Genomic DNA, 57,671 nt, shown 5'->3' with positions numbered 1-57,671 from the left:
GGTGCGCACCATCATCCGCAGCCGGGCACCGGGCTCCTCGACCGGTGCGTCGGCCGTCAGGTGCAGCAGGATCTGCTCGGCCGCGGCCCGCCGCACCTCGTCCACGATGGCGCTGGTGCGCGAGGTCTCGGCCACGCTGCCGCCGTGCAGCAGCGCGCTGAACCCCGCGTCGTGCTCGTCCACCCAGGTGAGATAGCGGTCCAGTACGCCGCCCAGACGGGCGCTGAGCGGGCCGGTCCGCGGCTCCTCGAAGCACCCCTCCAGCTCATCGGCCGCGCTGCGCAGCGCGGCCTCGTACAACTGCTGCTTGCCGCCGGGGAAGTAGCGGTAGACGAGCGGGCGGGAGGCGTCCGCTGCCGAGGCGACGTCGTCCAGCGACACGTCCTCCGGCGCGTGGTGGGCGAACAGGCCGAGCGCGGCGGTGATCAGTTCGGCGCGCCGCGCCTCGACGCTGAGCCTGCGGTACGCACCGCGGCGCACGGTGGCCGGGGGTGTCCGGTCCGCGTCCGTGTCCGCCGGGGCGGTGCCACTGCTCGTCGTCATGCCTGGCAGGGTAACCGCACTCCGGCAGGTGGCGAGTGGCGGCCCGGTGGCGACGGTGCCGGACAGGGGCCCTAGAGGAGGCCGCTGCTCTGCCACAGCCTGCGGCCCGCACCGCGCAACACCCCGACGTCGTCGAGGAATTCGGTCAGCCGCCGGGCCCCGCTGCGCATCACCTCGCGGCGGTGGCCACTCGCCCGCACCTGGGCGACGGCCGCGCGCCGGTCGAGGCCGACGTCCGTGTACACCTGAGGGTTGACGAAGGCGAGCGAGAACAGCCGGGCGAACTCGCCCGAGCCGATCCGGGTCACCTCCTTCTCCCAGCGCGGCGCCCGCACCATCTGGCGGCGCAGCTCCTCCCGCGCGTACCGCACATGGCGCGCCTCCTCCACCACATGGATGCGGGTCACACCGCGCACCAGCGGCTGGACGCGCTCATCGGGGAACGTCAGCCGCTGCATCCAGTCCAGCACCTCCTCGCCGAGCAGGGTGGCGGTGAACGAACCGGGCGTGGTGGAGAACGTCTTGAAGAACCGGCCCAGGTTCTGGTGGAGCCGGGACACCGGATACGCGGGCGTGCCGCCCTTGGCGATCAGCCGCGCGAACATCTGGGAGTGGCGGCACTCGTCGGCGATTTCGGTGAGCGCGTAGCGGACGTGGGCGCTGGTCGGGGACTTGTCGTAGATGTGCCGGGTGAGCAGCTGGATCAGGATGATCTCGAACCAGATGCCCAGCGAGGCCAGCGCCGCCGCCTCGTGCCGCGACAGCAGTATCCGCTGCTCCTCGGACATCCGCCGCCACATCGGGGTGTCGTAGAGGGAGACCAGCTCCGGCGGCCAGAACCACTTGTCCGGCAGGTGCGGAGCGTCCCAGTCCAGCTCGGTGTCGGGGTCGAACGAGTGCCGGGCGGAGGCCCGCAGCAGCCGTTCCGCCACCTGTTCCCGGTCCTTGAGGAGCCCGAGCGCGTCCCGGGGCGCGGCTGATTCGGTCGCGGTCGTCATCGCTGGAGACACCTCGGAGGAGTGGTCGCGGCTGGACAACCCTTATGAGACTCTGTGTCAGCAAGCCCGTCAATCCCTCGGGCGCAGCGAGGCGAAGGAGCCGCCGTGTCGACACAGGACCTCTACGCCATGGACCCCGGCGACCCGAAGTGGCAGGTGCCCGCCGCGGGCGCCGCCCGGTTCTCCTGGGAGTACGACGACCACCGGGCCCGGCTGCTCGCCCTCTACCAGAAGGGCAAGGACAAGCAGTGGGACGCGACGAAGCGGATCGACTGGGACCTGGAGGTCGACCCGTACGATCCGCTCGGCACCCCCGACGAGGCCCTCGCCCTCTACGGCACGCGCCACTGGGACCGGATGAACGACCGGGAGCGCGCCGATGTGCGCCGCCACGCCGCCTCCTGGCAGTTCAGCCAGTTCCTCCACGGTGAGCAGGGCGCCATGGTGTGCGCCGCCCGCATCGTCGAATCGGCGCCCGACCTCGACGCCAAGTTCTACTCCGCCACCCAGACCATGGACGAGGCCCGCCACGCCGAGCTGTACGGCCGCTTCCTGCACGAGAAGATCGGCATGGTCTACCCGATCAACGACAACCTCCAGGCGCTGCTCGGCGACACCCTCGGCGACTCCCGCTGGGACATGGCGTACCTGGGCATGCAGGTCCTCATCGAGGGCCTGGCGCTCGCCGCGTTCGGCCTCATCCGCGACACCACCGACAAGCCCCTGCCGCAGCAGCTGCTCGCCTACGTCATGCAGGACGAGGCCCGCCACGTGGCCTTCGGCCGGATGGCGCTGCGCGACTACTACCGCGATCTGACCGACGCGGAGCTGCGCGAGCGCGAGGAGTTCGTCATCGAGGGCTGCTACCTGATGCGCGACCGGATCCGCGGCGTCGAGATCCTGGAGAACCTGGGCATCCCGAAGGCCGAGGCCGAGGAGTACGCCGAGCGCTCCCCGTATCTGCACATGTTCCGCAAGCTGCTGTTCAGCCGCATCGTGCCGTGCGTGAAGGATATCGGCCTGTGGGGCGAACGCCTCCAGCGCGCCTACGTCGACATGGGCGTCCTGGAACTCGGCGACAGCAACCTGGATCTGCTGATGAACCAGGACGAGGAGGTGGCCCAGCGCCTGGACGCCCAGCGCTTCGCCACCGAGGAGGCCGCCAGGACCGGCGAGGTCGAGGAGGCCATCGCGCAGGGCGCGGCGGACGACTGAGCACGTCTGATCGCGTCAGGCGTCCGCCGGGCGGGCCGGGCGGATGGCCTCGGCGGCCGCCGACGCGAATCCGGCGAGGGCGCGCGGGCAGCGCCACCGGGACTCCACCTCGGCGGGGGAGAGTTCTCCGGAGTCGTCCGCGCCGGACCGCCCGGCGAGCTCGTCCCAGGACACGTCCTCGGCCGCGGGGTCGCCGATCAGCTCCAGGGCGGTGGGGAAGCCCTCCAGCTGCCCGATGTCGAGGCCCGCGTCGCTCGGATGGCCCGGATGGTCGCAGGGCGCTTCGGCCCCGTCCGCCGCGACGGCGCGCAGCGCGGCGGCGGTCCGGTCCGCCACCTCGGCGGCCGAGTGCCACTCGACGTGGCCGTACATCAGCACCAGGCCGAGGGCCGGGAACGCCACCTCGGCGGAGCCGGTGCCGTGGGTGGCCCTGGCCGCCTCGAGCCGGTCCACGCAACCCGTCACCACCGCGTCGATCTCGTCGTCGTCGCCCAGGTAGTAGCCCTGGTAGACGCACTCGTAGTCGTCGATCAGATCCTGCAGCTCGTTCATGATCGCTGCGACGCGTTGTCGGTGCGGTGTGGTTCCCTCGGTGGACGAGCGTGAATCGTCCTGCCGGAGAGGAACCACCCCATGGCCATCCGCCACGCCGCCGCCTTCCGCCGTCTCCACGACGGCCGCACCGGCTTCCTGATGCCGAACGCCTGGGACGCCGGGAGCGCGATCGTGCTGGCGGAGGCCGGGTTCGAGGCGCTGGCGACGACCAGCGCCGGGATCGCGTTCTCGCTGGGCAGGCCCGACCACACCATCCCGGAGGGCGGCAAGGCGGTCTCCCGGGACGTCATGTTCGACCGCGTCCGCCAGATCACCGCGGCCGTGGACCTGCCCGTCAACGGCGATCTGGAGGACGGGTACGGGGCGGAGCCCGAGGCCGTCGCCGAGACCATCCGGCTGGCCGTCGACGCGGGCCTCGCCGGTGGCAACATCGAGGACTTCGCGGACGGGCGGCTGTACGACGAGGAGCTGGCCGTCGCCCGGATCGCCGCCGCCCGCGAGGCCGCCGACGCGAGCGGCGGCGGCTTCGTGCTCACCGCCCGCACCGACGGCCTGATGCTGCCCTCCCCGGCCCCGCTCGCCGACGCGATCCGGCGCGCCAACCGGTACCGGGAGGCGGGCGCGGACTGCCTCTACGTGCCGGGCGTCAACGACCTGGCGAGCATCACCACCCTGGTGGCCGAGATCGAAGGACCGCTCAACGTGGTGATGGGCCTCGGCGCCACCAGCCTCACCGCCGACGCCCTGCGCTCCGCCGGGGTCGCCCGGCTCAGCCTCGGCGGCAGCATCGCGCGCGCCGCGCTGGGCTTCGTACGGGACAGCGCCCGGGAGTTGCTGGAGCGGGGCACGCTGACGTTCGCCGAGCGCCAGATCGCGCAGGGCGAGCTGAACGAGCTGTTCGCCCGCGGCGGTCTCGGCCTCGGCTGAGGTATGCACGCTGCTGCTCCGGAAGCCTTACCGGCGCCCAAACGCCCCGCGTACGCAGGGAAGTTGAGTCGGAGCACAATGATCACCGTTTCCCCACCGAGTCGTTACCGATGGCTTGCTAAGTTTTTGATCACCGCCTTCCGGAACGCGCCGAGTCATGTGGGGATGACCCGGGCCGGGGGCGGTCGTATGAAGGAACGGCCAAAAGGGTGCTCTCCACGGCGGTGGGGGGCACCCCTTTGTTGTGCCCGTCCGGAGGATGATGGTGGGGTGCGGATTCGAACGAGCACCATCGAGGAACTTCACCGTCTCCAGGACATAGAGCGCGCCGCGGGACGGTGCTTCCGGGACATCGGCATGGACGAGATCGCCGATGACGAGCCGCTGAGCCTGGCCGAGCTGGGGCGCTACCAGCGCGCCGGGCGGGCCTGGGTCGCGGCGGACGACGCGGACCGGGCCATGGCCTACGTGATCACCGACCCCGTCGACGGGAACACCCACATCGAGCAGCTCTCGGTGCACCCCGACAGCGCCCGCCGCGGGGTGGGCCGGGCCCTGATCGAGCACGTGGCGTCCCGCGCCACCGCCGACGGCGTACCCGCGCTGACCCTGACCACCTTCGTGGACGTGGCGTGGAACGCCCCCTATTATGCGGCCCGCTGCGGCTTCCGGCCGCTGGCCGAGGCCGAACTCACCCCCGGGCTGCGGGAGATCCGCCGCAGCGAGGCCGGACACGGACTGGACCGGTGGCCCCGGGTGTGCATGCGCAGGGACACCCTCTGATGGCGCCCACCACCTCCACCGAGCTGCTGGGCCTGCCCGCCGACGCCCGCGCGCTGCTCCTCAACGCCGACGACTTCGGGATGTACCCGGCCGTCAACACCGCCGTCCTCGAGTCCATCGAGCACGGCATCGTGGCGTCGTGCAGCCTGATGGTGCCGTGCCCGGCGGCGCCGCACGCCATGGAACTGCTGCGCGAGCGGCCGCACCTCCCGTTCGGCGTCCACCTCACCCTCGTCCGCGACCTGCCCCACGTCCCCTGGGGGCCGCTGTCGCCGAAGGAGCGGGTGCCCTCGCTGCTGAACGAGGCGGGGGAGCTGTACGACCCCGCCGGAATCCCGGACCTGCTGGCCCGGGCCCGCCCCGAGGAGGTCGAGCGCGAGTTCCGCGCCCAGATCGACGCCGTACTCGACGCCGAGCTCGCCCCCGCCCATCTGGACTGGCACTGCCTGGCCGACGGCGGCCGCGAGGACCTCCGCGATCTGACGCTCGCGCTGGCCGCGGAGTACGGCCTGGCGGTACGGATGTGGCTCGACCCCGGGCGGCAGGCGCTGCGGCGACGAGGGCTGCCCGCCCTCGACCACCCGTTCCTGGACAGCTTCGCCCTCGGCCTCGACGGCAAGGCGGACCACTACGCCCGGCTGCTGCGCGCACTGCCGCCCGGTCTCAGCGAATGGGCCGTGCACCCGGGGCTCGACGACCCGGGCGCCCGGGCGGCCGACCCCGGCGGCTGGCCGGTGCGCAGCACCGACCACGCCTTCCTGACCTCACCGAGGGCGCGCGACATCCTCCGCGAGGAGGGCATCGCCGTGGTCGACTACCGAACGCTTCAGCGCCTCTGGGCCACCTGAAGCGGCCCTGGGCCGGACGAGGAGGCCCCGGATCACCTGACGAGGGCCGCGCCGCCACACCAGGCCCTGCATCGAGTCCGGCAGCCCCTCCACCGGTAGCGGCGTGACGTCGCGGCGGCCGTGGTACGCGGCGGTCGGCGCGCCGGGGTCAGCCGCACGCGCCTGCTGGTGCGGTCCAGCAGCCGGGCGCCGATCCGGCCCTCCAGCGCGCGCAGCAACTGGCTGACCCTGCTCTGCGACACGTACAGCCGCTCCGCCGCGCGGCCGAAGTGCAACTCCTCGCTGAGCGCGAGAAAGCACTCCAGCTCCCGGATCTCCAGCCCGGACATCGGCCTTCCTCCACTGATCCATGAGTCCCGCTCATACAAGACTGAAGACTTCGGCGTTGTTCCCGGCCGAACCGGGCGGTTCATTTGAGACATGTCGAATTCCACGCCCACTACCACGGAACTCACCGCTCCGGCAGGCGCATCCGGGTCAGCCGCGCCCGCGCACTCGCCGCTCAGAGCCTGGCTCGCCGTCGTCGCCGTGGCGTTCGGCACCTTCTCCGTCGTCACCACCGAGATGCTCCCGGTCGGCCTGCTCACCTCCGTCGGCTCCGAGTTGCGGGTCTCGCCCGGTACGGCGGGCCTGGCCATGACCGTGCCGGGGCTGGTCGCGGCCGTCGCCGCGCCGCTCCTGACGGTCACTGTCGGCCGCCTCGACCGGCGGCTGGTGCTGTGTGGCCTGATGGGGCTCCTCGCGGCGGCCAACCTGGCCTCCGCCCTTGCCCCCGGCTTCGCCGTGCTGCTGCTGGCCCGGGTGCTGGTCGGGGTGTGCATCGGCGGGGTGTGGTCCCTGGCCGCGGGGCTCGCCGTACGGCTGGTGCCGGAGAAGTCAGCGGGGCCCGCCACCTCGCTGGTCTTCAGCGGGATCGCCGTCGCCTCCGTCCTGGGCGTACCGGTCGGGACCCTCGTCGGCGACCTGATCCACTGGCGCGCCGCGTTCGCGGGGATGGGCGCGCTGGCGCTGGCCACCGCCGCGGCCCTCGCCGTCACCCTGCCGCCGCTGCCCGCCACCGAGACCATCCGGCTGCGCGAGGTGCCGGGGCTTCTCCGTAACGCCCGGCTGCGGGGCGTGCTGATCACCACGCTGCTGCTGGTCACCGGCCACTTCGGCGCGTACACCTACGTACGCCCGGTCCTGGAGGACGTCTCGGGCGTACGGCCGGGGCTGATCAGCACCCTGCTGCTGGCGTACGGCGTCGCGGGCATCGCCGGGAACTTCCTGGCGGGCGCCACCGCCCACCGCGACCCGCGCCGCACCCTCATGGTCATCTTCACCGTGCTGGCCACCGCCGTCCTGCTCGTCCCCGTCGCGGGCGGCACCCTCGGCGGGGCGATCACGCTGCTGGTGCTGTGGGGGCTTGCGTACGGCGGGGTCTCGGTGACCTCGCAGACCTGGGTGCTGCACGCGGCGCCGGAGACGAGGGAGGCCGCCTCGGCGCTGTTCGTCACCGTCTTCAACACCGCGATATCGCTGGGCGCCCTGCTCGGCGGCCGGGCGGCGGACGGGATCGCGCTCAGCGGTGTGATGTGGTTCGGCGGGGCGCTCGCGACCCTGGCCCTGGCGCATGTGGCGATCTTCGGAAGGCGGTAGCCGCGTGCCGTGAGACCCTGAATTCAGGGGGCTCGTCTTCGGGAGTGGTCCGATGGCAGTGAGCATGCACGTGGTCTGGAGCAAATCTGAGCCGGGGCGCGTCATCTACGAGACGCACTCGATCGAAACGATCACCGACGGCAAGGGCGTCCACGCGACGGTCGACAGCCACACCTATGAGATCTCGGTCCGCAGCCGCGCGGAGGCGGAGTCGATCGCGGACACGGAGGGATACGAGCTGTTCCGCAAGGGCGAGGCGTGGGAGAGCCTGCCCGAGGAATGAGGCGGAAGCAGCCACCGCCGGGGGCGGGTACCCGTTGTGCTTTTTATGCTGCGCCCATCCGGCCGGTCCCGGCCGGATGGGCGGGTGTCTCAACCGTGGCTGAGCAGAAAGTCCACGTCCCGGGCGTCCGCGGCAGCGCCGCCGACCGTCACCGGCCGGGTGGCCGGTGCGTAACCGCTGGCGACCACCGTGTAGTGCTCACCGGTCAGCCCCTCGAACCCGAAGGTCCCGTCCGCGCCCGTGAGGGACTGCCCGACGACATCGCCGGAAGCGTCCAGCAGCGCCACGCGGGCGTCCTCCAGCGGCCGTCCGCCCTGGTCACGTACGGTGCCCCGGACCCGGGCCGCGGGCTGTAGCGACACCTCGACCCGCATCGGCTCACCGGCGGTCAGCTCGACCTGGCTGGCGTGCGGACGGTGTCCGTCGGCGCTGAGCGTCAGCGTGTACGCGCCGGAGGCCAGCTCCGGAAGCGCGAACTCACCCTTCTCGTCGGCCGTCGCCGACGCCGCCACCTCGCCGTCCGCGCCGGTGGCCGTCGCGGTGGCCCCGGCCAGCGGCCCGCCGCCCTCGGCCCGTACGGCCCCGGTCAGCCCGCCGCCCCCGGCCAGCCGCAGATCGCAGGCGACCGGGTCGTCGGCCACAAGCAGCGTGGCGGCCTGCGGCCGATGGCCGGGGGCCGAGCCGATGAGCACGACGCTCCCGCTGCCGGGCGCGGTCACGCTGTAGCGGCCGTCGCGCCCGCTGACCGTACGGCCGAGCTGGCGGCCGCCGGTGTCGATCAGGGTGACGGCGGCGTCGGCCAGCGGCGTGCCGTCCGCGCCGAGGACCCGACCGCGGATGACGCTGCCCGTCTCATGCGCGGGGACCTCCGTCTCGACGACGGTCTCCTCCGCCACGGGAACGCTCGCGGGCGCGGACGAAACGGGGGCTGCGGCCCGGCGCCGCGCAGGCAGACAGAAGGCGATGAACAAACCCACGACCGAGGCCGCGCACGCCACCATGAACGACATCTGGAAGCCGTCCTTGCTGGGCAGCGCGACCCCGCCGAAGTCCGTCGTCTGGTGGGCGAGGATCACCCCCACCACCGCGCTGGAGGTGGACATGCCGATGGACCGCATCAGGGTGTTCAGCCCGTTCGCCGCGCCCGTCTCACGGGCGGGGACGGCGCTGACGATCAGGGTCGGCATGGCCGAGTACGCGATGCCGATGCCGATGCCGAGCGCGGTGGACAGCACCACGATCTGCCAGATGTGGTCGATCATCACCAGGCCCGCGCCGTACGTCGCGCCGATCACGATGATGCCGCTGACCAGCGAGACCTTGGGGCCGCGGGCGGCGTTGATGCGCGCGGACAGCGGCGAGACCAGCATCATCGCGACGCCCATCGGAGCGAAGTACAGCCCCGCCATGACCATCGACTGGCCGAGGCCGTAGCCGGTGGCCTCCGGCAGCTGGAGCAGCTGCGGCAGGATCAGCGACATCGCGTAGAACGAGAAGCCGACCATGATCGAGGCGAGGTTGGTCAGCAGCACCTGACGCCGTGCGGTCGTCCGCAGGTCGACCAGCGGCTCGGCGGTGCGCAGCTCGAACAGGCCCCACAGGAGCAGGATCACCACGGCCGCGCCGAACAGCCCGAGCGTCGTACCGCTCGCCCAGCCCCAGTCGCCGCCCTTGGTGATGGGCAGCAGCAGACAGACCAGCCCGGCCGTCAGCCCGACCGCGCCGACCAGGTCGAAGCGGCTGGGGGTGCGCACGGACGACTCCGGTACGACGGCCAGCACCAGCGCCATCGCTATCGCGCCAAGACCGGCGGCCCCGTAGAACAGCACGTGCCAGCTGGTGTGCTGCGCGACGAACGCGGCGGCGGGCAGCCCCAGCGCACCGCCGATGCCGAGCGAGGAGGACATCAGGGCCATCGCCGAGCCCAGCTTCTGCGGCGGCAGCTCGTCCCGCATGATGCTGATGCCGAGCGGAATGGCGCCCATCGCCCCGCCCTGGATGGCCCGGCCGACCACCATCACGACGAGGTCGGAGGTTACGGCGCAGGTCAGCGAGCCGATGACGAGCAACGTCAGCGCGACCAGCAGCATCCGGCGCTTGCCGAACATGTCCCCGAGCCGCCCCATGACGGGCGTCGACACGGCCCCGGCGAGCAGCGTCGCGGTGACCACCCAGGACGCGTTCGAGCTGGTGGTGTGCAGCAGCTGCGGCAGCTCGCTCACGAGCGGGACGACCAGCGTCTGCATCACCGAAACGGCGATGCCGCAGAACGCGAGCACCGCCACGAAACCGCCACCGACCTCGCGCTGCGGAAGCGACGGGCCGGGCGGCGCGTCGCTCAAGGACTCCTCGACGCGGGCTGGGGCTGACTGGGCCATGCGGATGCGGCCTCCAAGCGGTACAACAGGGATGAGTAAGAGATGTGCATCCTACACATGCTGTGTATCGTGCACACTTCTGTTCCATGGAGCGGGGGCGACGAGGAGGAAGCGTGCTGGAGCGGCTGGAACTGCTGGAACGCGAGCTGATGCTGGTAGCCAGGTGCCACGTCCTGACACCGAGGGACCGCAAGACGCCCGACGCCGAGCCCTGCGGCCCCGACCGCCTCGACCGCTCCGCCTATCTGGTCCTCTCCCGCCTGGACGCGGAGGGCGCGATGTCGATCGGCCAGCTCGCCGACGCGTTCCAGCTCGACGTCTCGACCGTCAACCGCCAGACCAGCACCCTGCTCCGCGGCGGCCTGGTCGAGCGCATCCCCGACCCCGACGGCGGCCTGGCCCGCAAGCTCCGCGTCACCGCCCTGGGCACCGACCGCCTCACCGCCGAACGCGACCGCCGCCGCACCAGCCTGGCCCGGCTCCTGGAGGACTGGACCCCGGAGGACCTGTCCCGCTTCGGCGAGGTCCTGACCCGCTTCAACCGCGAGGTCGAGGCCCAGGACGGCCGCCCGTGGCCCCGCGAGGAAACGGAATCCCCGGCCGAGAGCAAGCGTTGACCTGAACACGGACCCACCCGAGGAGGACGCGACGATGCCCACTCACCCCCACACCGGCTCCGGAACCGGCCACCGCGTGGACGTGACCCGCGGCACGCAGCACATCAAGGTCACCATCGACGGCCAGGTCGTCGCCGAGACCGACCGCCCCCTCCTGCTCCACGAGACCGGCCTGCCCGTGCGCTACTACCTCCCGCCGGAGGACGTGGACCTGACCCTGTTCGAGCCGACCGACACCCGGACCACCTGCCCGTTCAAGGGCGAGGCGGCGTACTGGACGTACATCGGCCCGGACAGCGGCGCCGAACTGCGCCCCGACATCGTCTGGGCGTACCCCCAGCCGATCGACGCCGTAGCCGAGATCAAGAACCACCTCTGCTTCTACGACACGACAGCCAAGATCGAGGTCTCCTAGCGATCACCCCATCGGTGGCCTTCCCCTGACCCTCCAGGGGGAACGGCTGACGCGTGCACCTCCACGCGTACTCCTGGCTGGGCGAGAAGGAGCTGTTCGACCACGAGATCCTCCGCCGCCTCCCGGACCGCCCCCTGCCCCCGGTGACGGCGGAGGACGAGGAGCACTACCGCACCGCCCTCGACACCTTCCGCCGCTCCGAGCTGCCGCCCATGGAGACGGCGTACTGGCTCCTCAAAACCCCCACCCTCATCCGCGCCACCTTCCACGAGCCGAAGGACGCCGCCACCTGGCTCGGCCAACAGCTCACCGAACACGCCCCCGGCTTCCTCTCCCGCCAGGAAGCCGACACCGCCCGCCTGTCCCACCTGGTAGCCACAGCCGCTAACCGCCTGGCCCAGGGCGGCGACGTCTCCCTGGGCTTCTACGCAGGCCGCACGTCCTTCCTCTCCCTGGCCGTAGTCCAGTGCTCCCCGAACCCCTGGTCCCCGGACCTCCCGTGCCCCCAGGCTTCGTGACGCGGCTCTACTGCTTGCCGAGCTTGCCCGTCATGTCGGTGGTCTGCCCCGCCGGTGGGGCCTTCGCGTCGACCTCGGTGCCGAAGTCGGAGAACTCGATCAGCGTGCGCACCGTCATCTTCTCCGGGACGGCTGTCCCCTTCGGCTGATCGGTGGGCTTGATGTTCATAGTGATCTGCTGACGACGGATGCGGCCCTGGTCGTCCAGCCAGACATCCATCGGGACGGTGGGACCGACCTGGCGCTTCAACGCGGCGGAGTCGGAGAGCTTGTCGACGTCGACGGAGACCCGGTAGCGCGTGGTCTTCGCACCGTCGACCGTGGCCGTGCCGACCTTCTCGGTGTTCCGGTCGGTGATGCCCTTGGCGAACGACGCGGACTGCGCGGGGTCGTTGATCTGGTTGCTGCTGCCGCTGTTCTGCTCGGCGGCCGCCTTCTTCAGATCGATCTTGATCCACGGCTTGTCACCGGGCACCTGCGCGCGCTGCTTGGCGGGAAGCTTCTGGTAGACCACCTGGTCGACGACGCGCTGCTCTACCTTCTGCCCTCCGGCCCTGATGGACATGGCACTGTCGCCATCCTCAAGGTCGATGACGCCCTTGCCGTCCGCGACGGCCGACTTCCCCGCCGCCGACGTCTCCGTCCGGAGGGTCATCCGCGCCGTCTCCTCCTCGGCGGTCTTGGCATACGCGGTACGAACCGCAGCCGTACCCCCTGCCCCGCCGCTCGCCGCCGACGAGCTGCTTCCGCCCTTGCCCTCGGAGTCACCGTCGTTCCCGCACGCGGTCAGTACCCCGCACGCGAGAAGCCCCACGGCGCCGATCGCGCCCGCCCGTATCCCGCTGGCTAAGTGAGTCATGCCCACCGAGTGCCCCGGATGCGCCGAACGAGACCGCCGAATAACCGCCCCCGCCGAACGCGACGTGCACGGCGGGGGCGGGGACGGCTCAGGAGAAGTTGACGTCACTGCACAGGAAGTACGTCTGGTCCATGTGGGAGGCCTGCCAGATCGTGTAGACGACGTGGCGGCCGGTGTAGCCGGAGGTGCTGACGTCGATCGAGTAGTTCTGGCTCGGTCCGTACTTGCCGGTCGTGGTGACCAATTGCAGGTCACTCCACTTCAGCGGCTGGGTGGTGGGGTCGTAACCCTGCCTGGTCACATAGACCTTGAAGTAGTCCGCCCCGTGGCTCGCCTGGTCGTAGAGCTTCACGGTGAAGTTCTTGCCGATGGTCGTGGTCTTCCAGGCGCCCGGGGTGTCCAGGGAGTCGTAGCGCCCGCCCTCGGTGTGGCCGCCGCTGCACAGCTGCCCATCGGGAACCGCGGCCGGGAAGTTACCGGCGGAGCCGTTGCGGTAGAGGCCGTTCCAGTTCCACATGGCGTTCGGGTTGGCCTGCCAGGCCTGCCAGCACATGGGGTCCTTGGTGGCCATCTCCGGGTTCTGGAAGTCGCTCGCCCAGCGCAGCCAGCAGCCGTAGTTGCGGGAGGCGGGGTCGATGACCGATCCATGCGCGCTGGCGGTGCCGGACCAGGGGATCAGCCCGAGCAGCAATGCGGCCACCAGCCCGAGGGCGCGAGAGGCCCAGCGTAAGGAGATGCCGCGTTCATGACAAGCCATGAGGTGATCTTCCTCCATCGTCCGTGGGGGAGTGGTACAGATGTGGGAGCGCTCCCAATGTCGCAGCTTGCCCGACGGTACGAGTGCGAAACGTGCCGCAGCCGCCGCGCGTCACCCCGGAGGGGACGCCAACGAGGCCGTCACCACCACCGGCGCCAACCGCCCTGCCCCACGCAAACCGTCGGCGACCATCTCCACCAGCCACACCGCGATGTCCGGTGACCACTCCCGCGTACGGCAGCTCAGCCGCATCACCTCGCGCATCCCCTCGGTGTGCAGCACGCGGTCGAGATCAAGCTCCAACCCTGGCAGATCGCCTTCCGCCACGGAGACGGAGACCTCCACCGCCTCCTGCGCCATCTCCCGCACCGACTCACAGACGGCCACCGCATCCCGCTCGCCCATCCCGCCCTGCTGGGGATGGCAGGCGACGGTGACCACCACGTCGTACCGGGCCTCCGGATTCGCCAGGCCGAACCACGGCGCCAACTCGGTCTGATGAAAAGCCGTGTTGCGTTCGGCCGCCTCCAGCGGCAGCAGGACGTGCAGACCAGTGAACGTCACCGTACCCACGCGAGCCAACGCCTCGGCCAACACCAAAGAGATCGGCCGGACCGGCAGCCCCGGTCGCGGAGGATCGGTGAGAACCCCGGCCTGCAACCAGGCCAGCTGGTGAACTCGCCCATCCTGGGCCCAATCACCGCCGACCTCCTCATGGGCCCAGGCAGTGGGCTCATGGCGAGCCGTGACCTTCCCGTTCTCGTGCAGCCAACTGGTCAGGGACCGCCAGCCGTAAGAACCAGCGCGATCAATCGCAAGCCCGAGAAGATCCTCCTCGAGGGAACCTTCCTCGTCCTGCTCCACAACCTGGTCGAACCACGGATTCTTCTTGAGAATCCCGTACAAGCCAATGATCACGGTAGGCGGAAACACGGTTTGACCATACGTCGCAGCAGAGAAAACTCCTACGACGGCGCCGCCGACCCTCGCCCGGGGTAGTCGGCGGGGCATGGGCGAAATTCTGGTCGGCACCTGTTCATGGACGGACCGCGCACTCCTGTCCAGCGGCTGGTACCCACCGGGGTGCCGCGACGCGGAGGGGCGACTCCGGCACTACGCTGCCCAGTTCCCCGTGGTGGAGGTCGACGCCACGTACTACTCCCTCCCCAGCACCCGCAACAGCGCCCTCTGGGCCGAGCGGACCCCGGACGGTTTCCGCTTCGACATCAAGGCGTTCTCCCTGCTCACCGGCCACCCGACGACCCCGAACGCCCTGCCCGCCGACCTACGATCCGCCCTGCCCGGGCGCAGCCGGTCAGGGCACGATCCAGCACTGTTGGACGAAGTCTGGCAACGCTTCACCGGAGCCCTCGAACCACTGAAGAGGGCAGGGCGCCTCGGCACCCTCCTCTTCCAATTCCCACCGTGGTTCGCCCCCAACGACCCACGCTCGCAGGCGTTCCTCGACCAATGCGCGCGCCGTACGGCCGGGTGGCCCGTCGCCGTGGAGTTCCGGCACCCCGGCTGGTGGCAGGACGGCGAGAGAGCCCAGACCGAGGCGATGCTCAAGGACTGGGGCATGCGCGCCGTAGCCGTGGACATGACCCAGACGCTCCCCACCTCCATACCCCCGGTCACCCCCGTCACCTCACCCCGCCTTGCGGTGGCCCGCTTCCACGGCCGCAACAAGGCATGGGGCACCGGTACCAAGGAGGAGCGGTTCCGCCACACCTACACCACCGACGAACTGGAGGAATGGGCCCCACGCCTCCGCAGGATGGCCGACCAGGCCGACGAGGTCCACGCCCTGTTCAACAACTGCTGCGCCGACGCGGCCGTCCGCGCCGCGGAGTCGATGCGGCACCTGCTCGGTGCCCGTACGGGGCCGGGCTGACCCGCGTACGCGCACTCGGCGCCGCCGACGGTCACGGCATGGCGCTGACCTCTAGCTCGTCCTCAGGATCCGCCAGAGGTAAGCCAGCATCTACGTAAGATTCAATCTACGTAAGATCGCCCCGAGAGTCTTAGCTGACTCTCGCGCTCTACCCGCTGCTGTGAGCAAGCCGGACCACCCGGAAACCGCCCACGGGACGTCGCCCGCGCCAAGAAGTCGGGACAGGGGGCTACCAGAGCCGGACAAGTTTGGCCCGGGCCGAGCACGGAACGGGTACGGTTCACGACGCTTTCCGTGGCGCCCTTCTGCCCGCCCACGCGACCAGCGCGCGCAGCTCCTCCCTGCCCCGCTCGACCACCTCCAAGAGCTGGTCCGGCTGCGCATCGTGCGGTAGCGGGGCGTCGGCCACCAGATCGAGCATGCTCCACTCGGTGTCCAGCCAACGCCGCAGGGCATGCCAGTTACGGGTACGGTCTGCGTTCAGCGCAGGGTCCCAGGGATCAGCCGCGTACGGCGTGTGGTCCTCCCCGAAGGTGTACAGCAGACCCGAGCGACGAACCAGACACGGGTAGCAAAGCCCGCAGTGGGCGAGCGCGGGCCCAGCGGGTCGGCGGTCCGGGGGAGCGCCGCAGCTCAGGGTCGCCTCCAACACCCGCTGCGGCAGGCCCGCGTCACGCGCCGCCGCGCAGACGTCCCCTTTGGTGAGCGTCGCGAAGGGATTCTCGACGCGTATCGCGGCTCCGGGCTCCGCGACCTCGGAGATCACCCGGTTGAGGTGGTGAAGCGTCCAGGGGTGCACCGAGCGGGTCGAGCAGGCTCCGGCCCGGGCGGCGGACAACGGTGGGTTGAGGGCGAGTTGACCGTTCTCCGGCAGATGGACCACGGGAATGTGCTCCGCCGCGGCCGCGTGCACGGCGGTCGCCGCGTACAGCAGGCCGCGTGAGCGGGTGGTGAGTTCCAGCTCGACGTCGCTGCCACGCGGTCTGCGTACCGTCTGGCTTTGGCTGAGGCGCCGCACCGGGCGTCGCCTCAGACCGCGCACCGCCTCGTACACGTGATCCTGAAGTGCCTCGAAGTTCCGCTCCTCGAAGCTGACGAGCAGTAGGGCGCCGGGAGCGGGCTGGGCAGCCCGCTGGGCTGCCCAGCCCGCTGGGCTGCCCAGCCGAGGGAGTCCAGGCCGCCGGAGAACAGGGCGACCTCGTGCGCGTACTCCTCGGCGAGGAAGGTCAGCGGTGCTTCCCGGACCGACCTCTCGTGCAAGGGCCGGAAGACGACTTCCCACAAGTCGCCCGTGACGGTCCCCAGTACAGCCGTCAGGGCGGGCAGGGCGCGGTCCCACCGTTCGGGGTGGGCGACCGGTACGGAGAGGGTGATGCGGCGGGTCCAGTGGTCGAAGCTTTCGGCGCGGCGGGCGTACCGGTCCGCCGCGAAGGCGGCGCGCCCCACCCGCTGGAGATCATCCGCCCAGTCCGGGGCCGGGGCGAACAACTGCCGTCGGTCGGGGCCGCGTGACAGGCGTTCCCAGTACACACCGTCGTGGAGGGGCTGCCAGTGCGGTGGCGGGGCCTCGGCGTCCGGCCGGGAGAGCCAGAAGAGTCGGGTGGGCGCTTCGGTCATGAGACAGGTTCCCCCTCGTACGGTGTGCCGTCCCTGTCCTCGCTCGGTTCTTCGGAGAGCAGGCCCAGCGCCCGGCCGGCCGCTCGGGGAACGAGTCCCTGCGCGACGAGCCGCAGGGGACCGATCGGATCTCCGACCGCCGACGCGACCTCCGTCTCCATGCCCTGTCCGACTGCCTCACACGGATCAGGCAACAGGCCCAGAACGTGCTCGGCGACCCAGTTGGCGATGTGGTCCTCGGGATCGAGCGCGGGCAGCAGCGGGACCACGAGCTTGACCTTCTCGGCGACCGCGGAACGCAGGAACTCGGCCACGACACCGGCGAAGAACCCCTGATACAGAAGACAGAACCCCTCCCCGGACAAGCCGCTGCCGCCCGGAGCACCAACCTCCGGATGCCGTTCCAGAAGACGCCGGACGGACGCTGCGGCGGCTCGTCGTACGGCGGCGTCCGCCACGGTGCCGCCTTCGCCTCCCACGGCGGAGGTGAAGCGGGCGGCGAATTCGTCGCCGTCCCGGCTCCCCGCCCAGGCGTCCACGGCGGTGGTCAGCCGTTCCCCGGCCGCGCAGGCCGCCTCGTACAGGCCGAAGGCCGTCGGCTCCTCTCGGAGGGTGCGGTGGAGCACGGCCAGGTGCTCCGCGGCGATGTCGTCCAGCCCTGCCGCCCCATCAGGCCCCGGCCGCCAGGCCGAGACCCGCCTGCTCACGCGACTCCACTCACCCGCCACGCCCGTACGGCCACCAGGCCCCGGCCACCGCGACGATGTACCCATGCCTCACCTGCCCCCTCCGACCAGCGGCACGGTCGCTCTTCCAGGAGAGCAAGAAACCGATGTCATGGACAGGGCGCGCATAGGCCAAGCAGGAGCAGAGGGACGACCGTGCGACCCCTCACCTTCGGGTACGGGCCTGGATACAGTGGGTAGCCACAGTGCGCTCGATCCCCTCGACCGGAGGCAGACATGGCCCGCGCCTGGGAGGCCGACCCATCCGCGTTATTCGCTCGTCGACTGGGGAAGACGGCCGCAGAGCTGGGAAATTCCGACGGCAATGACGAGTGCCCGGACATCTGGCAGCTCGACAACGGTGACGTGGCCGTGATCGGCAGGGATCTGACAGCCGTCTACGGCACCCGCCTGCCGCAGGGCGTGAACCTCGCTCCGGACGAGCGACTGGTCGTCATCCCAGGGAACATGCTCAGCGCTGCGAAGAAGGACATCCCCATGCCTGATCTCCTCGCCCCCGCTCTCGATCCCGAGCAGGGCGACTGGCTTACCCGGCCCGCCTACAAGCAGGACTTCCGGCAACGAGAGGACGCCATCCAAAACGGCAGTTCCTGGAAACTGGAGCGCCGACAGCACTTCGAGGAGCAGGGCAGCCCGAGCCGGGACGCCCTGCGCCGAGGTGACTGGGAGGAGGCGCTGCGACTCCTCGCCGACCGGAACGACAACCTGGCCGCAGCCGCTCAGGAGGAGAAGCGCAGGGGGTACGCGTTTCACCGCGTACGGGTGGTCGAGAAGCCGCTGACACCGTATGTGCAGTGGGAACTCCACTCCCAGCGGCAGCGCGCCGAGCACGGGCAGCGGATCAGGATCGTCCCCGCCGAGCAGGTGGCCGCATCGGAGAAAATCGGCCCCCTCCCGGAACTGGTGGTGCTCGGCGGCCACACCCTCTTCCAGGTCCTCTACACCGAGACGGGCGTAGCGAACGGCGCAATCCGTTACACCGGCCCTGACCTCGTCGAGCGCTGGGAGAACTACATCAAGGCGCTCTACGCCCTCGGTGAAGACGTGATCTCCTACTTCGACCGCGAGGTGGCGCACCTCGATCCACCGACGCTGAGCGCAGAAGGGGAGTAGGCCGATCGCAGCGCCAGACGGACGAGACGAGCACCTTGGCAGCACCCACTCCGAGCTTTCGGGGTCCTCACGTGACGTCGTCCAGGCCAGAGATGTCCACGGAGGCATCCACTTCCACACACAGGGCACGCCGGACACGGGTAGTGCCTCCACCCCCGTCCCACGCCAGTTACCGGCCGACGTAGGTGGATTCGTCAACCGGACCGATGAACTGGCCCAGATGAACGCCGTCCTCACCAGCGAAGACGGAAGTCCGCTCGTCGTCTCGGTATACGTGATCGCCGGCACCGCTGGCGCCGGAAAGACATCGCTGGCCCTGCGTTGGGCCCACCAGGTCCGGGACCGTTTCCCGGACGGGCAGCTGTACGCCAATCTGCGCGGCTACGACCCCGGAGAGCCGGTCGCGGCACGCGAGGCCCTGCACCGCCTGCTGACCTCGCTCGGCGTCCCCACCGGGGCCGTACCGCAGGACCTCGACGCGGCCGCCGCGTTGTACCGCTCGTTGCTGGCCGACCGCCGGGTCCTGGTTGTCCTGGACAACGCGGCGTCCGTCAGCCAGGTCAGGCCATTGCTGCCCGCGAGCGCACACAGCCTGGTCCTGGTCACCAGCCGCAGCCGCCTGTCCGGCCTCGCCGTCCGCGACGGGGCCCGTCGGCTCACCCTCGGGGTGCTGCCGGAACCGGAGGCGGTTGCCCTGCTGCGCGCCGTCACCGCGGGATACCGACCGGCCGACGACGAACAGCAGCTCGCCGAACTGGCCCGCCTGTGTGCACGCCTTCCCCTCGCCTTGCGCATAGCCGCGGAACGCGCCGCCAGCCACCCCCACCTACGACTGGACGACCTGATCGCCGACCTGCGCGACGAATCCGCCCTCTGGGACGCCCTGAGCACGGGCGACGACGAGGAAGCCGAAGCCATCCGCACCGTCTTCGCCTGGTCCTATCGCGCCCTGTCCGAACAGGCCGCCCGCCTGTTCCGCCTGCTCGGCCTGCACCCCGGCCCCGAGTTCGGACTACCGGCCGCCACGGCCCTGGTCGGTACGACCAGTACCAGCCGCTCCCGGCAACTGCTGGACTCGTTGGTCGGCGCTCACCTGCTGGAGCAGACAGCCCCGGACCGATACCAGTTCCACGACCTGCTGCGTGCCTACGCCATCGACCAAGCCCAGCACGAGGAACCGTCGGCCGAACGAGACGCAGCCCTGCGCCGCGTGCTGGAGTGGTACCTGCACACCGCCGATGCCGCGCAGAGCTGGATCAACCCCGCCGAGGACCGCGTGCCCCTCACGCCCGTCCCGGACGACATCAGCCCGTTGACCTTCTCCGACTACGACGCAGCCGTGGACTGGGCCGAGCGGGAACACGACAACCTCCTCCAAGCCGTACGTACGGCGGCCGACGCCAGGCACGACCGCCTGGCGTGGCAGTTGGCCACCGTCCTGTGGAACGCCCAGTTCCCCTCCGCCTCGGGCGCAAGCTGGCCGACCGTGGGCCGCATCGGGCTGGAGGCCGCCGAACGGCTGGGGGAACGCGCCGCACAAGGCGCACTCCACACCTACCTAGGTATGGCCTACACCCGCCTCAACCGCACGGCCGACAGCCTCCAACGCCACGAAAACGCGCTGACGATCCGGCGCGACCTGGGCGACCGCCTGGGCGAAGCACGCTCACTCAACCTGATCGGACTGACCCACCTCCGTACCAGACGACTCGACAGCGCTGCCGACCACTTCGAGCAGGCCATCTCCGCCTTCCAGGAACAGCAAGCCGCCCACTGGGCCGCCACCGCGCTGTCCAACCTCGCGACCACCCACTACCGCGCCGGACGCCTCCCGGAGGCGGCCACCGTCATCGACCAGGCCCTGGCAGCGCACCGAGCCCTCGGCGATCAACGCGGCGAGGGCAACATCCTGCGCGTGCTGAGCGACGTACAACGCGAGCAGGGCGACACTGACGCATCCCTGATCTCGGCCCAGGCCGCCCTGGACATCGCCCTCAGCCTCCGCAACCTCCGCCTGGAAGGCTTCTGGCTGCTCACGCTCGGCGACGCCCAGCAGGCAAACGGCCAGTTCGCCGAGGCCCTGACCTCCTACCAACGGTCCGCCACACTGCACCGGCGCCTCGCCGACCGCAGTCGAGAGGCGCTGGCCTGGCAGGGCGTCGGCGAGGTGTACCGCCGCCTCGGACGTCATGACGAGGCAGCCGACTTCCACCGCCAGGCTGCCTCGGCGCACCACGACCTGGGCGAAGCCTGGCACCAAGCCCTGGCCCTCGACGGCCTGGCCTCGGCGGTACTCGGCGAACGCCCGGAAGAAGCCCACCGCCACTGGGCCCATGCGCTAAGCCTCCTCGCCGACTTCAGCGACCCACGAGCGGTAGCGGCGCGAGAGGCCATCGAACGCAGGCTGACCGAAACAAGCTGAATCAACACTCGGACGGCGAACCGGCGCTGAGCTGGACCTCGGCCCACACGATCTTGCCGCACGGGTGCCGGGGCTCGACACCCCACCGCGTGGCCAAGGAATCGACGAGGACCAACCCTCGCCCATGCTCATCGTCGGCGCACAGGGGCATGACGGAGACCGGCCGGGGAAGCCGCTCGTCCCGGCAATCCGCGACCTCGATACGCAAGGTCGCGGCCCCTGACACAGGCCTCGCCAGGACGAGCGCCAGCAGGAAGTCCCGGCCGGGTACACGACCGTGTTGCACGGCATTCGCGGCAAGTTCGGCAACGAGAAGCGCAGCGGTGTGCGTCGACTCGTCGTCGTGGGTCCAGCCCCAGTCGGAGAGTTGTTGCACGGCGAGAAGCCGGGCGAGGCGCGCACCGCGCCGGGTGGGGCTGAGGCGCTGACTGAAGCGGTGGGAGCCCTGTACGAGTTGGTGAGAGTGAATTTCCTGCGACATGTCACAGAGCGTGGCCGGAGGCTCCTACGCTGACCAGCAAGACAGCCAGTACACAGCGTGCTGGTACCGGCACGTTCGGCTGATTGTCAGGGGCGGCGGGCGTGACCCGGGCGTACGACATGGGGTGGTGACTCGGGTGACGGATACCGGCAGCGGCCCGAACGGGGAACAGCGGCCTGAACCGCAGGGGGGCACGGACAGCGCGGCGGACCTCAACCGGGCCGTGGGCAAGCAGGTCAAACTCCTCCGCGAGCGGTCGGGCTGGACTCAGCGCGAACTCGGCAACCGGCTCGGCTACAGCGAGGACCAGATCGCGTCCCTGGAGCGCGGTCGCCGAACGCCACAGCCGGAGTTCCTGGACGCCGCGGACGACCTTCTCGGCGCGGAGGGCTTGTTGAGCGTCACGAAGGAGGACATCGCCCAGGCGAAAGCGAAGGCGCGGGTTCGTCACCCGGCATGGTTCAAGGACTACGCACGCTTGGAAGCCCAGGCTGTCGAGATCAACTTCTACAACAACCACGACATCCCGGGCCTGCTCCAGACCGAACGACGAGCATGGGCCCTGTATGGGATGCGGAAGCCGCTGCTGGACGAGGAGACGATCGAGCAGCGAGTGGCCTCCCGAATCGACCGACAGAAGATCCTCACCCGCTGGCCGCCGCCCATGGTGACCGCAGTGGTGGAGGAGGCCGTGCTCCGGCGGCCACTCGGTGGCTGGGAGGTGCACAAGGAGCAGCTCGACCAACTCCTCCGCCTGGGGCGGCTGCGCAACGTCGAACTGCAAGTGATGCCGACGGAGAGAACCGAGCACGCCGGCATGGGAGGGCCCTTCGTCCTGCTGACTCCCAAAGGCAAACCGCAGGTCGGATATATGGAGACCCAGAACCATGCACGACTGGCGACGGATGCCGAAGAGGTCCGTATCCTGGCCGCACGCTACGGCACCATCAGGGCTCAGGCACTCACGCCAGGTGAGTCCCTGGATCTGATCGAGAGGATGCAGACACAACGATGAGCACTGCGGATTCCGCACCACTCGCCTGGTTCAAGAGCAGCTACAGCGGCAACGAGGGCGGCGAATGCCTGGAGGTCGCCACCACATCCGACGCTGTGCACGTGCGGGACTCCAAGGAGCCAACGGGGCCACAACTCGCCTTCGCCCAGCAGACCTGGGCAACGTTCGTAACCTTCGCGACGCGCCCCTGATGCCCGAGGTCGGGATACGCCCAAGCGGACGTGCCCCCGCCTCGACCACCTCCATTTTGAGCCATGTGGCTCGAACAGCGCTCAACCTCCTTGCTTGAAGAGCGAAGGGCAACAAAGAAGCATGCTCCCCTGCGTCCGGGAGGAGAATCAGCTGCTCCATGGGCGACAGCCCCCGGATGAAGGTCGCGCGCAATTCTGGACGTTTTCCCGTCATGCCAGCGAGAGGCTCGGCGGGCACCGTTCAGGAAGATCCGCAGAAGGGAGCTGTTGGCACACGCGAAGCCCTCACTGTCAGCGGCTGGGCTGAGGGCGGGGTCTGCTGGCAACTTTTCTGGCAGGATTCGAACTTGCGCACGCTGCTCCGGAGGGGGACTGCCTTCCAGGCATCGTCGCAGGCCACAGCCCTATAGGCGGCTGTTAGGCGAGTAGGGTCCGTGCATAGTCCACAGCTCGCAGCATGCGTATGAGCGTTGCTCTGATCAGAGCAACACCCCCGGGCCATCAGGGCGGAACACGCGGGAGTTGTGTTCGCCGAGAGGGGCGGCCAGCTGGCGTGCATCGACGCGGCGCTGGCGGGGCTCGCGGCGACGTAACGGCCACCGGACTACAGGGGCGGCAGCTGCGAAAGCTGCCGCCTCTGTCATATTTCGTCCCAGTGCGGGAGGAGGGGCAGACCGGCGTCCGGCTCGGCGTCGGGCCGCTGCGAGGCTGGCGATCCCGGCTGTCCCGGGATCGCAGTAGTCGGCACGGTGACCGTCCTCTTAGGCCCGAACATCAGGCTGGACGACTGTTGGGTCCTCCGATCCGACACGACGATCCCGCCGCGCCACTTGCCTACGGGGTCCTGGTACCGGAACTGCAACTTCCTGAGCCGTGCGCCGAACTCCTCTCGCAGCGGCTCGTAAGCATCGTCGCAGTGCACGTTCCACCTGACGTCGTTGAGGTAGGCGTGACAGGCGATGGGGAACAGCAGTGACGAGACCAAGAGGTCCGCAAGCTGGAGAAGAGTGTGCGTGTCGCTGTGACCGAAAACCGGTGACTCGATGATCCCGCGCAGGCTGTCGCCGCCCGTACGGTACTTACGTGTTGTCACACAGTGAACATTGGGCGCGTTCTTCACCTTCGTACGGCTGTCGAGAACCATCATGCCGCGTGAGTGCTCGTGGGCAAGCTGAGCCTGGAAGGTCTCGTTCAGTGCGGCGACGGAGGCGGGGTAGACCCCGGACTCGTCGAACGCCAGCCCCTCCTCCTTGATCCATATACGGGCAAGGACGCGGGTCCCGTGGGCCTCCAGTATGTCGAGCAGAGAAGCCGCCAGCTCCATGGCGGCGCGCCGCCAGTTATGGTTGCCGGCCCGGAGGTTTTTGCGGACGTCCGAGCCCTTGATCTCGTGCTGGATCACCTCAGAGAGTTGTTCCGCGTTCCGTAACTGCGGCCGGTAGTGCTTCTTGACGTCGAGGAAAGCCCAGGTGAGGGACCTAACCTGGGTTCGGGGCACCGTGAATCCGCCGACAACGAGTACTGGAGGAGCGTCGGGTCTCTCAGGGTCGAGTGTCTGCCCGTTGCCCGCCTCGTCGATATAGCACAAATGCACCGAACCTCCCGGAAACACGTCTGTGGCCGCCCCCGAAGGGACGGCCACAGGGTCTGCGCAGCCATATGCGCGGTGTTTTGCTTGCTGGGCCCGATCTTGCCAAGGCGGCTACGGACGGTCAAGGGAGGCATCACACATGGTTGACTGACAAGTTAGTTTCGGTCAGCTACGGCGGGCCGGGTCGAGGAAACTCGACCAGGCGGGTGGCGTGACGGCAATGCCCCACAGCCCGGTGACCTTTGAGGGCCGGACGTGCATGGGCGGAGGGAGTGAGGGCTACCCCGCCTCGCAGCGACTGTTCTCGGGACGACCGCATGCCGCCAGCTCGCTGCAGTCCGAGGCGAACGCGGAGCCGGGCCGTGGCTTGTACATTGTCTCGGCCTTGGCGTGCCGTTGGGCGGTGGTACCGCTACGAAGGGAGCAGGGCAAGGCGTCCGTGCGGAGGCCGACGTCTGAGGGGTAAGTTCGGGCTGTCGCCGAAACCGCAAGCCGGTCTGCCCTGGGGCTTGGGAGACGTAGGATTCACCGTGTGATTACGGGCGAGCTGAAGAGCAAGGTGGGGCGCGTCTGGGACGCGTTCTGGTCGGGCGGCATCTCCAATCCGCTGGAGGTGATGGAGCAGATCACGTACCTGCTCTTCATCAAGCGGCTGGATGAGATCCAAACCCGGAGGGACCGCAAGGGCGCCGCAACGGGCAAGCCCGACCCGGACCCCTTCTTCTCGGACGACCAGCAGGATTTGCGCTGGCAGACCTTCAAGGTCAAGGCCCCCGAGATCATGTATGGGCTCGTCGCTGACGGCGTCTTCCCGTACCTGCGCCGCATGGGCGGGAACGAATCGACGTACTCCCACCACATGAAGGACGCCCGGTTCACAATCCCGGGGCCCAACCTGCTGGCGAAGGTCGTCGACCTGCTCGACGACATCTCGATGGACAGCAGCGACACCAAGGGCGACATCTACGAGTACCTGCTCGCGAAGATCGCCACTGCCGGCCAGAACGGCCAGTTCCGCACGCCGCGCCACATCATCGACCTGATGGTCGAGATGACCCAGCCAGGGCCCCGCGACGAGATCTGCGACCCGGCGTGTGGCACGGCCGGCTTCCTGGTGCAGGCGGCGTCGTACGTGCAGCGGGTGCACAGTGACGCGCTGCTCGGAGTGGAGCAGCGCAAGCACTTCAACGAGTCGATGTTCCACGGCTTCGACTTTGACAACACGATGCTTCGCATCGGCTCGATGAACATGCTGCTGCACGGCATCGAGAACCCGGACATCCGTTACCGCGACTCGCTCGCAGAGAACGCGGCCGGCGAGGCCGAGCGCTACTCCCTGATTCTTGCGAACCCGCCGTTCGCGGGGAACCTGGACTACGAGTCCACGGCGGTGGACCTCCAGCGCATCGTCAAGACGAAGAAGACGGAACTGCTGTTCCTGGCCCTGTTCCTGAGGCTCCTGAGGCCCGGTGGCCGGGCCGCCGTCATCGTGCCGGACGGGGTGCTGTTCGGCTCGACGAAGGCCCACAAGGAACTGCGCCGCATCCTGGTGGAGGAACAACAGCTCCAGGCAGTGGTCAAGCTTCCGAGCGGGGTCTTCAAGCCGTACGCCGGCGTCTCGACGGCGATCCTGTTCTTCACGAAGACAGACTCGGGCGGCACGGACCACGTCTGGTTCTACGACGTGCAGGCGGACGGCCTGAGCCTGGACGACAAGCGCAACCCGCTGCTTCCGGAGGAACGCCTGGGTGTCCGCCCGCAAGGCGCCCCGCTGACGCCGGACGAACTCCTGAAGAACAACCTCCCGGACGTTCTGGCCCGCTGGCAGGAGCGGGACGGCACGGAGAGGGACCGGGCGAGGACCGAGCAGAGCTTCTGCGTGCCCAAGGCGGCCATTGCGACTCATTCCTATGACCTCTCCCTGAACCGTTACAAGGAGATCGTCCACGAGGAAGTCATGACGCGGACGCCGAAGGAAATCCTGGTAGATCTGGAGCAACTGAACGAGGATATCGCCAAGGGTACGGATGAACTGAAGGGGATGTTGGCGTGACCGTGGTGCCGGATGAGTGGACGCTGTACACACCGCATGATATTGCTGGTCTCGCGAAGGACGCCTTGGTTATCGGCCCCTTCGGCAGTAACCTCAAGACAAGTGATTATCGCGACGAAGGCGTTCCTCTTGTCTTCGTCAAGGACATCCGCGCCGAGGATTTCTCTCGTCCGCGAGCTTATGTCTCGACCACTAAAGCTGTCGAGCTTAGGGCTCATCAGGTTCTACCAGGTGATATCTTGATCACGAAGATGGGAGAACCGCCTGGGGACGTAGCTTTGTATGACAGCGATGTTCCCGGAGTCATTACAGCTGACTGTATCCGATTGAGGCCGACATCCGGATTTGATCGAAAATATCTGGTCCACTCCTTGCGGACGCCGAGCGCCCGCAAACAGATCGAAGCGATTACCACGGGGGCGGCACAGAAAAAAGTTAGTCTAGATCGATTCCGGACCCGATTGCATATTGCGGCACCTACCGTAGTCGAGCAGAAGCGCATCGCTGCGGTTCTTGACCATGTGGACACCCTCCGTGCTAAGTGCCGCGAGGCCATTGCGCTCCTCGACGACCTCGCTCAGTCCATCTTTCTTGAAATGTTCGGCGATCCTGCGGGAAACCCGATGAAGTGGCCACTTAGGTCACTGCGAAGCGTCTCGAGCGTATTTTCAGATGGCCCCTTCGGGTCAAATCTGAAGAGTGCGCACTATCAAGAGTCAGGCATTCGCGTGGTGCGCCTTCAGAACATCGGAGTAGGTGAATTTGTCGACAGGGATCAGGCTTATGTCTCTGTTGATCATTTCCAATCATTGAAAAGGCACTCGTGCCTGCCTGGTGATATTTTGATTGGGACTTTGGGGGAGCCTAACTTGAGGGCGTGCATCCAGCCGGAGTGGCTGGAGCTTGCCCTGAATAAGGCTGACTGTGTGCAGATGCGCGTGGATCAGGGTGTTGCAGATTCGGTCTTTATGTGCGCTCTTCTTAATCAGCCGGGTACTGAAAAATTGGCTCAATCCATGACGGTTGGACAAACTAGGCTTCGTATCAGTATGGGGCGTCTGAGGGATCTGGAGGTTCCCTTCCCTCCACTTGCGTCCCAGTCGATGTTCCGCACGGCAACCGAAAGTGTCGAGAGATCCAAGGCTCAGTACCGAACCCAACTAGCCTCCCTCGACGAACTCTTTACTTCCCTCCAACACCGTGCCTTCTCTGGCACTCTCTGGGATCATGAAGCCACTGGCGACGCGGTGTAAGCCGCTCTCGCACTCGGTGCCCAGCGCCGACCGCACCACACGCCGCCCGTCGGGCCGGGCAGGGGAGCCTGGCCCTCGGGTGGTCTTGCCGTAGGAGACGGACAGAGTTGTCGGCCTCGTACGGGCCGGGAGGCCCCGGGCCGTACGAGGCCGCGCCACAGGGGAGAGGGACACCGCACCGGCATGGCTAGCGAAATGAACGGGCTGAGCGGCCAGAACAGCAACAGGCAGGGCCAGACCAGCCACCACAACCACGTCGCCGCTGGCAACGACGGCCGTGCCGCGAACGGCAACTTCGCCTTCTTGCGTGCAGAGTGGCCCGCCCTCTACGACGAGGCGACCCGCGCTGAGCGGCTGATCCATCACGACCCGCGCACCGCCTGCTTCTACGCCCGCCGCGCCATCGAGACCACGGCCCGCTGGATGTACGACAAGGACGACAGCCTCAGCGAGCCGTACAAGAAGGACCTCGCGGCGATGCTCCACGAGCCGAGCTTCCGGCAGCTCGTCGGGCCGACGGTCAACGCCAAGATGGACGTCATCCGCCGGCACGGCAACAACGCCGTACACAAGGCCGCCCCGGTCCCGAAGACCGTCGCCGAGGCCAGTGTCAAGGAGTTGTTCCACTCCCTCTACTGGTTTGCCCGGACCTACACTCGCCAGCCCGCCGCGCTGCCGCCTGCCGGTCTGGAGTTCGACACCAGCGTCGTACCGCGCCCCCTTTCTCCCCAGGCTCGCATGCTGAAGCAGGCCGAGCTCAAGGCCAAGGAGGCAGAGGACGCTGCACGGTTCAAGGAGCAGGCCGAGCAGCTGGCCGCTGAGCGAGCCCAGAACGCGGATCTCGCCCGACAGCTCGAAGAACTCAAGACGCAGATCGCCGCCGCGAAGGCCGCCAACCAGTCTGTGCGGGACACCCACGACTACGACGAGCAGGCGACCCGGGACACCTTCATCGACCTGCTCCTCAAGGAAGCCGGCTGGGACCTCCTCATCCGAGGCAAGGACACCGAATACCCAATAGCGACCGGGATGCCCACCAAGACGGGCCAGGGGTTCATCGACTACGTGCTCTGGGGCGACGACGGCAAGCCCCTGGCCGTCGTCGAGGCTAAACGGACCCAGCGGGACGCCCGGGACGGGCAGCAGCAGGCGAAGCTGTACGCCGACGCGCTTCAGGAACAGTTCAACCGCCGCCCGGTGATCTTCTACACCAACGGGTACGAGACCTACCTCTGGGACGACGGTCTCGGCTACCCGCCCCGTCAGGTGCAGGGCTTCTTCACCAAGGACGAGCTGCACTGGCACATCCGCCAGCGCGCCGGACGCCTCTCCCTCACGGCCACTCCGGTGAACGAGAAGATTGCTGGCCGCCCCTACCAGCTCCGCGCTATCAAGCGGGTGGGCGAGACCTTCGAACGGGACCGGGGCCGTCAGGCGCTGCTCGTCATGGCTACCGGCACCGGGAAGACCCGTACCACTGTGGCCCTCGTGGACCAGTTGATGAAGGCGGGCTGGGCGCAACGGGTGCTGTTCCTCGCTGACCGGCAGGCGCTGGTCACTCAGGCGATGAAGGCGTTCAAGCAGAACCTGCCGAACACTCCCGCGGCCAACCTCCTCGACGACAAGGCCGCCTCAGCCCGCGTCTACCTCTCCACCTACCAGACGATGATGAAGCAGATCGACGTCACCGACGGTGCGGGCCGTCGGCGCTTCGGACCCGGCTACTTCGATCTGATCGTCATCGACGAGGCGCATCGCTCCGTGTACGCGAAGTACGGTGAGCTGTTCCGCTACTTCGACTCGCTGCTGCTCGGTCTGACCGCTACACCCAAGGACGAGATCGACCACAACACGTACAAGCTGTTCGCCATGGAGGACGGGGTGCCGACCGACTCCTACGACCTCCAGGAAGCGGCCGCCGAGGGTTACCTCGTCCTTCCCAAGGCGGTGAAGGTACCGCTGAAGTTCATGGAGCAGGGCATTCGGTACGACGACCTCTCGGAGGAGGAGAAGGCCGAGTGGGACGCCAAGGAGTGGACCGAGGATGGTGACATTCCGGATGCGGTGGGCCGACACGAGATGAACAAGTTCCTCTTCAACGAGGACACCGTGGACAAGATGCTGGAGACGCTGCTGACGCGCGGCCACCGCGTCGAGGGCGGCGACCGGCTCGGCAAGACGATCATCTTCGCGAAGAACAACGACCACGCCCGGTACATCGAGGAGCGCTACAACGCGAATTACCCGCAGGGTGCTGGCCACGCGGCGCGCGTGATCACGTACAAGGAAACGTACGCCCAGTCCCTCATTGACGACTTCTCCAACCCGAAGAACCCGCCGAACGCCCCCGACATCGCCATCTCCGTCGACATGCTCGACACCGGCATCGACGTGCCCGAGGTGGTGAACCTGGTCTTCGCCAAGCCCGTCTTCTCCAAGACCAAGTTCTGGCAGATGATCGGCCGCGGTACCCGTCTGCGTCCCGCCCTTTACGGCCCCGACCCCGACAATCCCGAGCACAGCAAGCAGAACTTCTACGTCTTCGACTTCTGCGGCAACATCGACTTCTTCAACAGCCAGCTCGATCGGTCGGAGGGGCGCAGGGCCGTCACCCTCACTGAAAAGCTCCTCCAGCGCCAGCTCGACCTCGTACGGGTACTGGACAAGCGGCGACAGCCCGATCCGGCACGGGACGCCGGCCCCGACGCGATCGGCACCGAGGCGGAGATCCGCTGGTCGCTGGCCCACCGGCTGCACCACACCGTCATCGGCATGAATCTGGACAACTTCCTGGTCCGCCCGCATCGCCGGGAGATCGAGGTCTTCAGCGACTTCGGCAATTGGCACCGGGTGGACGACGACGCGGACACCGCGATCCGTGAGCACCTGCTCGGACTGCCCAGCGAGTTCCGCCCGGACGACGAGGAGACGGGCGAGGAGGCCAAGCGATTCGACCTGATGGCGTACGGTCTCCAACTTGCCGCGCTGGAAGGCGGCAAGGAGTTCGCAAAGCTGCGCGCGAAGATCCAGGACATCGCTTCCAACCTGCTCACCAAGACCAACATCCCGGCAGTCGGCGAACAGGCCGAGCTGCTGGAAGCGGTGGAGGGCGACGAATGGTGGGACGGCGTCACGCTCCCGCTGCTGGAGGACATGCGGCGCCGTATGCGCCGACTGGCCCGTCTCACCGACCCCAAGGTCAAGCGGAACGTTGTCTACACCGACTTTGCCGACACGCTCGGCGACATGACCGAGGCCCAGATACAGGGGATGCCCCAGGGCACGGACGAGCAGCGCTTCAAGCAGAAGGCCCGGGCCTACCTACTCCGTCATGAGGACCAGCCGGTGGTGCGCAAACTGCGTCTCAACGAGCAGATCACCGAGCTCGATCTCTCGGACCTGGAGGAGATCTTCCTCATAGAGTCCATCGCCTCCCCGGAGGATCTCGACGAGGTGCGGTCCTCCGGCGGCCTCGGCCTGTTTGTCCGCGGGTTGTGCGGGCTGGACCGGCAGGCGGCGCAAAAGGCGTTTGAGGCATTCTGCACCGGCAAGCAGCTCAGCTCCCGCCAGCTCGACTTTCTGACGCTGATCATCGACACGGTCGTCAGGCGCGGAATCCTGAGCCTGGGGGACCTCTACGAGGATTCGTTCGCCGACCTCGCTCCCGGTGGTCCGGACGACCTGTTCACAGGTGACGAACTCGAACACCTCAAGGTTATTTTCAACAAACTGGAGCGGACAGCCAGGCCCACTACCTTGGCGGCCTAGACTCGGCGCCGCGGCGATCAAGCGGTCGGGGGTGGAGCTGCCCGGCACAGCCACTCATCTATGGCCGTGGCTGACAGCCCTGAGAGGGGAGAACGCGGGGCAGGCGGAACGGGATGAGCCGGAGCCGCCTCCGCCCCCTGGAGTGGTGGCCGGACGCCAACTGACGGACACTTGGGAAACGTGGGGCCTGACCAGGGCGAATGTCCCACGTTCCTGTCCATGAATGGTCCATAGACCCCGCCCTAGGGCCGCTCAGCGCTGTATACGCCTGCACATACGCGAAGACCCCGCACTCAGCGGCTGGGCTGATGGCGGGGTCTGCTGGCACCTTTTGCGAGGTGCCCCCGGCAGGATTCGAACCTGCGCACACGGCTCCGGAGGCCGTTGCTCTATCCCCTGAGCTACGGGGGCTTGCCTGTCGCTGCTCTCTCGCGGCGACGGGTAGAACACTACCAGCTCGCTGAGGGTGGTCATGAACGCTTTTGGGGAGAGGCGGCGGGTGGGAGCGGAGGGGGGTATACCGCATGTGGAGGGGCGGGCGCAGGGGAGTGGGGGGAAGGTCCCTCGGACGTGGTGGAAGTGGGCAAAACGCGGACGCGGGGGTGGGGGCGCGCCTACTCTTCAGGGTGTGCCTGGCTTGTCCGGCCGGGTCCTTGTCGTCGACGACAACAAGGTCATCCGGCAGCTGATCAGGGTCAACCTCGAGCTGGAGGGCTTCGAGGTCGTGACCGCGGCCGATGGTGCCGAGTGCCTGGAGATCGTTCACCAGGTGGCACCCGATGTGATCACTCTCGACGTCGTGATGCCCAGACTGGATGGGCTGCAGACGGCGTCCAGGTTGCGTGCTGATGCGCGGACCCGGCGGTTGCCGGTCGCGATGATCAGTGCGTGTACGCAGGTGGAAGTGGACCGGGGGCGGGCGCTGGGGGTGGATGCCTTTCTGGCGAAACCCTTCGAGCCCGCTGAGCTGGTGAAGCTCGTGGGGCAGCTGATGAGGCGAGGGGCTGCTGGGGCGGCGGCGCCCGGTGATGCTGAGCCGGCTGTGGGGCCCACCGGCTAGCCGAGGTCTTGGGTTGGTCGGTGGGCGTCGGTCTGGACGGGGACGTGCCCGTCGCGCCCTGAGTGAAGGGGTGCGCACGTCCGAAGGGCGAAACCGGTTCGCGGGGGCACCCCCCTCCTCCCATACGCTGGTGCCGTGACACCCGCCCAGCTCTCCCGCACTGTGCTGCACACCGTGCGTCGTGCCGTCGAGGCCGACGAGCTGTGTGTCGATGTGCCGGAGCGGGTGAAGGTGCAGACCCCGCCGCGGCCCGGGTGCGGGGATTACGCCACGAATGTTGCCTTGCAGCTCGCTCGGGGGCGGGGGCCAGGGGCTGCTGCGGGCATTGCTGAGGTTTTGCGGCGGCGGCTTGTCGGTACGCCTGGGATCGCCGCTGTTGATATCGCTGGGCCTGGTTTCTTGAACATCACCCTTGATGGGCGCGCGCACGACCAGCTGCTCGGGGGCGTTCTTGAGCAGGGGGATGGGTATGGGCTTGGGGACTCGCTTGCGGGGGTGCACTCGCGGTTTGCGCCTGCCGGTGAGGTGCGGGCCGCGCTGGTGCTCCATGTGGTCACGGGGCTTGTTGAGGGGTGTGGGGGGTCCGTCGACGTAGGGGTCGGCGGGGAGGTTATTTCTGTGCGGGGTGCCGGGGTCGACGGGCCTGAGCTGCTGACTCGGCTGGGGGGCGACGCTGCTCGGTGGGCCCTGTTGCGGGCTGCCGCACATGATCTTCCAGATCTCGATCCCGGTCGTCTGCTGTCGCAGCGGGAGGGGAATCCGCTCTTCCGGGTGCGGTATGCGCATGCGTTGGCTCATCGGGAGTCGTGCAGCGATGAGAGCGACGACATCGCGCTGCTTGGGTTGATCGGGGACTTTCCTCGTGTCGTCGAGGCCGCCGCCCGGCACCGTGCGCCTGATCGGCTCGCGCGGCATCTTGTTGCCACAGCTGATGCGTTCCTTCCCGGTACGCGGCGAAAACGTCTCGCCGAGGCCACCGGCGTCGTGCTCGCCAATGGCCTCCGCCTGCTCGGCATCAGCGCCCCGATACGCCTTTGATCTATTGAGAGAGACAGCATGAGCCGTTCCGCCCACCCCGCCGGGCCCCGTCACGCCGATGTTCTGCCCGAGGGGCATTACGCCGCGCCGCCCGCCGACCTCAATCAGCTCGATGCTCGGGTCTGGTCCCGCACCGTGACCAGGAATGACGAAGGCGTGGTGAGCGTCGGCGGGATCGATGTCGCCACGCTCGCCGAGCGGTTCGGGACGCCTGCCTACTTCCTCGACGAGGACGACTTCCGCGCCCGCTGCCGGGCCTGGCGGGAGGCGTTCGGGGACGACGCGGACGTGTTCTACGCCGGGAAGGCGTTCCTCTCCCGCGCCGTCGTGCGCTGGCTGCACGAGGAGGGGCTGAACCTCGACGTCTGCTCCGAGGGGGAGCTGGCCACCGCCCTCGCTGCCGGGATGCCCGCCGAGCGGATCGCCCTGCATGGGAACAACAAGAGCAGTCGGGAGATCGAAAGGGCCGTGAGCGCGGGGGTCGGGCGCATCGTGCTCGACTCCTTTCAGGAGATCGTCCGCGTCGCGCACATCGCCCAGGGCCTCGGCAAGCGGCAGAAGGTGCAGATCCGGGTCACGGTCGGCGTCGAGGCGCATACCCACGAGTTCATCGCGACCGCCCACGAGGACCAGAAGTTCGGCATTCCGCTCGCGGGCGGGCAGGCGGCCGAGGCGGTGCGGCGGGCGCTGAAGCTCGACGGGCTGGAGCTGATCGGCGTGCACTCGCACATCGGGTCGCAGATCTTCGACACCTCCGGCTTCGAGGTGGCCGCCCACCGCGTCGTCGGACTGCTCAAGGAGGTCCGCGACGAGCACGGGGTCGAGCTGCCCGAGATCGACCTCGGGGGTGGGCTCGGCATCGCGTACACGCCGGATGACGACCCGAGTGAGCCGGGGGACATCGCCAAGGCGTTGCGGGAGATCGTCCACCGCGAATGCGACGCAGCGGGGCTCTCGGTGCCTCGGTTGTCGGTCGAGCCCGGGCGGGCGATCGTCGGGCCGACGGCGTTCACGCTGTACGAGGTGGGTACGGTCAAGGAACTGCCGGGGCTGCGGACGTACGTCAGTGTCGATGGGGGCATGTCCGACAACATCCGTACGGCGCTCTACGATGCGGAGTACTCGGTCGCGCTGGTCTCCCGTTCGTCCACGGCCGAGCCGATGGTGTCCCGGGTCGTCGGCAAGCACTGCGAGTCGGGCGACATCGTCGTACGGGACGCCTTCCTGCCCGCCGACCTGGCGCCCGGCGACCTGATCGCCGTCCCGGCCACCGGCGCGTACTGCCGGTCGATGGCCAGCAACTACAACCACGCGCTGCGTCCGCCGGTCGTCGCCGTCCGGGATGGTGAGGCGCGGGAGATCGTCCGGCGGGAGACGGAGGAGGATCTGCTGCGGCTCGATGTCGGGTAGTGAGATCGACCAGTAGCCAGCAAGATCCGTTGGCTGGATCGATCAGCGAGAAAGAAATCTCGGATACTGGACCCGGGGGCAGGAAACCCCATCCAGTGCACGAGACTGGTGCACCACCTAGATGGATGAGAAGCGAGGTCGGATGATGCGTACGCGTCCGCTGAAAGTGGCGCTGCTGGGCTGTGGAGTCGTCGGCTCAGAGGTGACGCGCATCATGACGACGCACGCGGACGACCTCGCGGCGCGCATCGGCGCACCGGTCGAGCTGGCCGGGATCGCGGTGCGCCGCCCGGGGCTGGTCCGGGACGGCGTACCGGCCGAGCTGGTGACCACCGACGCCACCGCGCTGGTCAAGCGCGGGGACATCGACGTGGTGGTCGAGGTCATCGGCGGGATCGAGCCCGCCCGCTCGCTGATCACCACCGCCTTCGAGCACGGCGCGAGCGTGGTGTCGGCCAACAAGGCGCTCGTCGCCAAGGACGGTGCGGCGCTGCACGCCGCCGCCCAGGAGCGCGGTGCGGACCTGTACTACGAGGCGGCCGTCGCGGGCGCGATTCCGCTGGTGCGGCCGCTGCGCGAGTCCCTGGCCGGCGACAACATCAACCGCGTCCTCGGCATCGTCAACGGCACGACGAACTTCATCCTCGACCGGATGGACACCAGCGGCGCCGGGTATTCCGAGGCGCTGGACGAGGCCACCGCGCTCGGGTACGCCGAGGCCGACCCGACCGCCGACGTCGAGGGCTTCGACGCCGCCGCCAAGGCCGCGATCCTCGCCGGGATCGCCTTCCACACCCGGGTCACCCTCGACGATGTGCACCGCGAGGGCATCACCGAGGTGACCGGGGCCGACATCGCCTCCGCCAAGCGCATGGGGTGCACGGTCAAGCTGCTCGCGATCTGCGAGCGCGCCGCCGACGGCCGCTCGGTGACCGCGCGGGTGCACCCGGCGATGATCCCGCTGACCCATCCGCTGGCCTCGGTACGCGAGGCGTACAACGCGGTCTTCGTGGAGGCCGACGCGGCCGGTCAGCTCATGTTCTACGGGCCGGGCGCGGGCGGGTCGCCGACCGCGTCGGCCGTCCTCGGGGACCTGGTCGCGGCGTGCCGCAACAAGCTGGCGGGCACCCCGGGGCCGGGCGAGTCCGCGTACAGCCGACTGCCCGTGAGCCCCATGGGCCAGGTCGTCACGCGGTACCACATCAGCCTCGACGTCGCGGACAAACCGGGTGTTCTCGCTCAGGTCGCGACAGTCTTCGCCGAGCACGGCGTGTCGATCGATACGGTCCGGCAGCAGGGTAAGGACGGCGAGGCGTCCCTCGTCGTCGTGACCCACCGCGCGAGCGATGCCGCGCTCTCGGAGACCGTCGAGACGCTGCGTCGGCTCGACACCGTCCGCGATGTCGCGAGCATCATGCGCGTCGAGGGCGAGTAGTCGAGCGGGCGAGCAGCAGGCCGACCGCAGGCCGGTAGAGGCGGAGCAGAGGCCGAGTAGAGGGCGAGCGGAGAAAAAGGGAAATCATGAACGCAATTGCTGACGCCGGGACTCGCATGTCCGGCACCCGCCAATGGCACGGCTGGCGGGGCATCATCGAGGAGTACCGCGACCGCCTCCCGGTCGGCGAGACGAGCCCCGTCGTCACCCTCCGCGAGGGCGGGACGCCCCTCGTGCCCGCGCAGGTGCTCTCCGAGCGCACCGGTTGCGAGGTGCACCTCAAGGTCGAGGGCGCCAACCCCACCGGGTCCTTCAAGGACCGCGGCATGACGATGGCCATCAGCGCGGCCAAGGAGGCCGGTGCGAAGGCCGTCATCTGCGCCTCCACCGGAAACACCTCGGCCTCGGCGGCGGCGTACGCCGTGCGGGCCGGGATGGTCTGCGCGGTGCTGGTCCCCCAGGGCAAGATCGCGCTGGGCAAGATGGGCCAGGCGCTGGTGCACGGCGCGAAGATCCTCCAGGTCGACGGAAACTTCGACGACTGCCTGACGCTCGCGCGCGGCCTGTCCGAGAAGTACCCGGTGGCGCTGGTCAATTCGGTCAACCCGGCGCGTATCGAGGGGCAGAAGACGGCGTCCTTCGAGATCGTCGACATGCTCGGCGACGCGCCCGACATCCACGTCCTGCCGGTCGGGAACGCGGGCAACATCACGGCCTACTGGAAGGGCTACCAGGAGTACGCGGCCGAGGGCGGCCCGGCCTCCCGTACCCCGCGGATGTGGGGCTTCCAGGCAGCCGGCTCGGCGCCCATCGTGCGCGGCGAGCCGGTCAAGGAGCCCGCCACCATCGCCACCGCGATCCGGATCGGCAACCCGGCGTCCTGGGCCCAGGCCGAGCGGGCGCGGGACGAGTCGGGCGGCTTCATCGACGAGGTGACCGACCGCCAAATCCTCGCCGCCTACCGGCTGCTCGCCTCCCAGGAGGGCGTCTTCGTCGAGCCCGCCTCCGCGGCGAGCGTGGCCGGTCTGCTGAAGGCTGCCGAGCAGGGCAAGGTCGACCCGGGCCAGCGCATCGTGTGCACGGTGACCGGCAACGGCCTGAAGGACCCCGACTGGGCGGTTGCGGGTGCCCCGCAGCCGGTCATCGTGCCGGTGGATGCCGACGCGGCGGCGGTACGGCTCGGGCTGGCGTAGTCCGCGGCCCCGTGGCCGTATGGCTCGGGCGCGCGTCGTCCGCGCGGCTCGGCGTCATGCGTGCGGCGGGCCGCGCGGTGGCCGGGGCGCTGTCTTCGGACTCCCTGGCCCGGCGGCCCGTGGCACCCGCGGAACCCCACGTCAGGGGCCGTGCGGCCCGCCGTCGGGCAGCGTTGCGGGGTCCGCGTCAGGGCGTATGCGGCCCCCGCGCGAGGCGGGTGTGCGGGGCCCGCGCCAGGGGTGGTGCGGCTCCGTGTCAGGGCGTGTGCAGCCCGTACGAGGCGGGTGTGCGGCTCCTTCGCGAGGTGGGCGTGCGGGGCCCGTGTCAGGAGCGTGCAGCCCTGCGTGCGAAGCCGTGCGGTCCCCTGCGAGGGGCGTGTGGTCCTGCGTTGGAGGGCCGGGCGGGGGTTTTCCCCCAGCCCGCCCCTTCCCGAACCGGGGGCTCCGCCCCCGGACCCCGGTCCTCAATCGCCGGACGGGCTGGATTTGGCCCGCGCGCGAAGTCCGTGCGGGCCCACGTGAGGGGCCGTCGGGGCCGTGTGCGGGGGCGTGCGCCCGCTCCGGCCACACCCTCCCGTGCCGCGATCTCAAGATCCACTCAAGCCGTGGACGAGATGCGCAGGAACGATGAGGGCAGGGGGACCCTCCAGTAGAGTGGTCCCGGTCGACGACAGGGAGTGCGACACGCATCGTGCGCCTCCCGTGCGCCCTATGTCGCCACAGAACCTTCCTTCGATAGGCTGTACTGAATCCGCCCCGACGCAGAGCGTTCATGGCGCCGCCGTCCTGTCACGGTGGCCCCCGCGGTGTTCCGTACCTCTTCGAGCAATCTCACGTCACACAAGGAGAGTCATCGAGCGATGGCCGGTCCAGCGTTCCGCGCCGCCGCCGTCCGAGTGCGCGTCCCTGCCTCGAGCGCCAATCTCGGTCCCGGCTATGACGCCTTCGGTCTCGCCCTGGGGCTCTACGACGACGTGGTGGTCCGGGTCGCCGACTCCGGTCTGCACGTCGACATCGCGGGCGAGGGCGCCGAGGGCCTGCCGCGCGACGAGAGCCATCTGCTCGTACGGTCCCTCCGTACCGCCTTCGACCTGCTGGGCGGGCAGCCGCGCGGCCTCGAGGTGGTGTGCGCCAACCGCATTCCGCACGGCCGCGGCCTCGGCTCCTCCTCCGCCGCCATCTGCGCCGGGATCACCGCCGCGCGCGCCGTGACGATAGGCGGCGCCGAGAAGCTCGACGACGCGGCGCTGGTGGAGCTGGCCACCGAGATCGAGGGCCACCCCGACAACGTCGCCGCCTGTCTGCTCGGCGGCTTCACCCTCGCCTGGACGGACGCGGGAGCCGCCCGGGCGATCAGGATGGACCCTGCCGGTTCCATCGTTCCGGTGGTCTTCGTGCCCGGGAAGCCGGTGCTCACGGAGACCGCCCGCGGACTGCTGCCGCGCACCGTCCCGCATGTGGACGCGGCCGTCAACGCGGGGCGGGCGGCCCTGCTCGTGGAGGCCCTGACCAGGCGTCCCGAGCTGCTGCTCGCGGCGACGGAGGACCGGCTCCACCAGGAATACCGCGCTCCGGCGATGCCCGAGAGCGTGAGCCTGGTGCACCGACTGCGTGCGGACGGCGTCCCCGCGGTCGTCTCCGGCGCGGGCCCCACGGTGCTCGCGCTGGTCGAGGACGGTGCGGCCGACAAGGTCGCACAGCTCGCGGGGGAGGGATGGGCGGCCAACCGGCTGGCTCTCGACGCCGGGGGGGCGAGCGTCCTGCCGCTCAGCTGACCCAGCCGCCCGGGGGTGTCTCCCGGGCCCCGCACAACTCGATTGCCGGTTGGAGAGGGGGAATGTTTGTTGGATCCGGTAGTGTTAACCTCAAGTCTGCACTTGAAGCCTCTTGGATGTATTCGGAGGCACGGTGCTCAGTGTCCCCATCCGGGACCACCCTTCTTCCGGGAGCCTCCCACACTGCCTGAGCAGCCTGCCTGAGCAGTGTCGTGCACGCACCGGAATCGGCGTGGCGGATTCGAGTGAACCATTCCGTCGCGTCGGAACCATGAATGTTCTCTCCGCCGTACCGGCGGACCACCGCCCCGGCCCGGTCCGTAACGGAAGGACCACAGCCGGACAGCACAACCGGTCGCCGAGCCAGACAGGCCGACGCCCGCTCCAGGGAAGGACCCTTCGTGAGCGACACCACCGATCTGATGGGCGTGAACGCCTCCGGCACCTCCGACAGCGGTGTCGGCAATGCCGCCGCGCCCGCTACGGACGCTTCCGCGCCTGCCACCGGTGCTGCCACTGGCACTGCCCCGCGGCGACGCCGCTCGGGCACCGGCCTTGACGCCATGGTCTTGGCGGAGCTCCAGCAGCTCGCCTCGAGCCTGGGCATCAAGGGCACCGCGCGGATGCGCAAGAGCCAGCTGATCGAGGTCATCAAGGAGAAGCAGGCCGCATCCGGCGGCGGAGCCCAGGGCTCCGAGGCCGCCCCGTCCACCGCCGAGGGGGTGACCAAGCCGAAGCGCCGTACGACCTCCAAGGCCCGTACGGGCGAGGACGGCGCGGACGCGGGGAAGCAGGACAAGGCCGAGAAGGCCGACCAGGCCGCGGATGCCGAGAAGTCCGGCAAGGCCGCCAAGGGCGGCAAGGCGGACAAGGCCGCTTCGCAAGCGCAGATCGACATCCCGGGTCAGTCCGGGGAGCCGGCCGCCGACGAGCAGCCGGCCGGTGAGCGCCGTCGCCGCCGGGCGACCGCGCCGGCCACCGCCACCGCCGAGTCCGGCGGCACGGCCACCGCCGTCGAGACCCGTACGGAGGCCCGCACCGACGCCTCGGCCCGCTCCGAGAGCAAGGGCGAGGCTGCGGCGGACACCGCCGAGGGCAAGGGCGCCAAGGGCGGCGACCGCCAGGAGCGGGGCCAGAAGGGCGACCGCCGCGAGCGTGGCGGCCAGCGCGACCGGGGCGACCGGGGCCGCGGCGGCAAGGGCGACGACGGCCAGCAGGGCGGCGGCGGCCGTCAGCAGCGCGACGGGCGCGGCCAGCAGGGCCAGCAGGGTCAGCAGGACGACGACGACTTCGAGGGCGGGCGCCGTGGGCGCCGCGGCCGCTACCGCGACCGCCGTGGCCGCCGTGGCCGCGACGACTTCGGCAACGAGCCGCAGGTGTCCGAGGACGACGTCCTGATCCCGGTCGCGGGCATCCTCGACATCCTCGACAACTACGCGTTCATCCGGACCTCCGGCTACCTGCCGGGCCCGAACGACGTGTACGTCTCGCTCGCCCAGGTCCGCAAGAACGGTCTGCGCAAGGGCGATCACGTCACCGGTGCGGTCCGTCAGCCGCGCGAGGGTGAGCGCCGCGAGAAGTTCAACGCGCTGGTGCGGCTCGACTCGGTCAACGGCATGGCGCCCGAAACCGGCCGTGGGCGGCCCGAGTTCGGGAAGCTGACGCCGCTTTACCCGCAGGACCGGCTCCGTCTGGAGAGCGAGGCAGGCGGCCTGACGACCCGGATCATCGACCTGGTCGCGCCGATCGGCAAGGGCCAGCGCGGTCTGATCGTGGCCCCGCCGAAGACCGGTAAGACCATGATCATGCAGGCGATCGCCAACGCGATCACCCGCAACAGCCCCGAGTGCCATCTGATGGTCGTCCTCGTCGACGAGCGCCCTGAAGAGGTCACCGACATGCAGCGCTCGGTCAAGGGCGAGGTCATCTCCTCGACCTTCGACCGTCCCGCCGAGGACCACACCACCGTCGCCGAGCTGGCGATCGAGCGGGCCAAGCGGCTGGTGGAGCTGGGCCACGACGTGGTCGTGCTGCTGGACTCGATCACGCGTCTGGGCCGTGCGTACAACCTGGCGGCTCCCGCCTCCGGCCGCATCCTGTCCGGTGGTGTCGACTCGACCGCGCTGTACCCGCCGAAGAAGTTCTTCGGTGCCGCGCGGAACATCGAGGACGGCGGCTCGCTGACCATCCTGGCCACCGCGCTGGTCGAGACCGGCTCGCGGATGGACGAGGTGATCTTCGAGGAGTTCAAGGGCACCGGCAACATGGAGCTCAAGCTCGACCGGAAGCTCGCCGACAAGCGCATCTTCCCGGCGGTCGACGTCGACCCGTCGAGCACCCGTAAGGAAGAGATCCTGCTGGCGCCGGAGGAGCTGAACATCGTCTGGAAGCTGCGCCGGGTGCTGCACGCGCTCGACTCGCAGCAGGCGATCGAGCTGCTGCTCGACAAGATGAAGCAGACGAAGTCGAACGCCGAGTTCCTGATGCAGATCGCCAAGACCACGCCCACCCCGGGCAACAACGGCGACTGAGCACCCATGCACTGATCACACTCAGTAACCCGAGGCCTCCCCGCAGCGCGGGGAGGCCTCGTTTTTTGTGAGAGGTGAACCACATCAAAAGGGACAGTCACGGAACGGTCTCGATGCCCTTATCGCCTCCGAAAGCGCAGGTGGGAGCGGTAAGGCGGACGAACGGGACGAACGGCGCCGGGGCTGCCCCAGATGAAAACAAGCCGAACTCCGTATGCAACCCTGGCGCTCGGCCTGTCATCTGTCAGGTCGAATCCGCGACGCCACGCCTGACCGTGACGGCAGGGGGTACCCGGGATACGAGGACTGAGGAGCACATGGCTGACGACCAGCAGAGCACGCCGGTGAACCCGGGCCGCCACCGAGCCCGCGGAGGTGCTTCCTCCGCCCGCCCCTCAGGCCGCCGCCGCAAGCGCCCCAGCACGCGCCGCAGGGCCACCCACATCACCATCTGGTCGGTCGCCTCGGTCCTGATCCTCGGCGGCGCCGGGGCCGGGTACCTCTACTACAAGCTCAACGGCAACCTCACCGGCGTCGACGTCAACGCGGCCCTGGGCTCGAACCGCCCCAAGAACGTCGACAACGGCTCGATGGACATCCTCGTCCTCGGCTCCGACTCCCGGGCGGGCAAGAACGCCAAGTACGGCAAGGACGAGGGCGGCCAGCGCTCCGACACCGCGATGATCGTCCACGTCTACAAGGGCCGTAAGAAGGCCAGCGTGGTGAGCATCCCGCGCGACACGCTCGTCCAGCGCCCCTCGTGCGAGAAGGACGGCGAGCAGAGCCCCGCCGTCCAGGAGGCGATGTTCAACAGCGCCTACGAGACCGGCGGCCCGGCCTGCACCATCAAGACCGTCGAGGCCATGAGCGGCATACGCATGGACCACTTCCTGGAGGTCGACTTCGCCGGCTTCCAGCAGCTGATCGACGACCTCGGCGGCGTCGACATCACCACCACCCAGGCGATCCACGACCCGAAGAGCCACCTCGACCTCGAAGCCGGTCCGCACACCCTCAACGGCGAACAGTCGCTGGGCCTGGTGCGGACCCGGCACGGCGTCGGCGACGGCAGTGACCTCGGCCGGATCAAGCTCCAGCAGGCGTTCGTCAAGGCGCTGCTGGACCAGATCAAGCACGTCGACCTCTTCGGCAACCCGAAGAAGCTGTACGACCTGGCGAACACCTCCACCAAGGCGCTCACCACCGACTCCGAGCTGGCCTCGGTCAACAAGCTGTCGGGCTTCGCCAAGAGCCTCCAGGGCATCGGCTCGGGCAACATGAAGATGACCACGCTGCCCGTCCAGTACGACCCGCAGAACCCGTCCCGGGTGCTGCCGATGGAGTCGAAGACCAAGCTGATCTGGAAGGCGCTGCGCGCGGACAAGCCGATTCCGGCGGCCGCCTCCAAGGGGTCCGCGGGCGACGCGAACAACGCCGGCGACGTGGTCAAGTAGGACCGGTCGGCGGATGTCGGACGGGGCCGGGAATATCCCGGCCCCACCCCCGGTTTTGGGTGATGCGGCCAGTGCTGGCAAACTGGTTCGTCGGCCCCGGTTCACGACGTGCAAACCCGCCCGTCGACCCGGAGCCCTCCCGAGAACCCAGGAGAATCCCTTGAAGCGCGACATCCACCCCGAGTACGTCGAGACCCAGGTCAGCTGCACCTGTGGCGCGTCCTTCACCACCCGCAGCACCATGAGCGGCGGCACCGTCCGTGCCGACATCTGCTCCGAGTGCCACCCGTTCTACACGGGCAAGCAGAAGATCCTCGACACCGGTGGCCGTGTGGCGCGGTTCGAGGCCCGCTTCGGCAAGAACGCCGGGTCCGCCAAGAAGTAGCGACCCGCACGGCGCCGGTCCTCGGTCGCCCCTCCGCAGGGGCGACCGGACCGGCGTTTTGCGTCGGCCGACCCTTCACCCGTACGTATCACCCGCGTCCCCGCAGACCCCCCAGGGAGCCCTCATGTTCGAGGCGGTCGAGGAACTGATCGGCGAGCACGCCGACCTCGAAAAGCGGCTCGCCGACCCCGCGGTCCACGCCGACCAGCGCGAGGCGAAGCGGCTGAACAAGCGCTACGCCGAGCTGACCCCGATCATCGACACGTACCGTGACTGGAAGCGGGCCGGGGACGACATCGAGACGGCCCGGGAGCTGGCCCAGGACGACCCCGACTTCGCCGACGAGGTCAAGGATCTCGAGCTGCGCCGCGCGGAGCTGACCGACAAGCTGCGGCTGCTGCTGGTCCCGCGCGACCCGAGCGACGACAAGGACGTGATCCTGGAGGTCAAGGCGGGCGAGGGCGGCGAGGAGTCCGCGCTGTTCGCGGGCGACCTGCTGCGGATGTATCTGCGGTACGCCGAGCGGATCGGCTGGAAGGCCGAGATCATCGACGCCAACGAGTCCGACCTCGGCGGCTACAAGGACGTCCAGGTGGCCGTGAAGGCCAAGGGCACCATCGAGCCCGGCCAGGGCGTATGGGCCCGGCTGAAGTACGAGGGCGGGGTGCACCGCGTGCAGCGGGTGCCCGCGACCGAGTCGCAGGGCCGCATCCACACCTCGGCGGCCGGTGTGCTGGTCACACCGGAGGCCGAGGAGGTCGAGGTCGAGATCGGCCCCAACGACCTGCGGATCGACGTCTACCGCTCCTCGGGCCCCGGCGGCCAGTCGGTGAACACCACCGACTCCGCGGTGCGCATCACCCACCTGCCCACCGGCATCGTCGTCTCCTGCCAGAACGAGAAGAGCCAGCTCCAGAACAAGGAGCAGGCGCTGCGCATCCTGCGCTCGCGGCTGCTGGCCGCGGCCCAGGAGGAGGCCGAGCGCGAGGCGTCGGACGCGCGCCGCAGCCAGGTCCGCACCGTCGACCGCTCCGAGCGCATCCGTACGTACAACTTCCCGGAGAACCGCATTTCGGACCACCGGGTCGGCTTCAAGGCGTACAACCTGGACCAGGTACTCGACGGGGAGCTGGCGCCCGTCATCCAGGCGTGCGTCGACGCCGACGCGGCGGCGAAGCTCGCGGCGGCCCAGTAGGACCTTCCTCTTCGCACCTACGAACCGGCTGGAGGAATTCAGTGAATGTGCTGCTCGCCGAGGTGGCCCAGGCCACCCAGCGGCTGGCCGACGCGGGCGTGCCCTCCCCGCGCTTCGACGCGGAGGAGCTGGCCGCCTTCGTGCACGGCGTCAAGCGGGGGGAGCTGCACGGCGTGCCCGACGCCGACTTCGACGCCCGTTACTGGGAGGCGGTCGCCCGGCGTGAGGCCCGCGAACCCTTGCAGCACATCACCGGCCGCGTCTTCTTCCGCTACCTGGAGCTCCAGGTGGGCCCGGGCGTCTTCGTGCCCCGCCCGGAGACCGAGTCGGTCGTCGGCTGGGCCATAGACGCGGTCCGGGCCATGGACGTCGTCGAACCCCTCATCGTCGACCTGTGCACCGGCTCCGGGGCCATCGCCCTGGCCCTCGCCCAGGAGGTGCCCCGGTCCCGGGTGCACGCCGTCGAGCTGGACGAGGGCGCCCTCCAGTGGGCCCGCAAGAACGTCGAGGGGTCCCGCGTCGTTCTCCAGCGAGGAGACGCGTTGACGGCGCTGCCCGAGCTGGACGGACAGGTGGACCTCGTCATCAGCAACCCCCCGTACATCCCGCTGACCGAGTGGGAGTACGTGGCGCCGGAGGCGCGCGATCACGACCCCCAGCTCGCGCTCTTCTCCGGTGAGGACGGCCTCGATGTGATCCGCGGCCTGGAGCGCACGGCCCACCGGCTGCTGCGGCCGGGCGGTGTGGTCGTCATCGAGCACGCAGACACCCAGGGCGGGCAGGTGCCGTGGATCTTCACGGAGGAGCGTGGCTGGGCGGACGCCGCCGACCACCCCGACCTGAACAAGCGGCCCCGCTTCGCCACCGCGCGGAAGGCCATGCCGTGACCGCGGCACCGCACCACACACTGGCCACGTACGAGGAGGACCGTTAAATGGCACGGCGATACGACTGCGGGGACGCGACCGACCGCAAGACCGGCCTGCGCGAGGCCGCGTCCGCCGTCCGCCGCGGCGAACTGGTCGTGCTGCCCACCGACACCGTCTACGGCATCGGTGCGGACGCCTTCAGCGCGGAGGCGGTCGGCGATCTGCTGGAGGCCAAGGGCCGGGGCCGCAACATGCCGACCCCCGTCCTGGTCGGCTCCCCGAACACCCTCCACGGCCTGGTCACCGACTTCTCCGAGATGGCCTGGGAGCTGGTCGACGCCTTCTGGCCCGGCGCCCTCACCCTCGTGGCCCGGCACCAGCCGTCGCTGACCTGGGACCTGGGCGAGACCCGGGGCACCGTCGCGGTACGGATGCCGCTGCACCCGGTCGCGATCGAGCTGCTGAACGACTTCGGCCCGATGGCGGTCTCCAGCGCCAACCTCACGGGCCACCCGTCCCCGCAGGACTGCGACGCCGCCCAGGACATGCTGGGCGACTCCGTCTCGGTCTACCTCGACGGCGGTCCGACCCCGGCCGCGGTGCCCTCCTCCATCGTCGACGTCACCGGTAAGGTCCCGGTGCTGCTGCGGGCGGGCGCGCTGACCGCCGAGCAGCTCCGTGAGGTCGTACCCGACCTCGAGGTGGCGAATTGACAGCCCCTGAGACGGGCCGTGGCATAGCGGAACAGCGTGCGAAGCACGCGGAGACCTCGTTCCGCATCCTCCACGTCAGCACCGGCAACGTCTGCCGCTCGCCGATCACCGAGCGGCTGACCCGGCATGCCCTCACCCACCGGCTCGGCACCGCCCGCACCAGCGGGCTGATCGTGGAGAGCGCCGGCACCTGGGGCCATGAGGGCGCGCCGATGGAGGCGCACGCCGCCACCGTCCTGACCGACTTCGGCGCCGATCCGGACGGCTTCCTCGGGCGGGAGCTGCTGGACGAGCACGTCATCCGCGCCGACCTCGTGCTGACCGCGACCCGCGACCACCGGGCGCAGGTCATCTCGATGGGCCACTCCGCGGGGCTGCGCACGTTCACGCTCAAGGAGTTCACCCGGCTGGTACGGGCCATAGACCCCGCGACGCTGCCCGATCCGGAGGAGGTGGGCGGCGTGGTCGAGCGCGCCCGCTCCCTGGTCCAGGCGGCGGCCGCGCTGCGCGGCTGGCTGCTCGCGCCGAACGAGGAGGCGGACGAGGTGCACGACCCGTACGGGGCGCCCATCACCTTCTTCCGCTCCATCGGCGACGAGATCAACCAGGCGCTGGACCCGGTCGTGACCGCCCTCACGGGAGTCCCGGCGCCCGCCTAGTTCCGGCGCGCGCTGCCACCGGGGCGGGCCTACATTGGGGGTGACGCCCGACGAATGTGAGCACGCGATGGCCGTCAGCGCGGTTCCGTGGGGGCCGGACTTCGGCGAGCTGGCCCGGCAGGACCCCGAGCTGGCCGGGATCATCCTGGGCGAGCTGGAGCGGGTCAGGGGCGGTCTCCAGCTGATCGCCGCGGAGAACCACACGTCGCGGGCGGTGCTGGCCGCCCTGGCGTCGCCGCTGGCCAACAAGTACGCCGAGGGTTATCCCGGGGCCCGTCACCACGGCGGCTGCGAGCAGGTCGACGTCGCCGAGCGGGTGGCCCAGGACCGGGCGACGGCGCTGTTCGGCGCGAGCCACGCCAATGTGCAGCCGCATTCGGGCTCCTCCGCGGTGCTCGCCGCGTACGCCGCGCTGCTGCGGCCGGGCGACACGGTGCTGGCGATGGCGCTGCCGCACGGCGGCCACCTCACCCATGGTTCCCCGGCGAACTTCTCCGGCCGCTGGTTCCGCTTCATCGGCTACGGCGTCGACCCGGCCACCGGGCTGATCGACTACGACCGGCTGCGCGAGCTGGCGCTCGCCCATCGCCCGAAGGCGATCGTGTGCGGCTCGATCTCGTACCCGCGCCATCTCGACTACGCCGCCTTCCGGGCCGTCGCCGACGAGGTGGACGCGTATCTCGTCGCCGACGCCGCCCACCCCATCGGCCTGGTGGCCGGGAAGGCGGCGCCCAGCCCGGTGCCGCACGCGGACGTGGTGTGCGCCACCACGCACAAGGTGCTGCGCGGGCCGCGCGGCGGCATGCTGCTGTGCGGTGCGGAGCTGGCCGAGCGGGTCGACCGCGCCGTGTTCCCCTTCACCCAGGGCGGCGCCCAGATGCACACCGTGGCGGCCAAGGCGGTGGCGTTCGGCGAGGCCGCCACGCCCGCGTTCGCCGCGTACGCCCAGCAGGTCGTCGCCAACGCGCGCACCCTCGCCGAGGTGCTGGCGGCGGAGGGCCTGACGGTGGCCACCGGTGGCACCGACACCCACATGATCACCGTCGACACGTCCCCGCTGGGGCTCGACGGACGTATGGCGAAGGCCCGTTGCGCGGCTGCCGGGATCATCCTGGACACCTGCGCGCTGGCCTCCGCCACCGAACCCGGCGGCTGCGTACGGGGGTTGCGGCTGGGCAGCGCGGCGGTGACGACGCAGGGCATGGGGGAGGGGGAGATGCGGCGGATCGGCGCGCTGCTGACGGCCGCCCTGCGCGAGCGCGCGGTGCGCGAGGAGGTCAGGGAACTGGCCGCGGCATTTCCGCCGTATCCCCGGTAATGCGCGGGTGCGGTAATTCGTATGGCCTTGTCGTGGCCGCCGTACCGGGCCCTTGAGGGGAGTCCAGGCTCTTGGCCGCGTACACCGGCGAGACCCCTGAACCGGGCCCGCTGCTGGACCACGGCACCGCGCGGCGCGGCGCGGGCTTGGTCCCGCCGAACCCGGCGGTGAAGCCGTTCCATCGGCGCTCGGTGGTGCGCGACGCGGAGCCGAAGCTGGTCATCGGGAACGCCGCGACGGCCGAGCAGCGCTGGCCTCGGACGCCCACACCTGGAACCTGGTGTTCCTGCAACTGCTGATCGAGGAACTGGGATACGGCGTGGTCAACCTCGGCCCCTGCGTCCCGACGACGTCCTGGTTGTGATCGGCGGGAAGCTGGGCGTCACCGGGGACGAGGACGGCGAACGGGTCGCCGAACTGATGGCCGCGGACTTCGACGCGGTCTTCGCCGACGGCGCCGACCCCGTCGCCGCCCTGAGCGGTTTCGTCCGTACCCTCCACGCGGGCCCGCCCGCCCGCGCCGCCGACGCCCTCACCGTGGGCACCATCACCCCCGGCTGGGCCTGGGCGCCGGCGAGGGCGGCCCGGTCTCGTACTGCCTGCCCTACGGGTGCACCCCGCTGGCGGAGTCCGTACGGAACTGGCGGGAGAGCTGCGAGGTGTTCGCGGGGCTGCGCGAGCGTGGGGACCGCGAGGCGGTGGCGGCGCTGCGCAGGCTGTGCGGACGGTGCCCAAACCCCGGCGCATCCCGACCATCGAGGAGAACGTGGCGGCGCTGGAGTACGGGGACCGGGCGGCGGCCCGCACCGGCCCGGCTCCCGACCCCGGGACCGACACCCAGACCTACCGGGAGGCCGCCGCCCTCACCGAAGCCGTACTGAACCTTCACCCGGACGTCGGGGAGGCCCTGCTGCGCGCCTTCCGCGCGGGCTATCTGGACATTCCGCACTGTCTGCACCCGGACAACCGGGACCGGACCCGCAGCCGCGTCGGCGACGACGGACGGCTGCTGTGGGACCGGACCGGGGCGCTGCCGATCGGGCGGATCACCGGGTCCCAGCGGTCCCGTCCGGTCACCTCCACCGGGCTGCTGGAGGATCTGTCGTACATGCGCAGAAGGTTCGCCGAGGCGGCCGTGGAGCACCACGCGCCCCTGCCGGTCCGCGGCACACCGGGAACCGGAGCAGGCTAGGGTGAGGTCTCCTAGGGTGTGACCCTGATCTGCCTCCCGCGACGTCTGGGGAATAGGTGCGTGAATACCTGCTGACTCTGTGCATCGTGGCCGCGGTGACGTATCTGCTCACCGGGCCGGTGCGGAAGTTCGCCATCGCCGCTGGTGCGATGCCGGAGATCCGGGCGCGCGATGTGCACCGTGAGCCCACTCCGCGGCTCGGAGGCATCGCCATGTTCGGCGGCCTCTGCGCGGGGTTGCTGGTGGCCGCTCACCTCACCAACCTCAAGGACGTCTTCGAGGCGTCCAACGAGCCGCGCGCGCTGCTCTCCGGCGCCGGGCTCATCTGGCTGCTCGGGGTGCTGGACGACAAGTGGGGCGTGGACGCGCTCATCAAGCTGGGCGGCCAGATGATCGCCGCCGGTGTGATGGTGCTCCAGGGTCTGACCATCCTGTGGCTCCCGGTGCCCGGTGTGGGGCCCGTCTCCCTGACGCCCTGGCAGGGCACGCTGCTGACGGTGGCTCTGGTCGTCATCACCATCAACGCGGTCAACTTCGTTGACGGGCTGGACGGTTTGGCGTCCGGCATGGTGTGCATCGCCGCCGCCGCGTTCTTCATGTACGCCTACCGCATCTGGTTCGGCTACGGCCTGGAGGCCGCCGCCCCCGCGACCCTGTTCGCCGCCGTCCTCATGGGCATGTGCCTGGGCTTCCTGCCGCACAACGCCCACCCCGCGCGGATCTTCATGGGTGACTCGGGCTCGATGCTCATCGGGCTGGTGCTCGCGGCGGGCGCCATCTCCATCACGGGCCAGGTCGACCCGGACGCGATGAAGCTGTTCGCCGGGTCCGAGACGGCGGCGGTGCACGCCACCGTGCCGGTCTACATCCCGCTGCTGCTGCCGCTGACCGTCATCGCGGTGCCCTTCGCCGACCTGGTGCTCGCCATCGTCCGGCGCACCTGGCGGGGCCAGTCGCCGTTCGCGGCGGACCGCGGCCATCTGCACCACCGGCTGCTGGAGATCGGCCACTCGCACAGCCGGGCCGTGCTGATCATGTACTTCTGGTCGGCGCTGATCGCCTTCGGCGCGGTCGCGTACTCGGTGAACTCGGCCGGTGTGTGGTTCGTGCTCGCGATCGTGGTGCTGAGCGCGGTCGGCCTGGTGCTGTTGCTGCTGCCGCGGTTCACCCCGCGCGTGCCGACGTGGGCGGAGGCGTTCGTACCGCCCCGCTACCGGCGCCGGGCCACGACCGCTCAGCCCGCCGGGGCCACGCAGGCGGCCCGCGCGGAGGAGCCCGTCGCACCCGCGGCGGGGCAGCCGGAGGCGGCCACCCCCGAGCCGCTGCCGGCCGGAATCAACGGCGCCACCGCGATCGGTGACCGGTCCCGTTTCACCCATCGCAGGAAGATCGGAACCCCGCAGTGACGGTGACGCATCGCGTCAACGTGTGCGCGGTGCGTCACTCTCGTGTGTGATGTGCAGCACATAGGACGGGTAAAGACCTCATCAAATAGTTTGTGATACCGTTCACTAAACCCGGTGCTAGAGCCCAGGGACCGTAGTGCGACGGTCCTTCGCCGTGAGGTTCTTCCCTTCCCCGGGGATACGCTCGTCCACGACGAATCGTTGCTTCCGACTCTTGCCGGAGAAACCCTTCATGCAGTCCAACGACGCCAGAACGCTGCTCAGTTGCGCCGTGCCCACCGCCGTGGTCGGGGTGGTCGCCGTTGGTGCCAGTTCTGTGCTCGCCGGTGGAAAGGGCGCGATCGGTGCCGCCTTCGGGACGGTTCTCGTGGCCGCGGTCATGACGATCGACCTGATCGTGCTCGTGCGCACCGCGAAGTATCTTCCGCAGCTGTTCCAGATGATGGGCCTCGCCCTCTACATGGTGCAGTTCCTGCTCATCGCCGTGCTGCTGGCCGTCTTCAAGGACACCACCCTCTTCAGCACCCGGGCGTTCGCGTTCTCCCTGCTCGCCGCGACACTGACGTGGATCGCGGCGCAGACCCGTGCCCACATGAAGGCCAAGATCCTCTACGTGCAACCGGAAGCCGAGGACGAACGGAAGCCGGCGGGGGAGAAGGAAGCCTCCCCCGCCGGGTCCGCGTCGTGATCTGTAGGGCCGGTATAAGGGCGCCTGCGCTCACCTGCTATCGTCCGGTTTCATCTGAGGCACAGCGGGCGCACGCGGCTGAACCCCCGGATTCCAGGGGACGGAATCGGCCGCTCATGCAGCTGCTGCCCGTGAGCCCATCGGTCTTGTGCACACAAGCCGCCCCCACATTCGTAAGAACCAGTCCAGTGCCGTTCCGTGGCCATGCGCCGCGCCGACACATCGAGGTTGCCGTACCCATGCGCCACGCTGAAGGAGCTCGCGGTGAGTCCTGACCAGACGCTCGCCTTCGAGACCGATTGCCACATCTTCAACGGGTGCGGCTTCCCGGCCCCAGGGCTTCACTCGTTCACGTTCGAGCCGATTGCGACGATCGGCGGCTTCGAGTTCAACAAGCCGATACTGCTGGCCCTGCTGGGGACCGTCGTCGTCGTGGCGTTCTTCTGGGCCGCGTTCGGGAAGGCCAAGGTCGTCCCCGGCAAGCTCCAGATGATCGGCGAGGCGGGCTACGACTTCGTACGCCGCGGCGTCGTCTACGAGGCCCTGGGGAAGAAGGAGGGCGACAAGTACGTCCCCCTCATGGTCTCCCTGTTCTTCTTCATCTGGATCATGAACCTCTGGTCCGTGATCCCGCTGGCCCAGTTCCCGGTGACGTCGATCATCGCCTTCCCGGCGGGACTCGCGGCGATCGTCTACATCCTGTGGGTCAGCCTCACCTTCAAGAAGCACGGCTTCGTCGGTGGCTGGAAGAACATCTCCGGCTACGACAAGTCGCTCGGCGGGGTCCTGCCGGTGGTCATGGCGCTGGAGCTGCTCTCCAACCTGATCATCCGGCCGTTCACCCACGCCGTCCGGCTCTTCGCCAACATGTTCGCGGGCCACGTGCTGCTGCTGATCTTCACGATCGCCAGCTGGTACCTGCTGAACGGCATCGGGATCGCCTATGCGAGCGTCTCGTTCGTCATGACCATCCTGCTGACCGCCTTCGAGCTGTTCATCCAGGCTCTCCAGGCGTACGTCTTCGTCCTGCTGGCGTGCAGCTACATCCAGGGTGCTCTCGCCGAGCACCACTGAGTACCACGTCAGCTCCCGTCCTTAAGGGCGTCCGGTGGCCAATCCCCACCGGTCCGTGAAAGAGAAGGAAGAAACGGCATGTCCGCTCTCCAGACCCTCGCCGCGACCAGCATCCAGGGCAACCTCGGCTCGATCGGTTACGGTCTCGCCGCGATCGGCCCCGGTGTCGGCGTCGGCATCATCTTCGGTAACGGCACCCAGGCACTGGCCCGTCAGCCCGAGGCTGCCGGTCTGATCCGCGCCAACCAGATCCTCGGCTTCGTGCTCTGTGAGGCGCTGGCCCTGATCGGTCTGGTTATGCCGTTCGTCTACCCCAGCTGACGCCCCGGCGTGAGCCGAGCCACATCCGACGAAAGGCAATGATGTGAACGCCCTGGTACACCTGGCGGAGGGTGAGGCGGAGAATCCGCTCATCCCGCCGATCCCAGAGCTTGTCATCGGCCTGATCGCCTTCGCCATCGTTTTCATCTTCTTCGCCAAGAAGCTCCTCCCGAACATCAACCGTGTTCTGGACGAGCGCCGCGCGGCGATCGAGGGCGGAATGGAGAAGGCCGAGGCAACCCAGGCCGAGGCGCAGCAGGTCCTCGAGGACTACCGCGCCCAGCTCGCCGACGCCCGTCACGAGGCCGCCCGGCTGCGCCAGGAGGCGCAGGAGCAGGGTGCCGCGCTCATCGCGGAGATGCGTGCGGAGGGTCAGCGGCAGCGCGAGGAGATCGTCGCCGCCGGTCACGCCCAGATCGAGGCAGAGCGCAAGCAGGCCGGTACGGCGCTGCGCCAGGACGTGGGCAAGCTCGCCACCGACCTGGCCGGCAAGATCGTCGGCGAGTCCCTCGAGGACGTCGCCCGGCAGAGCCGCACCATCGACCGCTTCCTCGACGACCTCGAGGCCAAGGCGGCCGACGGCTCGAAGGCCGAGGCCGGACGATGAACGGAGCGAGCAGGGAGGCACTGGCTGCCGCGCGCGAGCGCTTCGACGCGCTGACGGACAACACGTCCGTCGACGCGGCTGTCGCCGCCGACGAGCTGGCCGCCGTCACCGCGCTGCTCGACCGTGAGGTCTCGCTGCGCCGGGTCCTCACCGACCCGGCGCAGCCCGGCGAGGCCAAGGCCGAGCTGGCCCGGCGCCTGCTGAGCGGGCAGGTCGGCGGCGAGGTCCTGGACCTGGTCTCCGGCATGGTCCGCTCCCGCTGGTCGCGCTCGCGCGACCTCGCGGACGCGGTCGAGGAGCTGGCGAGCAGCGCCGACCTGGTGGCGGCCCAGCGGGCCGGCACCCTGGACAACGTAGAGGACGAGCTGTTCCGGTTCGCCCGGATCATCTCCTCCTCGTCCGAGCTGCGGTCGGCGCTGGCCGACCGGCGCGCGAACGGTACGGCCAAGGCCGGACTGGTCAGCGAGCTGCTGGGCGGCCGGGCCGACCGGGTCACCGAGCGGCTTGTCGTGCGTCTTGTGACCCAGCCGCGCGGACGTAGCCTGGAGGCGGGTCTCGACGAGCTGTCCAAGCTCGCCGCGGCGCGTCGGGACCGGATGGTCGCGGTCGTCACCTCGGCGGTGCCGCTCAGCGACCGGCAGAAGGAGCGCCTCGGCGCCGCCCTGGCGGGGCTGTACGGACACCAGGTGCACCTCAACCTCGACGTGGACCCCGAGGTCCTCGGCGGGATCGTGGTGCGCATCGGCGACGAGGTCATCAACGGGACCATCGCGGACCGCCTCGAAGAGGCGAGCCGACGGATGGCCGGCTGACTCAAGCCACCAACTCAACAAGCATGTAAGCGGCCCGAGTTGGGCCGTAGTCACTTACTTCGGGCCCAACAAGGAGAGCAGGGAACCCAGATGGCGGAGCTCACGATCCGGCCGGAGGAGATCCGGGACGCGCTGGAGAACTTTGTCCAGGCGTACAAGCCGGACGCGGCCTCGCGCGAGGAGGTCGGTACGGTCAGCGTTGCCGGCGACGGCATCGCGAGGGTCGAGGGTCTTCCCTCGGCCATGGCGAACGAACTGCTGAAGTTCGAGGACGGCACCCTCGGCCTCGCCCTCAACCTCGAGGAGCGCGAGATCGGTGCCGTTGTCCTCGGCGAGTTCAGCGGCATCGAGGAGGGCCAGCAGGTGCACCGCACCGGCGAGGTCCTTTCGGTAGCCGTCGGCGAGGGCTACCTCGGCCGTGTCGTCGACCCGCTGGGCAACCCGATCGACGGCCTCGGCGAGATCGAGACCGAGGGCCGCCGCGCCCTCGAACTTCAGGCCCCCACGGTCATGCAGCGCAAGTCGGTGCACGAGCCGATGGAGACCGGCTACAAGGCCGTCGACGCCATGACCCCGATCGGCCGTGGCCAGCGTCAGCTGGTCATCGGCGACCGGCAGACCGGCAAGACCGCGCTGTGCGTCGACACGATCATCAACCAGCGTGACAACTGGCGCTCCGGCGACCCGAAGAAGCAGGTCCGCTGCATCTACGTCGCCGTCGGCCAGAAGGGCTCCACCATCGCGTCCGTGCGCGGCGCGCTGGAGGAGGCCGGTGCCCTGGAGTACACGACGATCGTCGCCGCCCCGGCGTCCGACCCGGCGGGCTTCAAGTACCTCGCCCCCTACACCGGCTCGGCCATCGGCCAGCACTGGATGTACGAGGGCAAGCACGTCCTGATCGTCTTCGACGACCTGTCCAAGCAGGCCGACGCCTACCGTGCCGTGTCGCTGCTGCTGCGCCGCCCGCCGGGCCGTGAGGCCTACCCGGGTGACGTCTTCTACCTGCACTCCCGGCTGCTGGAGCGCTGCGCCAAGCTCTCCGACGAGATGGGCTCCGGCTCGATGACCGGTCTGCCGATCGTCGAGACCAAGGCGAACGACGTGTCGGCGTTCATTCCGACCAACGTCATCTCCATCACCGACGGTCAGTGCTTCCTCGAGTCCGACCTGTTCAACGCCAACCAGCGGCCGGCCCTCAACGTCGGTATCTCGGTCTCCCGAGTCGGTGGTTCCGCGCAGCACAAGGCGATGCGCCAGGTCTCCGGCCGCCTCCGCGTGGACCTCGCCCAGTACCGCGAGCTGGAGGCGTTCGCCGCCTTCGGTTCCGACCTGGACGCGGCCTCGAAGGCGTCGCTGGAGCGCGGTGCGCGCATGGTCGAGTTGCTGAAGCAGGGCCAGTACGCCCCGTACTCCACCGAGGACGAGATCGTCTCCATCTGGGCCGGCACCAACGGCAAGATGGACGACGTGCCGGTCGAGGACGTCCGCCGCTTCGAGCGTGAGCTGCTGGACTACCTCCACCGTGAGCACAAGGGTCTGCTGACCAGCATCGTCGAGGGCGGCAAGATGTCCGCCGACACGATCGCGGCGCTGGGCGAGGCCGTCGACAGCTTCAAGAAGCAGTTCGAGACCTCGGACGGCAAGCTGCTGGGCGAGGGCTGAGTATGGGTGCCCAGGTCAAGGTCTACAAGAGGCGGATCAAGTCCGTCTCCGCGACCAAGAAGATCACCAAGGCGATGGAGATGATCGCCGCCTCGCGGGTCGTCAAGGCGCAGCGTCAGGTGGCCGCGTCGACCCCGTACGCCACCGAGCTGACCCGCGCGGTCGGCGCCGTGGCCAAGGGCTCCACCACCCAGCACGCGCTGACCTCGGAGGCCGAGAACCCGACCCGCGCCGCGGTGCTGCTCGTCACGAGCGACCGCGGGCTCGCGGGCGGCTACTCCTCCAACGTCATCAAGGCGGCCGAGCAGCTGACCCAGCGGCTCACCGGCGAGGGCAAGGAGGTCGACACCTACATCGTCGGCCGCAAGGGCGTCGCCTACTACGCCTTCCGTGAGCGCAAGGTCACGGAGTCGTGGACGGGTTTCACCGACAACCCGACCTACGCCGACGCCAAGAAGATCGCCGGACCGCTGATCGAGGCCGTGCTCCAGGAGACGGCCGACGGCGGCGTGGACGAGCTGCACATCGTGTTCACCGAGTTCGTCTCGATGCTGACGCAGACCCCGGTCCAGGACCGGCTGCTGCCGCTCAGCCTCGAGGAGAAGGCGGAGGAGCAGGAGAAGAAGGGCGAGCTGCTGCCGCTCTTCGAGTTCGAGCCGTCGGCCGAGGACGTCCTCGACGCGCTGCTGCCGCGGTACGTCGAGGCGCGCATCTACAACGCCCTGCTCCAGGCCGCCGCCTCCAAGCACGCGGCCACCCGGCGGGCGATGAAGTCGGCGACCGACAATGCCGATGAGCTCATCAAGTCGCTCACGCGGCTTGCCAACGCGGCCCGCCAGGCCGACATCACCCAGGAAATCAGCGAGATCGTCGGTGGCGCGAGCGCTCTGGCCGACGCCTCTGCGGGGAGTGACTGACAACTATGACCACCACTGTTGAGACGGCCACGGCGACGGGCCGCGTCGCGCGGGTCATCGGCCCGGTCGTCGACGTGGAGTTCCCCGTCGACGCGATGCCGGAGATCTACAACGCGCTGACCGTCGAGGTCGCCGACCCGGCCCAGGACGGGGCGAAGAAGACCCTGACCCTCGAGGTCGCGCAGCACCTCGGCGAGGGCCTGGTGCGCTCCATCTCCATGCAGCCCACCGACGGTCTGGTCCGCCAGGCCCCGGTGACCGACACCGGCGCGGGCATCACCGTGCCCGTCGGCGACGTCACCAAGGGCCGGGTGTTCAACACCCTCGGCCAGATCCTCAACGAGCCCGAGGCCGAGTCCGAGGTCACCGAGCGCTGGGCCATCCACCGCAAGGCCCCGGCGTTCGACCAGCTCGAGTCCAAGACCGAGATGTTCGAGACCGGCCTGAAGGTCGTCGACCTGCTGACCCCGTACGTCAAG

54 protein-coding genes, 1 tRNA gene and 2 pseudogenes (2 of these 57 cut by a window edge) are annotated in these 57,671 nt (G+C 69.3%); 43 read left to right on the top strand and 14 right to left on the bottom strand.

The genetic code is table 11. The features are described from left to right. A protein-coding gene (locus tag ACH4TL_RS02250; protein WP_398313316.1) for a TetR/AcrR family transcriptional regulator crosses the window boundary here: on the bottom strand, positions 1-543 show its 5' portion. It extends 246 nt beyond the left edge of the window; 543 of the gene's 789 nt are visible here — the first part of the coding sequence; its start codon is at positions 541-543; its stop codon lies off the left edge, out of view. A 71-nt stretch (positions 544-614) separates the two neighbouring features. After that, positions 615-1,541, bottom strand: coding sequence for a diiron oxygenase (locus tag ACH4TL_RS02245; protein WP_398313318.1), 927 nt, complete (start codon positions 1,539-1,541; stop codon positions 615-617). A gap of 105 nt (positions 1,542-1,646) precedes the next feature. Between ACH4TL_RS02245 and ACH4TL_RS02240 the strand changes: the two genes are divergently transcribed. Next, positions 1,647-2,756, top strand: coding sequence for a ferritin-like domain-containing protein (locus ACH4TL_RS02240; RefSeq protein ID WP_398313320.1), 1,110 nt, complete (start codon positions 1,647-1,649; stop codon positions 2,754-2,756). Between the two features lie 15 nt (positions 2,757-2,771). On the opposite strand, the gene ACH4TL_RS02235 is transcribed toward ACH4TL_RS02240, so the two are convergent. Beyond that, positions 2,772-3,308 (bottom strand): hypothetical protein, encoded by a 537-nt coding sequence (locus tag ACH4TL_RS02235; protein ID WP_398313322.1) that lies wholly within the window; start codon positions 3,306-3,308, stop codon positions 2,772-2,774. Between the two features lie 81 nt (positions 3,309-3,389). Between ACH4TL_RS02235 and ACH4TL_RS02230 the strand changes: the two genes are divergently transcribed. The 3 genes from ACH4TL_RS02230 (at position 3,390) to ACH4TL_RS02220 (ending at position 5,869) form a co-directional block, all read left to right on the top strand. Next, positions 3,390-4,238: an isocitrate lyase/phosphoenolpyruvate mutase family protein gene (locus tag ACH4TL_RS02230; RefSeq protein ID WP_398313324.1), complete on the top strand. Its 849-nt coding sequence runs from the start codon at positions 3,390-3,392 to the stop codon at positions 4,236-4,238. Positions 4,239-4,508: 270 nt separating this feature from the next. Then, positions 4,509-5,021: a GNAT family N-acetyltransferase gene (locus ACH4TL_RS02225; RefSeq protein ID WP_398313326.1), complete on the top strand. Its 513-nt coding sequence runs from the start codon at positions 4,509-4,511 to the stop codon at positions 5,019-5,021. Next, complete coding sequence (locus ACH4TL_RS02220) at positions 5,021-5,869, top strand: polysaccharide deacetylase family protein (protein WP_398313328.1); 849 nt, start codon at positions 5,021-5,023, stop codon at positions 5,867-5,869. The genes ACH4TL_RS02225 and ACH4TL_RS02220 overlap by 1 nt, the downstream gene beginning before the upstream one ends. Before the next feature lie 143 nt (positions 5,870-6,012). On the opposite strand, the pseudogene ACH4TL_RS02215 reads toward ACH4TL_RS02220, so the two are convergent. Continuing rightward, positions 6,013-6,198, bottom strand: a pseudogene (locus ACH4TL_RS02215) (LysR family transcriptional regulator); the annotation flags it as partial. Positions 6,199-6,289: 91 nt separating this feature from the next. Between ACH4TL_RS02215 and ACH4TL_RS02210 the strand changes: the two are divergent. Both ACH4TL_RS02210 and ACH4TL_RS02205 read left to right on the top strand, forming a co-directional pair. Continuing rightward, positions 6,290-7,507, top strand: coding sequence for an MFS transporter (locus ACH4TL_RS02210; protein WP_398313330.1), 1,218 nt, complete (start codon positions 6,290-6,292; stop codon positions 7,505-7,507). Between the two features lie 52 nt (positions 7,508-7,559). Continuing rightward, entirely contained in the window at positions 7,560-7,790 is a 231-nt protein-coding gene (locus ACH4TL_RS02205) for a hypothetical protein (RefSeq protein WP_398313332.1), read from the top strand. Positions 7,791-7,879: 89 nt separating this feature from the next. Here the strand turns inward: ACH4TL_RS02205 and ACH4TL_RS02200 are convergent, their stop codons facing one another. Then, entirely contained in the window at positions 7,880-10,168 is a 2,289-nt protein-coding gene (locus ACH4TL_RS02200) for an MFS transporter (protein WP_398313334.1), read from the bottom strand. A gap of 149 nt (positions 10,169-10,317) precedes the next feature. Here ACH4TL_RS02200 and ACH4TL_RS02195 point away from each other — a divergent pair, with 149 nt between their 5' ends. The 3 genes from ACH4TL_RS02195 to ACH4TL_RS02185 are packed head-to-tail and all read left to right on the top strand — an operon-like array spanning position 10,318 to position 11,718. Next, positions 10,318-10,785 carry a MarR family winged helix-turn-helix transcriptional regulator gene (locus ACH4TL_RS02195; RefSeq protein WP_398313718.1) on the top strand — a complete coding sequence of 156 codons (468 nt, stop codon included), beginning with the start codon at positions 10,318-10,320 and terminating at the stop codon, positions 10,783-10,785. Between the two features lie 34 nt (positions 10,786-10,819). Further along, positions 10,820-11,200: a DUF427 domain-containing protein gene (locus ACH4TL_RS02190; RefSeq protein WP_398313336.1), complete on the top strand. Its 381-nt coding sequence runs from the start codon at positions 10,820-10,822 to the stop codon at positions 11,198-11,200. A 53-nt stretch (positions 11,201-11,253) separates the two neighbouring features. Next, positions 11,254-11,718, top strand: a complete 465-nt coding sequence (locus ACH4TL_RS02185; protein ID WP_398313338.1) for a hypothetical protein — start codon at positions 11,254-11,256, stop codon at positions 11,716-11,718. Between the two features lie 7 nt (positions 11,719-11,725). On the opposite strand, the gene ACH4TL_RS02180 is transcribed toward ACH4TL_RS02185, so the two are convergent. From ACH4TL_RS02180 to ACH4TL_RS02170, 3 genes are all read right to left on the bottom strand, one after another. After that, a complete protein-coding gene (locus tag ACH4TL_RS02180; RefSeq protein ID WP_398313340.1) occupies positions 11,726-12,577 on the bottom strand; it encodes a hypothetical protein in 852 nt (283 codons plus the stop codon). 88 nt (positions 12,578-12,665) lie between these two features. Beyond that, positions 12,666-13,334 carry a lytic polysaccharide monooxygenase gene (locus ACH4TL_RS02175; RefSeq protein ID WP_398313342.1) on the bottom strand — a complete coding sequence of 223 codons (669 nt, stop codon included), beginning with the start codon at positions 13,332-13,334 and terminating at the stop codon, positions 12,666-12,668. A 111-nt stretch (positions 13,335-13,445) separates the two neighbouring features. Next, positions 13,446-14,267 carry a hypothetical protein gene (locus ACH4TL_RS02170; RefSeq protein WP_398313344.1) on the bottom strand — a complete coding sequence of 274 codons (822 nt, stop codon included), beginning with the start codon at positions 14,265-14,267 and terminating at the stop codon, positions 13,446-13,448. 76 nt (positions 14,268-14,343) lie between these two features. Between ACH4TL_RS02170 and ACH4TL_RS02165 the strand changes: the two genes are divergently transcribed. Beyond that, on the top strand, positions 14,344-15,228 hold the full coding sequence (locus tag ACH4TL_RS02165; protein WP_398313346.1) for a DUF72 domain-containing protein: 885 nt from the start codon (positions 14,344-14,346) through the stop codon (positions 15,226-15,228). Between the two features lie 280 nt (positions 15,229-15,508). Here ACH4TL_RS02165 and ACH4TL_RS02160 read toward each other — a convergent pair whose 3' ends face one another. Genes ACH4TL_RS02160 through ACH4TL_RS02150 form a run of 3 tightly spaced genes read right to left on the bottom strand, consistent with a single transcriptional unit; the run spans position 15,509 to position 17,552 of the window. After that, positions 15,509-16,246: a 7-cyano-7-deazaguanine synthase gene (locus tag ACH4TL_RS02160; RefSeq protein WP_398313348.1), complete on the bottom strand. Its 738-nt coding sequence runs from the start codon at positions 16,244-16,246 to the stop codon at positions 15,509-15,511. 11 nt (positions 16,247-16,257) lie between these two features. After that, entirely contained in the window at positions 16,258-16,845 is a 588-nt protein-coding gene (locus ACH4TL_RS02155) for a hypothetical protein (protein WP_398313350.1), read from the bottom strand. Continuing rightward, complete coding sequence (locus tag ACH4TL_RS02150; RefSeq protein ID WP_398313352.1) at positions 16,842-17,552, bottom strand: hypothetical protein; 711 nt, start codon at positions 17,550-17,552, stop codon at positions 16,842-16,844. Before ACH4TL_RS02150 ends, ACH4TL_RS02155 begins: the two co-directional genes overlap by 4 nt. A gap of 255 nt (positions 17,553-17,807) precedes the next feature. On the opposite strand from ACH4TL_RS02150, the pseudogene ACH4TL_RS02145 reads away from it, so the two are divergent. The 3 genes and pseudogenes from ACH4TL_RS02145 to ACH4TL_RS02135 form a co-directional block, all read left to right on the top strand. After that, positions 17,808-18,068: pseudogene (locus ACH4TL_RS02145) on the top strand (hypothetical protein); the annotation flags it as partial. Beyond that, positions 18,069-18,704, top strand: a complete 636-nt coding sequence (locus tag ACH4TL_RS02140; protein WP_398313720.1) for a DUF6879 family protein — start codon at positions 18,069-18,071, stop codon at positions 18,702-18,704. A gap of 502 nt (positions 18,705-19,206) precedes the next feature. Next, a complete protein-coding gene (locus ACH4TL_RS02135; protein ID WP_398313722.1) occupies positions 19,207-21,126 on the top strand; it encodes an ATP-binding protein in 1,920 nt (639 codons plus the stop codon). 1 nt (position 21,127) lies between these two features. Here the strand turns inward: ACH4TL_RS02135 and ACH4TL_RS02130 are convergent, their stop codons facing one another. Next, a complete protein-coding gene (locus tag ACH4TL_RS02130) occupies positions 21,128-21,607 on the bottom strand; it encodes an ATP-binding protein (protein WP_398313354.1) in 480 nt (159 codons plus the stop codon). Positions 21,608-21,743: 136 nt separating this feature from the next. On the opposite strand from ACH4TL_RS02130, the gene ACH4TL_RS02125 reads away from it, so the two are divergent. Continuing rightward, entirely contained in the window at positions 21,744-22,622 is an 879-nt protein-coding gene (locus ACH4TL_RS02125; RefSeq protein ID WP_398313356.1) for a Scr1 family TA system antitoxin-like transcriptional regulator, read from the top strand. After that, positions 22,619-22,813, top strand: a complete 195-nt coding sequence (locus ACH4TL_RS02120) for a DUF397 domain-containing protein (RefSeq protein ID WP_398313357.1) — start codon at positions 22,619-22,621, stop codon at positions 22,811-22,813. Before ACH4TL_RS02125 ends, ACH4TL_RS02120 begins: the two co-directional genes overlap by 4 nt. 640 nt (positions 22,814-23,453) lie before the next feature. On the opposite strand, the gene ACH4TL_RS02115 is transcribed toward ACH4TL_RS02120, so the two are convergent. Further along, positions 23,454-24,407, bottom strand: a complete 954-nt coding sequence (locus ACH4TL_RS02115) for a DUF3800 domain-containing protein (protein WP_398313724.1) — start codon at positions 24,405-24,407, stop codon at positions 23,454-23,456. Positions 24,408-24,936: 529 nt separating this feature from the next. Here ACH4TL_RS02115 and ACH4TL_RS02110 point away from each other — a divergent pair. The 3 genes from ACH4TL_RS02110 to ACH4TL_RS02100 all read left to right on the top strand — a co-directional run bounded on the left by ACH4TL_RS02110 (position 24,937) and on the right by ACH4TL_RS02100 (position 31,478). Then, positions 24,937-26,457, top strand: a complete 1,521-nt coding sequence (locus tag ACH4TL_RS02110) for an N-6 DNA methylase (protein ID WP_398313359.1) — start codon at positions 24,937-24,939, stop codon at positions 26,455-26,457. Next, the gene (locus ACH4TL_RS02105; protein WP_398313361.1) at positions 26,454-27,710 is read left to right on the top strand and encodes a restriction endonuclease subunit S; all 1,257 of its coding nucleotides are present in this window, start codon (positions 26,454-26,456) and stop codon (positions 27,708-27,710) included. The genes ACH4TL_RS02110 and ACH4TL_RS02105 overlap by 4 nt, the downstream gene beginning before the upstream one ends. A 183-nt stretch (positions 27,711-27,893) precedes the next feature. Further along, positions 27,894-31,478, top strand: coding sequence for a DEAD/DEAH box helicase family protein (locus ACH4TL_RS02100; protein WP_398313363.1), 3,585 nt, complete (start codon positions 27,894-27,896; stop codon positions 31,476-31,478). Positions 31,479-31,817: 339 nt separating this feature from the next. On the opposite strand, the gene ACH4TL_RS02095 is transcribed toward ACH4TL_RS02100, so the two are convergent. Beyond that, positions 31,818-31,889: transfer RNA gene (locus ACH4TL_RS02095), tRNA-Arg, on the bottom strand. A 226-nt stretch (positions 31,890-32,115) separates the two neighbouring features. Between ACH4TL_RS02095 and ACH4TL_RS02090 the strand changes: the two genes are divergently transcribed. The 25 genes from ACH4TL_RS02090 to atpD all read left to right on the top strand — a co-directional run. Next, on the top strand, positions 32,116-32,538 hold the full coding sequence (locus ACH4TL_RS02090) for a response regulator (protein ID WP_398425132.1): 423 nt from the start codon (positions 32,116-32,118) through the stop codon (positions 32,536-32,538). Between the two features lie 135 nt (positions 32,539-32,673). Further along, positions 32,674-33,576: an arginine--tRNA ligase gene (locus tag ACH4TL_RS02085; RefSeq protein WP_398313367.1), complete on the top strand. Its 903-nt coding sequence runs from the start codon at positions 32,674-32,676 to the stop codon at positions 33,574-33,576. Positions 33,577-33,594: 18 nt separating this feature from the next. After that, complete coding sequence (lysA, locus tag ACH4TL_RS02080) at positions 33,595-34,986, top strand: diaminopimelate decarboxylase (RefSeq protein ID WP_398313369.1); 1,392 nt, start codon at positions 33,595-33,597, stop codon at positions 34,984-34,986. A 142-nt stretch (positions 34,987-35,128) separates the two neighbouring features. Then, a complete protein-coding gene (locus tag ACH4TL_RS02075) occupies positions 35,129-36,421 on the top strand; it encodes a homoserine dehydrogenase (RefSeq protein WP_398313371.1) in 1,293 nt (430 codons plus the stop codon). Positions 36,422-36,537: 116 nt separating this feature from the next. After that, positions 36,538-37,614, top strand: a complete 1,077-nt coding sequence (thrC, locus tag ACH4TL_RS02070; RefSeq protein ID WP_398313726.1) for a threonine synthase — start codon at positions 36,538-36,540, stop codon at positions 37,612-37,614. Positions 37,615-38,474: 860 nt separating this feature from the next. Next, positions 38,475-39,389 carry a homoserine kinase gene (thrB, locus tag ACH4TL_RS02065; protein ID WP_398313373.1) on the top strand — a complete coding sequence of 305 codons (915 nt, stop codon included), beginning with the start codon at positions 38,475-38,477 and terminating at the stop codon, positions 39,387-39,389. 401 nt (positions 39,390-39,790) lie between these two features. Continuing rightward, positions 39,791-41,920, top strand: coding sequence for a transcription termination factor Rho (gene rho / locus ACH4TL_RS02060; protein WP_398313375.1), 2,130 nt, complete (start codon positions 39,791-39,793; stop codon positions 41,918-41,920). 317 nt (positions 41,921-42,237) lie between these two features. Then, a complete protein-coding gene (locus ACH4TL_RS02055; protein ID WP_398313377.1) occupies positions 42,238-43,374 on the top strand; it encodes an LCP family protein in 1,137 nt (378 codons plus the stop codon). 160 nt (positions 43,375-43,534) lie between these two features. Continuing rightward, positions 43,535-43,759, top strand: a complete 225-nt coding sequence (gene rpmE, locus ACH4TL_RS02050; protein ID WP_055547732.1) for a 50S ribosomal protein L31 — start codon at positions 43,535-43,537, stop codon at positions 43,757-43,759. A gap of 124 nt (positions 43,760-43,883) precedes the next feature. Next, complete coding sequence (gene prfA, locus ACH4TL_RS02045) at positions 43,884-44,954, top strand: peptide chain release factor 1 (RefSeq protein WP_398313379.1); 1,071 nt, start codon at positions 43,884-43,886, stop codon at positions 44,952-44,954. A gap of 41 nt (positions 44,955-44,995) precedes the next feature. Continuing rightward, a complete protein-coding gene (prmC, locus tag ACH4TL_RS02040) occupies positions 44,996-45,841 on the top strand; it encodes a peptide chain release factor N(5)-glutamine methyltransferase (RefSeq protein ID WP_398313381.1) in 846 nt (281 codons plus the stop codon). A gap of 47 nt (positions 45,842-45,888) precedes the next feature. After that, a complete protein-coding gene (locus tag ACH4TL_RS02035; protein ID WP_398313383.1) occupies positions 45,889-46,536 on the top strand; it encodes an L-threonylcarbamoyladenylate synthase in 648 nt (215 codons plus the stop codon). Then, positions 46,533-47,195 (top strand): protein-tyrosine-phosphatase, encoded by a 663-nt coding sequence (locus ACH4TL_RS02030; RefSeq protein ID WP_398313385.1) that lies wholly within the window; start codon positions 46,533-46,535, stop codon positions 47,193-47,195. The genes ACH4TL_RS02035 and ACH4TL_RS02030 overlap by 4 nt, the downstream gene beginning before the upstream one ends. Positions 47,196-47,262: 67 nt before the next feature. Then, on the top strand, positions 47,263-48,513 hold the full coding sequence (gene glyA / locus ACH4TL_RS02025; RefSeq protein ID WP_398313386.1) for a serine hydroxymethyltransferase: 1,251 nt from the start codon (positions 47,263-47,265) through the stop codon (positions 48,511-48,513). Between the two features lie 71 nt (positions 48,514-48,584). Beyond that, positions 48,585-48,812, top strand: coding sequence for a hypothetical protein (locus ACH4TL_RS02020; protein WP_398313388.1), 228 nt, complete (start codon positions 48,585-48,587; stop codon positions 48,810-48,812). A 428-nt stretch (positions 48,813-49,240) separates the two neighbouring features. Continuing rightward, positions 49,241-49,705 (top strand): hypothetical protein, encoded by a 465-nt coding sequence (locus tag ACH4TL_RS02015; RefSeq protein ID WP_398313390.1) that lies wholly within the window; start codon positions 49,241-49,243, stop codon positions 49,703-49,705. Between the two features lie 56 nt (positions 49,706-49,761). Further along, the gene (locus ACH4TL_RS02010) at positions 49,762-51,111 is read left to right on the top strand and encodes an undecaprenyl/decaprenyl-phosphate alpha-N-acetylglucosaminyl 1-phosphate transferase (protein ID WP_398313392.1); all 1,350 of its coding nucleotides are present in this window, start codon (positions 49,762-49,764) and stop codon (positions 51,109-51,111) included. 232 nt (positions 51,112-51,343) lie between these two features. Further along, the gene (locus ACH4TL_RS02005) at positions 51,344-51,799 is read left to right on the top strand and encodes a hypothetical protein (RefSeq protein WP_398313394.1); all 456 of its coding nucleotides are present in this window, start codon (positions 51,344-51,346) and stop codon (positions 51,797-51,799) included. Positions 51,800-52,063: 264 nt separating this feature from the next. Continuing rightward, the gene (atpB, locus tag ACH4TL_RS02000) at positions 52,064-52,873 is read left to right on the top strand and encodes a F0F1 ATP synthase subunit A (protein WP_398313396.1); all 810 of its coding nucleotides are present in this window, start codon (positions 52,064-52,066) and stop codon (positions 52,871-52,873) included. A gap of 78 nt (positions 52,874-52,951) precedes the next feature. Continuing rightward, positions 52,952-53,194, top strand: a complete 243-nt coding sequence (locus ACH4TL_RS01995) for a F0F1 ATP synthase subunit C (RefSeq protein WP_398313398.1) — start codon at positions 52,952-52,954, stop codon at positions 53,192-53,194. Between the two features lie 43 nt (positions 53,195-53,237). Then, positions 53,238-53,801, top strand: coding sequence for a F0F1 ATP synthase subunit B (locus ACH4TL_RS01990; RefSeq protein WP_398313400.1), 564 nt, complete (start codon positions 53,238-53,240; stop codon positions 53,799-53,801). After that, on the top strand, positions 53,798-54,613 hold the full coding sequence (locus tag ACH4TL_RS01985; RefSeq protein WP_398313402.1) for a F0F1 ATP synthase subunit delta: 816 nt from the start codon (positions 53,798-53,800) through the stop codon (positions 54,611-54,613). Before ACH4TL_RS01990 ends, ACH4TL_RS01985 begins: the two co-directional genes overlap by 4 nt. 90 nt (positions 54,614-54,703) lie before the next feature. After that, complete coding sequence (gene atpA, locus ACH4TL_RS01980) at positions 54,704-56,275, top strand: F0F1 ATP synthase subunit alpha (protein ID WP_398313404.1); 1,572 nt, start codon at positions 54,704-54,706, stop codon at positions 56,273-56,275. Between the two features lie 2 nt (positions 56,276-56,277). After that, positions 56,278-57,192, top strand: a complete 915-nt coding sequence (locus ACH4TL_RS01975; protein WP_398313406.1) for a F0F1 ATP synthase subunit gamma — start codon at positions 56,278-56,280, stop codon at positions 57,190-57,192. A gap of 5 nt (positions 57,193-57,197) precedes the next feature. Next, positions 57,198-57,671, top strand: partial view of a F0F1 ATP synthase subunit beta gene (atpD, locus tag ACH4TL_RS01970; protein WP_398313408.1) — the beginning only. 969 nt of this gene lie beyond the right edge of the window; 474 of the gene's 1,443 nt are visible here — the first part of the coding sequence; its start codon is at positions 57,198-57,200; its stop codon lies off the right edge, out of view.

It is taken from the genome of Streptomyces sp. NPDC021115 (assembly GCF_044333065.1).
Classification (GTDB): Bacteria; Actinomycetota; Actinomycetes; order Streptomycetales; family Streptomycetaceae; genus Streptomyces.
This window is presented reverse-complemented; position numbering and strand designations above follow the sequence as displayed.

Coding starts and splice junctions, on each gene's coding strand:
- ACH4TL_RS02205 (WP_398313332.1), top strand. CDS start 7,560: ATGGCAGTGAGCATGCACGTGGTCTGGAGCAAATCTGAGCCGGGGCGC.
- ACH4TL_RS02175 (WP_398313342.1), bottom strand. CDS start 13,334: ATGGCTTGTCATGAACGCGGCATCTCCTTACGCTGGGCCTCTCGCGCC.
- prfA (WP_398313379.1), top strand. CDS start 43,884: ATGTTCGAGGCGGTCGAGGAACTGATCGGCGAGCACGCCGACCTCGAA.
- ACH4TL_RS01995 (WP_398313398.1), top strand. CDS start 52,952: ATGTCCGCTCTCCAGACCCTCGCCGCGACCAGCATCCAGGGCAACCTC.
- ACH4TL_RS02055 (WP_398313377.1), top strand. CDS start 42,238: ATGGCTGACGACCAGCAGAGCACGCCGGTGAACCCGGGCCGCCACCGA.
- ACH4TL_RS02075 (WP_398313371.1), top strand. CDS start 35,129: ATGATGCGTACGCGTCCGCTGAAAGTGGCGCTGCTGGGCTGTGGAGTC.
- ACH4TL_RS02230 (WP_398313324.1), top strand. CDS start 3,390: ATGGCCATCCGCCACGCCGCCGCCTTCCGCCGTCTCCACGACGGCCGC.
- ACH4TL_RS02180 (WP_398313340.1), bottom strand. CDS start 12,577: ATGACTCACTTAGCCAGCGGGATACGGGCGGGCGCGATCGGCGCCGTG.
- ACH4TL_RS02005 (WP_398313394.1), top strand. CDS start 51,344: ATGCAGTCCAACGACGCCAGAACGCTGCTCAGTTGCGCCGTGCCCACC.
- ACH4TL_RS02140 (WP_398313720.1), top strand. CDS start 18,069: ATGCCTGATCTCCTCGCCCCCGCTCTCGATCCCGAGCAGGGCGACTGG.
- ACH4TL_RS02165 (WP_398313346.1), top strand. CDS start 14,344: ATGGGCGAAATTCTGGTCGGCACCTGTTCATGGACGGACCGCGCACTC.
- glyA (WP_398313386.1), top strand. CDS start 47,263: ATGGCCGTCAGCGCGGTTCCGTGGGGGCCGGACTTCGGCGAGCTGGCC.
- thrC (WP_398313726.1), top strand. CDS start 36,538: ATGTCCGGCACCCGCCAATGGCACGGCTGGCGGGGCATCATCGAGGAG.
- ACH4TL_RS02035 (WP_398313383.1), top strand. CDS start 45,889: ATGGCACGGCGATACGACTGCGGGGACGCGACCGACCGCAAGACCGGC.
- ACH4TL_RS02190 (WP_398313336.1), top strand. CDS start 10,820: ATGCCCACTCACCCCCACACCGGCTCCGGAACCGGCCACCGCGTGGAC.
- ACH4TL_RS02210 (WP_398313330.1), top strand. CDS start 6,290: ATGTCGAATTCCACGCCCACTACCACGGAACTCACCGCTCCGGCAGGC.
- ACH4TL_RS02245 (WP_398313318.1), bottom strand. CDS start 1,541: ATGACGACCGCGACCGAATCAGCCGCGCCCCGGGACGCGCTCGGGCTC.
- ACH4TL_RS02130 (WP_398313354.1), bottom strand. CDS start 21,607: ATGTCGCAGGAAATTCACTCTCACCAACTCGTACAGGGCTCCCACCGC.
- ACH4TL_RS01975 (WP_398313406.1), top strand. CDS start 56,278: ATGGGTGCCCAGGTCAAGGTCTACAAGAGGCGGATCAAGTCCGTCTCC.
- atpA (WP_398313404.1), top strand. CDS start 54,704: ATGGCGGAGCTCACGATCCGGCCGGAGGAGATCCGGGACGCGCTGGAG.
- lysA (WP_398313369.1), top strand. CDS start 33,595: ATGAGCCGTTCCGCCCACCCCGCCGGGCCCCGTCACGCCGATGTTCTG.
- ACH4TL_RS02235 (WP_398313322.1), bottom strand. CDS start 3,308: ATGAACGAGCTGCAGGATCTGATCGACGACTACGAGTGCGTCTACCAG.
- ACH4TL_RS02100 (WP_398313363.1), top strand. CDS start 27,894: ATGGCTAGCGAAATGAACGGGCTGAGCGGCCAGAACAGCAACAGGCAG.
- ACH4TL_RS02155 (WP_398313350.1), bottom strand. CDS start 16,845: ATGACCGAAGCGCCCACCCGACTCTTCTGGCTCTCCCGGCCGGACGCC.
- thrB (WP_398313373.1), top strand. CDS start 38,475: ATGGCCGGTCCAGCGTTCCGCGCCGCCGCCGTCCGAGTGCGCGTCCCT.
- ACH4TL_RS02220 (WP_398313328.1), top strand. CDS start 5,021: ATGGCGCCCACCACCTCCACCGAGCTGCTGGGCCTGCCCGCCGACGCC.
- ACH4TL_RS02195 (WP_398313718.1), top strand. CDS start 10,318: ATGCTGGTAGCCAGGTGCCACGTCCTGACACCGAGGGACCGCAAGACG.
- ACH4TL_RS02120 (WP_398313357.1), top strand. CDS start 22,619: ATGAGCACTGCGGATTCCGCACCACTCGCCTGGTTCAAGAGCAGCTAC.
- ACH4TL_RS01985 (WP_398313402.1), top strand. CDS start 53,798: ATGAACGGAGCGAGCAGGGAGGCACTGGCTGCCGCGCGCGAGCGCTTC.
- ACH4TL_RS02200 (WP_398313334.1), bottom strand. CDS start 10,168: ATGGCCCAGTCAGCCCCAGCCCGCGTCGAGGAGTCCTTGAGCGACGCG.